Here is a 57,342-nt window from a genome sequence, read left to right as displayed (position 1 = left end):
CTGGCGCTCGGGTTGTCCGAGGCGGCGTACATGGCCGAGATCGTCCGTGCCGGTCTTCAGTCCGTCGATCAAGGACAGACCGAGGCCGCGGTCGCGCTCGGCATGTCCCGCTTCCAGGTGCTGCGGCGCATCGTGCTGCCGCAGGCCATGCGGGTGATCGTGCCGCCGACCGGCAACGAGACCATCGCCATGGTCAAGGACACGTCATTGGTGGCGTACGTCCCGGTCGCCGGCGAGCTCTGGTTCCAGCTGAACGCCGTCTCGGCGCGGACCTTCGTGGTCTTCCCGGTGCTGGTGGCCGCCGTGATCTGGTATCTGATCATCTGCACCGTCCTGATGATCGGCCAGTTCTTCCTGGAGAGGCACTACGGCAAGGGGTACGGTGCGGTCGGCCGGGCCAAGCAGCGGCTGCGCGACATCGAGGTCGAACAGGGCGGCCGGATCACCGACACCCGGGAGGGCGCATGACTTCCGAGATGGTGCGCGCCGACAACGTGCACAAATCGTTCGGCTCGCTCGAGGTGCTCAAGGGCATCGACCTGGTCGTCAAGGCGGGTGAGGTGTGCTGCGTGCTCGGGCCGTCCGGCTCGGGCAAGTCGACCTTCCTGCGCTGCGTCAACCACCTCGAGAAGATCAACGCCGGCCGCATCACGGTCGACGGCGATCTGATCGGATATCGCGAGCGCGGCGGCAAGCTGCACGAGCTCGGCGAGAAGGACGTGGCCAGGCAGCGCCGTTCGATCGGCATGGTCTTCCAGCGCTTCAACCTCTTCCCGCACATGACGGTGCTCCAGAACGTCATGGAGGCGCCGTGCCGGGTCAAGAGCGAGAACAAGGCGGAGGTACGGGAGAGAGCACGCGCCCTGCTCGACCGCGTCGGCCTGAGCGAGAAGACCGGGTCGTATCCCGGACAGCTCTCGGGTGGTCAGCAGCAGCGCGTGGCGATCGCCCGCGCCCTGGCGATGCGCCCGAAGCTGATGCTGTTCGACGAGCCGACCAGCGCGCTCGACCCGGAACTGGTCGGTGAGGTCCTCGACGTGATGAAGGATCTGGCCCGGGACGGGATGACCATGGTCGTGGTCACCCACGAGATCGGCTTCGCCCGCGAGGTCGGCGACAAGCTGATCTTCATGGACGGCGGCGTCGTCGTGGAGGAGGGCGCCCCGCGGGACGTCATCGCGAATCCGCAGCACGAGCGAACCAGGGCATTTCTGAGCAAGGTGCTTTAAGCAGGCGGGGTGGTCCCGATTTCTGTCGTACCCCACGACTAGAGTTCTCCGACGTGAGCGACGACGCCGAGACCCCCCGTTTGCTGCTGCTCGACGGCCACTCGCTGGCCTACCGGGCGTTCCACGCGCTGCCCAAGGAAAACTTCAGCACCCAGACCGGGCAGCACACGAACGCGGTCTTCGGGTTCACCTCGATGCTGATCAACATGCTGCGCGACGAGAAGCCGACGCACATCGTGGTCGCCTTCGACGTCTCGCGCATCTCGTTCCGCACCGAGAAATACCCGGAGTACAAGGCCGGCCGGTCGGCGACGCCGCCCGAGTTCCAGGGCCAGGTCAGCCTGGTCAAGGAGATCCTCGACGCGCTGCGCATCCCCTATGTCGAAAAGCCCGGCTTCGAGGCCGACGACGTCATCGCCACGCTCGCCACCCAGGCCCGCGAGGCCGGCATGGAGGTGCTGATCTCCTCCGGCGACCGGGACGCCCTCCAACTGGTCGACGAGCACACCACGGTCCTCTACCCGAGCCGCGGCGTCTCCGAGGTCTGGCGGATGACCCCCGCGCTGGTCGAGGAGAAGCAGCTCGTGCCGCCGCACCTCTACCGCGACAAGGCCGCCCTGGTCGGCGAGACCAGCGACAACCTGATCGGTGTCCCCGGCGTCGGGCCCAAGACGGCGGCCAAGTGGATCACCGAATACGGCGGCATCGAGGGCGTCGTGGCCAACGCCGACAAGATCAAGGGCAAGGCGGGCGACAACCTGCGGGCCCACCTGTCGTCGGTGATGCTCAACTACGAGCTCAACGCACTGCGGAAAGACCTGGAGCTTTCGGTACGCCCACAGGACGTCCGCTGGCACGGCTGGGACCGCGAGGCCGTGCACCAGGTATTCGACGCGCTCGAGTTCCGGGTGCTCCGCGAGCGACTCTACTCCTACCTCGAGTCGGTCGAGCCCGAGGCCGAGTCCGGCTTCGACCTCGAGGGCCGGGTGCTGCGCCCCGGCGAGGTCGCGGCCTGGCTGACCGCGCACGCGCAGGCCGCGCCCGTCGGCGTCGCCGTCACCGGCACGTTCGGCCGCGGCACCGGCTCGCTCACCGGCATCGCGGTCGCGACCGGCGACGGGCCGGCGGCCTGGTTCGACCCGGCCGCCCTCGACGAGGCCGACGAGCAGGCCGTGGCCCTCTGGCTCGCCGACCCCGACCGGCCCAAGGTCGTGCACGACGCCAAGCCGGCCTCGCTGGCCATGCGCGCGCACGGCTGGCGCCTCGGCGGCGTCCGGATCGACACGGCGCTGGCGGCCTACCTCGCCAAGCCCGACCAGCGGCAGTACGACCTCACCGACCTGGCCCTGCGCTACCTCAAGCGCGAGCTGCGCGTCGAGGAGCCCCAGACGGGCCAGCTCGACCTGCTGGCCGGCGTGGAGGAGGAGGGCGGCGCCGAGGAGAGCGTCATGCTGCGCGCCCGGGCCACGCTCGACCTGGCCGACGTGCTGACCGAGGAGCTCTCGCGCGACGGCGGCGAGTCGCAGACCCTGCTGACCGAGGTCGAGCAGCCGCTGTCCGAGGTGCTCGGCGAGATGGAACACCTGGGCATCGCGGCCGACACGGTCTACCTGTCCGAGCTCGAGGCCCACTTCGCGGCCGAGGTGAAGGCGGCCCAGCAGGCGGCGCACGAGGTGGTGGGCCGCGAGTTCAACCTCGGCTCGCCCAAGCAGCTCCAGCAGATCCTCTTCGAGGAGCGCAACCTCCCCAAGACCAAGAAGATCAAGTCGGGCTACACGACGGACGCCGACGCTCTGCAGAACCTGTTCACGCAGACCGGCGACCCGCTGCTGGAACACCTGCTGCGCCACCGCGACGTGGCCAAGCTGAAATCGACTGTCGACGGCCTGCTCAAGTCGGTCTCCGACGACGGCCGCATCCACACGACGTTCAACCAGACCGTCGCCGCCACCGGCCGCCTGTCGTCGACCGACCCCAACCTGCAGAACATCCCGATCCGCACCGAGGAGGGCCGGCGCATCCGCCGCGCGTTCGTGGTCGGCGAGGGCTTCGAGACGCTCATGACGGCCGACTACAGCCAGATCGAGATGCGCATCATGGCCCACCTGTCGGAGGACGAGGCCCTGATCGCCGCCTTCAACTCGGCCTTCGACTTCCACGCGGCCACCGCGTCCTCGGTCTTCCACGTCCCGGTCGAGGAGGTCGTCCCCGACCAGCGCCGCAAAATCAAGGCCATGAACTACGGCTTGGCGTACGGCCTGAGCGCCTTCGGCCTGTCCAACCAGCTCACCATCCCGGTGGAAGAGGCCCGGGGCCTGATGGACGAATACTTCGAACGTTTCGGCGGCATCCGCGAATACCTCGACAAGGTCGTGAGGCAGGCCGGAAAGGACGGCTACACGGCCACCATCCTGGGCCGCCGCCGCTACCTGCCCGACCTGTCGAGCGACAACCGCCAGCGCCGCGAGATGGCCGAGCGCATGGCCCTGAACGCCCCCATCCAGGGCTCAGCCGCCGACATCATCAAGGTAGCCATGCTCCGCGTCGACAGGGCCATCCGCGAGTCCGGCCTCAGTTCCCGCATGCTCCTGCAGGTCCACGACGAGCTGGTCTTCGACGTGGCCCCCGGCGAGCACGAGCCGCTGGAGGCCCTGGTACGCCAGGAGATGGGCAACGCCCACCCGCTGTCCGTCCCCTTGGAGGTCTCCGTAGGCTCCGGCCGCGACTGGAACGGCGCCGACCACTGACAGCCGCGGCCCACCCTCAGGACGGGCCGCCGCTCTGGCCGCTGTTGGTCCGGCGGGCGCTGAGCGCGCCGAAGACGGTGCCCGCGGCGAGGGCACCGGCGGCGAAGGCCAGGAACCACCACCAGAAACCGTCCCCGGCACCCGGGACCGCGCGGACCACCACGACGGCGAGCGCGCCCACCGGCAGCGCCCCGGCCAGCGGGCCGGCGGCCGCCCGGGGCTGCCGGGCCACCCCGATCGCCAGCGGCACGATCAGCGGCAGATAGCCGACCAGGAAGAGCGTGCGCACCTCCGACTGGAAGAACACCGACCACGCCCCGGCCAGAAGCGCGCCCAGCGCCACCGCCGCCACCGTCTGGACCGCCATGAAGCCCGCGCCCGCCCGGGGTGGCGCCGGCGCGCCGGCATCGTCCGGCTCGCCCATGCCGAGCCACATCCCCGTCACCTGGAGCAGTTCCCGCACCGCCACCCGAACGCTCATGCCGGCCAGATTAGGTAGCCCGCACCACATGGTGCCGGAGGGTGAGGGGATCGCGGCCGGGTGTGGTTGCGGGGCTCTGTAAGTGTGTGGCTCATGACTAGCCACACGATGGGGGCGGCCCTGAGCGGGCCGGTGGGCGGAGCGGCGACGCTGGGGCGGGGGCCCCTCGACGCCGCGCAGGCGGACGCCTATGCGCCGATGTTCAAGGCGCTCGGTGATCCGGTGCGGCTGCGGCTGCTCTCGATGATCGCCTCGGCGCGGGGTGGTGAGGTCTGCGTCTGTGACCTCACGGGGGCCTTCCACCTCACCGGGCCGACGATCTCGCACCACCTCAAGGTGCTGCGGGAGGCCGGCCTCGTGGACAGCGACCGCCGCGGCACCTGGGTCTATTACCGGATGATCCCGGCCGCCCTCGCCGTGCTCGGTGGGCTGCTCGACTTGGGAGTTCTGGCCGGCTGAAGGTTTTCATGCCTTCTACGACAAGCGGGCCGTCCGCCGCGTTGCAGCCGGGCGCCTACTTTTTCAGCGGGTCGTGGCCCCAGTTCATCAGCGAGTACCGCCACTTCGTCTCCGACACGTCGCCCGGCGGGCGCTGTGCCTGGTGGCGGTGGACGTAGCCGACCACCTTGCGCATGTGCTCCTCGTCGGCGCCCGTCAGGTCGGCCTTCTTCTTGCCGAGGATCTTGACGATCTTGCGGCCGGAGTCGTGGCCCACCGACTCGCCGCCGTTCGACGGCTTCTGGCCCACCTCGCGGGACTCGCCGGTCTTCAGCCACTTCTCGATCTCGCCGGCCGTCATGTTCACCGCCGACGTGAACTCGGCGTACGTGTCCTCAGCCATGGTGCAGCGCGCCCGGCTTGTGAACCGCCTCGCGGCCCGTCTTGTCGCTCTTGACCTTGTACTGGGGATCGTCGGGGGAGGCGTCCACCGTCCGGCCCGCGGCCGAGGTGCGCTTGGTGATCTTCTCTTCGACCTTGCCGTGCACGGTCTCGCCGTGGCTGCGCCAGGTCACCTCGTCGCCCTTTTTCGGATCTTTCGTCATGGACCGGGTGGTACCCCGGGAACGAGCCGGCTAACAAAGATCGCGGTGCCCGGGAAGAGCCGCCCCCTCAGCGGGCTCCATTGCCCCCACGTCTCCTCGTGACCGGAGGGCCACTCCGGCTCGACCAGGTCACGCAATTCGAAGCCGGCCGCCACCAGTTCCCGTACGCGGTCGCCCAAGGTCCGGTGTTGCTCGATGTAGGTGACCTGCCCCGACTCGTCGCGTTCCACGTACGGCGTCCGGTCGAAGTACGAGTTCCGGGCGATCAGCCCGCTCTCGTCCGGCTCGTCCCAGAAGATCCAGCGCATCGGGTGGGTGACCGAGAAGACCCAGTCGCCGCCCGGCTTCAGCACCCGCGCCACCTCGCGCATGGCCGCCGCCGAATCGGGCACGAAGGGGATCGCGCCGAAGGCCGTGCAGACAATGTCGAATACGCTCTCCGCGAACGGCAACGCCAGCGCGTCGGCTTGCACCAGCGGCACCGTCACGCCCGTACGCTCGGCCGCGCCGCGCGCGTGCCGCAACATTCCCGCCGAGAGATCGAGCGCGACCACCTCCGCGCCCTGCCCGGCGAGCCACCGCGCGCCCGCCGCGGCGCCGGCGCCGAGTTCCAGGACCCGCTTGCCGCGGACGTCGCCGAGCAGGTGGGCATCGGCCTCACGCAGGCCCTCGGGACACCACACGAAGTCGAGATCTCCCAGGAAGGAGCCGTGCTCGGCCTGGTACTCGTCGGCGTCCGAGTCCCACCATCCGCGGCTCGCGCGGCGGCTCTCGGCGTCGGTCGGCGCGTTTTCGATCACTGGGCCAAGGTAGCCGCGGGGCGAGCCGCCGTCACTATTCGGCATATTAGGGGCATGGTGTGGGGTTTCGGGTCAACATTGTGCCGCGCTCGTCAGGAGGGCTTGCAACCTGTGGTAATGCGCACGGTAAGCTAGTCGATGCGCTCGCGGATCGTGTACCTCGGCAGGGAGCAGGTTCCGTGGTCGTCGGTCTCGACATGATCGACTGGTCGTCAACCTGGTTGCTCGTGCCGTGCCCGCCGGCAGTTCCGTGGAGCGCGAGAGACACCACGACACCCATCCGTTCGGAGCAACAGTCCACATGACGAGCAGCATCGAGGCCACCTCGAGCGCCAACAAGGTCACCGTCGACGATCTCGGTTCTGAGGAAGCTTTCCTCGCCGCCATCGACGAGACCATCAAGTACTTCAACGACGGCGACATTGTCGAAGGCACCGTCGTCAAGGTCGATCGGGACGAGGTCCTGCTCGACATCGGCTACAAGACCGAGGGTGTCATCCCCTCGCGCGAGTTGTCGATCAAGCATGACGTGGACCCCGCGGAAGTGGTGTCGGTTGGTGACCACATCGAAGCCCTCGTCCTCACCAAGGAGGACAAGGAAGGTCGCCTGATCCTCTCGAAGAAGCGTGCGCAGTACGAGCGCGCGTGGGGCACCATCGAGAAGATCAAGGAGGACGACGGCGTCGTCCGCGGCTCCGTCATCGAGGTTGTCAAGGGTGGCCTCATCCTCGACATCGGCCTCCGTGGCTTCCTCCCGGCTTCGCTCGTCGAGATGCGCCGTGTCCGCGACCTGCAGCCGTACGTCGGCCGCGAGCTCGAGGCGAAGATCATCGAGCTGGACAAGAACCGCAACAACGTGGTCCTGTCCCGCCGCGCCTGGCTCGAGCAGACGCAGTCCGAGGTCCGCACGGAGTTCCTCAACAAGCTCCAGAAGGGCCAGGTCCGCAAGGGCGTCGTCTCCTCGATCGTCAACTTCGGCGCCTTCGTCGACCTGGGCGGCGTGGACGGCCTCGTGCACGTCTCCGAGCTCTCCTGGAAGCACATCGACCACCCGTCCGAGGTTGTCGAGGTCGGCCAGGAGGTCGAGGTCGAGGTGCTCGACGTCGACCTGGACCGCGAGCGCGTCTCGCTGTCGCTGAAGGCGACCCAGGAAGACCCGTGGCGCCAGTTCGCCCGGACCCACGCGATCAACCAGATCGTGCCGGGCAAGGTCACCAAGCTGGTTCCGTTCGGCGCCTTCGTCCGCGTGGACGACGGCATCGAGGGCCTGGTGCACATCTCCGAGCTGGCCGAGCGGCACGTCGAGCTGCCCGAGCAGGTCGTCCAGGTGGGTTCCGACGTTCTGGTCAAGGTCATCGACATCGACCTCGAGCGTCGCCGCATCTCGCTGTCGCTCAAGCAGGCCAACGAGAACTTCGTGGAGGGCGAGGAGCACTTCGACCCCACGCTGTACGGCATGGCCGCCACGTACGACAACGAGGGCAACTACATCTACCCGGAGGGCTTCGACCCGGAGACGGGCGAGTGGCTCGAGGGCTTCGACAAGCAGCGCGAGGCCTGGGAGAAGCAGTACGCCGACGCGCGCGAGCGCTGGGAGGCCCACACCAAGCAGGTGCAGGCGTCCCGCGAGGCCGACGCCGAGGCCGCGCTCAACCCGGTCCCGGCCGGCACGGGCACGACCACGTCGTCCTCGACCTCGTCGTCCTCTTCGACGAGCTCGTCGGCCCCGGCGCGTTCGTCCGAGGAGCCCGCGGGCACCCTGGCCACCGACGAGGCCCTCGCCGCTCTGCGCGAGAAGCTCGCCGGCGGCAAGAGCTGATCTCAGCTCTGACTCCAGCAGCACGCTGAAGGCCGTCCCGACTCCGGTCGGGGCGGCCTTTCGCCGTTGAGGCGCGGCGCCGATAGTCGGCCCGTGCCTTTCGCCGTCTGGGCCCGGCGGCGATACTTGGCTCGTGCTGAGGGTGGGACTGACCGGCGGGATCGGTGCGGGCAAGAGTGCTGTGGCGCGGCGGCTGGCCCGCCACGGGGCGATCATCATCGATTCCGACCTGCTCGCCCGCGAGGTGGTGGAGCCCGGCACGCCCGGCCTGGCCGAGGTGGTGGCGGCGTTCGGGGCCGGCGTGCTGACGGCCGAGGGCGCCCTCGACCGGCCGGCCCTGGCCGCCAAGGTCTTCGGCGACGACGAGGCGCGGCGCCGTCTGGAAAAGATCATTCATCCCCGTGTACGCCGGAGGGCCGCCCAGCTGCACGCGGAGGCCGGCCCGGACGCGATGGTCGTCAACGACATCCCGCTGCTGGTCGAGACCGGCCAGACCTCCTCGTTCCACCTGGTCATCGTTGTCGAGGCCACCCGCGGGACCCGGGTCCGGCGCCTGATGAAAACCCGTGGGATGACCGAGGAGCAGGCCACCGCGCGCATCGCCGCGCAGGCCGGCGACGATCAGCGCCGGGCCGCGGCCGACGTCCTGCTGATCAACGACGGTTCCCTGGGCGAGCTCGAGAAACAGGTGGACACCCTGGTCAAGGAGCGCTTGGTCCCGTACGAGCGGAACGTCCGCACGCGCACCTCGGCCCGGCCCCCGCGCGATCTGCACATCGCCGAGCCCGACCCGCGCTGGCCGGTGACGGCCGAGCGGATCATGGCAAGGATCCGGCACGCCCTGCGCGACCACCCGCAGATCACGGTGTCGCACATCGGCTCGACCGCCGTGCCGGAGCTCCCGGCCAAGGACATCATCGATCTCATGCTGGCCGTGCGGACCCTCGACGAGGCCGATGAGCTGGCCGGCCTGCTCGGTGACGCCGGTCTGCCGCGGCGGGCGGGTGAGTGGGTGGACAACGCGCGGGGCCTGCCCGGCGAGACCTGGCCCAAGCGGCTGCACGGCTCGGCCGATCCCGGGCGCCCGGTCAACCTGCACGTCCGGGTGGCCGGCTCGCCCGGCTGGCGGTTCGCCCTGCTCATGCGCGATCACCTACGCTCGGTGCCGGAGGCCCGCGAGGGCTATGCGGCGGCCAAGGCCGCGTGGGCTCAGGAGCACAAAGACCGTTTCACGTACGGCGAGGCGAAGGAACCCTGGTTCGACGAGGAGGCCCTGGCCGCCGACGAGTGGGCCGAGGCCACGGGATGGCAGCCGTCCTAGCCGAACCGCCGCGGAAAGAGTCAGGCGCTCGCGGCGGCCGGTCTGCGCTGGGCGCGACCGCCGTGGGTGCGCGCGCCGGACAACCGGGGCGCATCGACCACGGGCCGGACGAGAGGACCGTGTGGTGGCCCCGCTCGATGCCGGTGGGCCGCCGCGAGCGGCCTACCCGACCAGGCTAAGTGACGTGGGCAACAGCAACAATGCCGTCCGGTGGGGCCGAATGTGCACCCTCCGCACGCGGGTTCGCTCAGGGCCGACGCGGCCGCCCCAAACTTGTCATACCCCCGACGTACGGTAGTTCCCATGGCGCTCGACATCCCACGACTCGACGGCCGATTCGAGGTCGTCAGCGAATTCCAGCCGGCTGGTGACCAGCCCGCGGCCATCGCTGAGCTGGAGCGACGGGTCCGGCGCGGCGACCGCAACACGGTGCTGCTCGGCGCAACTGGTACCGGTAAGAGCGCTACCTCGGCCTGGCTGATCGAGAAGCTCCAGCGGCCGGCGCTGGTGATGGCTCCGAACAAGACCCTGTGCGCCCAGCTCGCCAAGGAGCTGCGCGAGCTGCTGCCGAACAACGCTGTCGAATACTTCGTCAGCTACTACGACTACTACCAGCCCGAGGCGTACATCGCACAGACCGACACCTACATCGAGAAGGACTCGTCGGTCAACGAGGAGGTCGAGCGGCTGCGCCACTCGGCCACGATGTCGCTGCTTACCCGGCGCGACACGATCGTGGTGGCGACGGTCTCAGCGATCTACGGACTGGGCACGCCGCAGGAATACCTGGAGCGCGCGGTCAAGGTCAAGGTCGGCGGCGAGATCGACCGTGACCAGCTGCTGCGCCGCCTCGTCGACATCCAGTACGCGCGCAACGACATGTCCTTCCAGCGCGGCACGTTCCGGGTCCGGGGCGACACCCTCGAGATCATTCCGGCGTACGAGGAGCTGGCCGTCCGCGTCGAGCTGTTCGGCGACGAGGTCGAGAAGCTCTACTACCTGCACCCGCTGACCGGCGACATCGTGCGCGAGGTCGACGAGCTGGTCATCTTCCCGGCCACCCACTACGTGGCCGGTCCCGAGCGGATGGAGCGGGCGATCCGCGACATCGAGGCCGAGCTGGAGGAGCGGCTGGCCGAGCTCGACCGGCAGGGCAAGCTGCTCGAGTCGCAGCGACTGCGCATGCGCACCACGTACGACATCGAGATGATGCGCCAGGTCGGCTTCTGCAACGGCATCGAGAACTATTCGATGCACATGGACGGCCGCACGCCCGGTGAGCCGTCGTACACGTTGCTCGACTACTTCCCCGACGACTTCATCACCATCCTCGACGAGTCGCACGTGACGATTCCCCAGATCGGCGGCATGTACGAGGGTGACGCCTCCCGCAAGCGCATCCTCATCGAGCACGGTTTCCGGCTGCCGAGCGCCGCCGACAACCGGCCGTTGCGCTTCGACGAGTTCCTCGATCGGGTCGGGCAGATGGTGTTCCTGTCCGCGACGCCCGGGCCGTGGGAGATGCAGGAGGCCCAGGGCGAGTACGTGGAGCAGGTGATCCGCCCGACCGGCCTGGTCGACCCGCAGGTCGTGGTCAAGCCGACCAAGGGCCAGATCGACGACCTCATGCACGAGATCAAGCTGCGGACCGACCGCGACGAGCGGGTCCTGGTGACGACCCTGACCAAGAAGATGGCCGAGGATCTCACCGACTACCTGCTGGAGAACGGCATCCGGGTGCGTTATCTGCATTCCGAGGTCGACACGCTGCGCCGGGTCGAGCTGCTCAAGGAGCTGCGCAAGGGCGACTACGACGTGCTGGTCGGCATCAACCTGCTCCGTGAGGGCCTCGACCTGCCCGAGGTGTCGCTGGTGGCGATCCTCGACGCCGACAAGGAGGGCTTCCTGCGCAGCGGCCGGTCGCTGATCCAGACCATCGGCCGTGCCGCCCGTAACGTGTCGGGCGAGGTCCACATGTACGCCGACAAGATGACGCCGTCGATGCGCGACGCGATCGAGGAGACCGACCGGCGCCGGGCGAAGCAGATCGCGCACAACGAGGCGAACGGCATCCAGCCGCAGGCCCTCCGCAAGAAGATCCACGACATCCTCGACGACATCTACCGCGAGGCCGAGGACACCGACGCCGCGGTCAACCCGATGGTCGGCGGCGGCGGCCGGCAGATCTCCCGCGGCAAGGCCCCGGTCCCCGAGACCCGTTCGAAGGGCCGCGGCGCGGCGGCGGCCCCGGCCCGCGAGGGCATGGCCCGCACCGAGCTGGCCCAGCTCATCCAGGACCTGAACGAGCAGATGCTGGCCGCGGCCCGCGAGCTCCAGTTCGAGCTGGCGGCCCGCATCCGCGACGAGATGGGCGAACTGAAGAAGGAACTGCGAGGCATGGACGCGGCCGGCGTCAAATAGTGGTCGATGTCTCCCGGCGGCTCGCCTAAGCTGCCGGGATGACCGCCATCGATCAGACCGGCTGGTCCAGCCTGACGGGCGTGCCCCCGGAGCTGGTGTCCTTGGCCGAGCGCTGCTTCGAAGCCGACGGCGGCCTCCCGTTGGCCACCGAACCGGCTTTCCTGGCCCGCCGCTGGTCGTCCCCGGGCGCCGTGGCTTTCGCCCTGCGCTCCTCGTCCGCGGTCGGAGCCTCATCGGCGGCGGCCCCTTTGGTGGCGGCGGGCGCGGTCCGGCCCATCGCGGGCGGCGCCGCCTTCACCGGCTTGGTCGATCCCGCCGCTCGCGGGCGGGGCCTCGGCGCCCGGCTGCTGGACCGAGGACTGGCCGAGGCCCGGGCCTTGGCCGCTGCGGCCGGTGCGGTCACGGTGGAGATCGAGTCGTTGACCGACGATGCGGATGCGCTGTTCATCTCTCGTGGGCTGCGGCGGGTCTTTGCCGAGGACGTCATGCGAATCGATCTCAGTGGGCCGCCGCCCAAGCCTGCCTGGGTGGACGGTGCGACCGTGGTGTCGTGGTCGTCCGAAGTCGGGCGGCGGTTTCACGCGGTCTACGAGGCCGCGTTCCGGGAGCGGCCGGGCTTTCCGGGCGACCCGGCCGACGAGTGGATCGCCGAGAACGAAGAGGACGAAGACTTCCGGCCGGGGAGTTCGCTGCTTGTCAGCGTGCCCGGGGTCGGGGACGCCGGCTTCGTGACGGCGGCGCAGGACTGGATCGTTCAAGTCGGTGTGGTGCCGGCGGCCCGCCGGCGTGGTCTGGGCGCCGCCCTCGTCAGTGAGGCGCTCGGCCGGCTGCGGGCCGGCGGCAGCGACCACGCCTGGCTCACGGTCAACCTCAACAACCCGGGGGCGGCGGCGGTCTACCGGCGCCTCGGCTTCGAGCATCGAGGCCGCCGGGCCCGTTACCGAACCGAGGCGGAGGGTACGCGGAGCGCATGATTCGCTGGGTGGACGTCTTTCTGGACCGGCCGGTCGGAACTCTCGACGCGGCGGTCTCCTTCTGGGCCGAAGTGACCGGGTCGGAGCCCCGGCCTCAGCACGACCCCGGGTTCGTGCGGCTGGGCACGGCCGCCGGGGACGACTGGATCGAGATTCAAGGTGTGCGCTCGGGTGCGGGCGGCACCCACCCCGACCTGTGGGTCGACGATCCGGCCGCGTTCACCGGGCGGGTCCTCACGGCCGGCGCCTCCCTGGTCACCGATCACGGCGACTGGGTGACGCTGCGCTCGCCGGGTGGGCTGGCTTTCTGTGTGGCCAAGTGGCGTGATCAGGGCGTACGGCCGAGGCCTTTTGCCGGACCCGGCGGCGTGACCACCCGGCCCCACCAGATCTGCGTCGACGTCGGCCCGGCGGCCTTCGACGACGAGGTGCGCTTCTGGGAGATCGCCACCGGCTGGCGCCTCGACCCCGGCGAGCTGGGGGAGTTCCGCCGTCTTCAGCCCGAGCCGCCGATCCCGGTCCGGTTCCTGATCCAGCGCCTCGACGAGGAGCGGCCCATCTCGGCCCACCTGGACGTCACCTGCTCCGACATCCCGGCCGGGCGCGCGTGGCACGAGTCGCTCGGTGCGACCTTCGTGGGCGAGTGGCCCTACTGGACCACCCTGCGTGACCCCGCCGGTGGCACCTACTGCCTCACCAAGGGCGACCCGGCCCTCGACTAGCTGGCCGGGACGTCCAGGAAGTGCTCGACCAGGGGCGGGGTGGCGAAGTACTTGCCGATGTGACCCCGCCACTGGGTGTAGCGGTCGGTGCCGCGGAAGTTCTCCAGGTGGGCCTCGACGCTCTCCCACTCGACCAGCAGGACGAAGCGGGACGGCGACTCCACGCCGCGGGTCATCCGGACCGAGAGGCAGCCCGGCGTGCTCGCCAGGATCGGCCTTCCGGCCTGGTAGGCCGCCGCGAAGGCGTCCTCTTCACCGGGGGTGATGTCGATCAGCGCGACCTCGAGAACCATGATCGCAGCCTGCCACACGAGGGAGTGAACTAGCCTCCTAGGAAGGCTTAAAGGGGTGTGCGGGTGGGCATTGGGTGACGTAACGGTGAAGCCACGAAGGGTGACAAGTGTCCTGGTTGAGAAGTTTGGCCGAGAGGCTGGACACCCTTTGCCAGGGTCCACTGCCAATGTCGCCGGGTATGCGTCACAATGGCTGCCGTAGGAGGGGAGTATTCCCCCGTGCCGGTCTCGTCAACACGGAGCGCCCTCGAGGGCGTGCCCGGGGCCGGCGGTCGCGATTCCCCGCTTCACGCGGGATGCGGCGGAAGAGACCTCCGACAGTCGCACGTCGCTGTTCTCACGCGATCTTCGAGTGGGCGCAGCGTCGAACCGTGTCTGCCGGAGGTTCCTGTTGAACGTCTCCACCTGGGTGTGGATCGTCACCCTGGTCGCTCTCGTCGCCGTCCTCGCCGTTGATCTGCTGATCATCGGGCGCCGGCCGCACGAACCTTCGATGAAGGAGTCCGGGAGCTGGGTCGCGTTCTACGTCGCGCTCGCTCTGGTCTTCGGTGTCGGTGTCTGGGTCGCCGCGGGCGGCAATTACGCCGCCGAGTTCTACACGGGCTGGTTGACCGAATACTCGCTGAGTGTCGACAACCTGTTCGTCTTCGTGATCATCATGGCCCGCTTCGCGGTGCCCCGGCAGTTCCAGCAGAAGGTGCTGCTGATCGGCATCGTGCTGGCGCTGCTCATGCGGGGCGCCTTCATCGCCGCCGGCGCCGCGCTGATCTCGGAGTTCTCCTGGGTCTTCTACCTGTTCGGCGCGTTCCTCGTCTACACCGCCATCAACCTGCTGAAGGAGGGTGAGAACGACGAGGAGGACTTCAAGGAGAACATCCTGATCCGCTGGGCCAAGAAGGCCCTTCCGGTCTCGTCGTCGTTCGAGAGCGGCAAGATGACAGTGGTCACCGAGACCGGCAAGCGGCTGTTCACGCCCCTGCTGATCGTGATGATCGCGATCGGCACGACCGATCTGCTGTTCGCGCTCGACTCCATTCCGGCGATCTTCGGCATCACCAAGGAGCCGTACCTGGTCTTCACCGCGAACGTGTTCGCGCTGATGGGCCTGCGGCAGCTGTTCTTCCTGCTCGGCGGCCTGCTGGAGAAGCTGGTCTACCTGAACATCGGGCTCGCGGCGGTGCTGGCCTTCATCGGCGTGAAGCTCTTCCTCGAGGCGCTGCACACCAACAGCCTGCCGTTCATCAACGGCGGCCACGAGGTGCACTGGGCGCCGGAGATCCCGATCTGGCTATCCCTGCTGATCATTCTGGGCACGCTGGGCGTCGCCACCGCGGCCAGCCTGGTGAAATCGTCGAGGGACAGAAAGAAAGAGCTGGTTTAGCCGTACGGATAGTCGAAAGCGCCCCGGATCTTCGCGATCCGGGGCGCTCCTCGTTCCAGGGACTACTTGGCGTGCTTGCGGCGGGCCGCCTCACGTCCACGGGTCTGCTGGTCGAGGATGACCTTGCGGATGCGGATCGCGGCCGGGGTGACCTCGACGCACTCGTCCTCGCGGCAGAACTCGAGGGCCTGCTCCAGCGACAGCTTGCGCGGCGGGATCACCTTTTCGGTGTTGTCGGCGCTCGCGGCACGCATGTTCGTGAGCTTCTTCTCCTTGGTGATGTTGACGTCCATGTCGTCCTCGCGAGAGTTCTCGCCGACGATCATGCCTTCGTACACCTCGGTGGTCGGCTCGACGAAGAGCGAGCCCCGCTCCTGGATGTTGATCATGGCGAACGGGGTGACCGCGCCGGCCCGGTCGGCGACCAGGGAGCCGTTGTTGCGCGTGCGCAGCTCGCCGAACCACGGCTCGTAGTCCTCGAAGAGGTGGTGCATGATGCCGGTGCCGCGGGTCTCGGTCAGGAACTCCGTACGGAATCCGATCAGGCCCCGGGCCGGAACCAGCCACTCCATGCGCAGCCAGCCGGTGCCGTGGTTGATCAGCTCCTCCATGCGGCCCTTGCGGGTCGAGAGCAGCTGGGTGATGGCGCCCATGTACTCGTCGGGGGCGTCGATCGTCAGGCGCTCGACCGGCTCGTGGACCTTGCCGTCGATGGTCTTGGTGACCACCTGCGGCTTGCCGACGGTCAGCTCGTACGACTCGCGGCGCATCTGCTCGACCAGGATGGCCAGGGCGAGCTCGCCTCGGCCCTGCACCTCCCAGGCGTCGGGGCGCTCGGTCGGCAGCACGCGCAGCGAGACGTTACCGATCAGCTCGCGGTCGAGGCGGTCCTTGACCATGCGGGCGGTGACCTTGGCCCCCTTGACCTTGCCGACCAGCGGCGAGGTGTTGGTGCCGAGGACCATCGAGATGGCCGGCTCGTCGACGGTGATCAGCGGCAGCGGGACCGGGTTCTCGGCGTCGGCCAGGGTCTCGCCGATCATGATGTCGGCGATGCCCGCGATGGCGATGATGTCGCCCGGGCCGGCGCTCTCGGCCGGCTTGCGGTCGAGGCCCTCGGTGATCAGCAGCTCGGAGATGCGCACGTTGCTGATCGTGCCGTCGGTCTTGCACCAGGCCACGGTCTGGCCCTTGCGGATCGTGCCCTCGTGCACGCGGCAGAGCGCGAGCCGGCCCAGGAAGTTGGACGAGTCGAGGTTGACCACGTGCGCCTGGAGCGGCGCGTCCTCGGTGTAGGTCGGGGCCGGGATGGTCTCGAGGATCGTGCTGAACAGCACCTCGAGGTCGGTCGAGTCCTCGGGGACGGTGCCGTCCTTGGGCTGGGTCAGCGAGGCGATGCCGTCGCGGGCGCAGGCGTAGACGATCGGGAACTCGATCTGGTGCTCGTCGGCGTCGAGGTCGAGGAAGAGCTCGTACGTCTCGTCGACGACCTCCTTGATGCGGGCGTCGGGACGGTCGACCTTGTTGATGATCAGGATGATCGGGAGCTTGGCCGCCAGGGCCTTGCGGAGCACGAAGCGCGTCTGCGGCAGCGGGCCCTCGGAGGCGTCGACGAGCAGGGCGACACCGTCGACCATGGTGAGGCCGCGCTCGACCTCGCCGCCGAAGTCGGCGTGGCCCGGGGTGTCGATGATGTTGATGGTGACGGGGTCACCCTCGGCGGGCTGGTAGCTGATCGCCGTGTTCTTGGCGAGAATGGTGATGCCCTTTTCCCGCTCCAGGTCCATGGAGTCCATGGCGCGGTCGGCCATCTCGCCGCGCGCGTGGGACTGGCTCCCCTGGCGCAGCATGGCGTCGACCAGGGTTGTTTTGCCATGGTCGACGTGAGCGATGATGGCGACGTTGCGTAGGTCGGTGCGGGTCTGCATGGAACCATTGTCCCCGGTGTTGGTTGCTGTCGCGGGCCGGGGTTGGATCGACGGTACCGCTTCCACATCCCGCCTGGTTTGTCCGTTATGGTGGCCAGCCTTTAAGGGACGGCTTAAGGGTCAGCGCGTCCGGGCCGAGATCTGTAGCGTCCGCATCGATTCCGCTGACGGGGAAAGGTCGGACCGACATGGCTCGGAGGACGTGGGCGCTGGGACTGGTCGCGTTGCTGGTCGCGGCCGGGTGCGGCTTGGGTGGCAAGGACGAGGACACCGCGGCTGGTGACCCGGCGCCGTCGGCGGTGGCGGCCAGTGACGCGGGCGAGCCGGAGTTCGAGCCGGTCACCGAGAGCCCGTCACCGGAACCGGTGGAAACCACCTCCACGGCGCCCTCCAAGAAGCCCGCGACGAAGCCGGCGAGCACCGAGCCGACCGAGCCGCCGTTCTGGAGCCAGTTGCCCGACTGTGCTCACTACGACAAGACCAAGCCGGTCTCCAAGACGAAGGTCAAGGCGGCGCTCAAGGCGGCCGCCGGCAAGACCTACTGGCGCACCGAGGCCCCGTCGCTGCGGATCAACTACCCGCTGATCAAGGCGGTGTCCTGGCAGGAGAGCGGCTGGCAGAGCAACATCCACAACTGCGACGGCGGCGCCGGCGTCATGCAGGTCATGCCCGACACGGTCAGCATGATCAACAACCGGTTCGGCCTGTCGTACGACTCGTCGGTGTTCAACCAGAACGTCCTCGTCGGCGGCAACTATCTGGCCTGGCTGACGAAGTGGGGCGGAGACAGGTACTTCGGCGGGAGCTACAACCTGAGCGCGTCCAAGTGCAAGTCGGCGACCTCGTGGTGCCTGCTGAACGTGGTGATCTCCGGCTACAACGCGGGCGCCGGCGGCGTCGAGCAGGCCGCCGCGACCAAGGAACTGCCCAACCCGGACTACGTGGCGTCGGTGCGCGCGCTGATGAAGCGGTGCCAGTGCGACCAGTACTAGAAGCCGAGTTACACTAGTCGAGGTACCCGAGACCCACCGCCGTTTTGACCTCTTTAAAGCGCCGGTAGTAAGGTCTCGGGGTTGTCGTGTGTTGATGAAGCTGGCGAGCTGTGAGTTGAGCTTGCAGCTCACCCTAAGGAGCCCTACGCAATGCCGCCCAAGAAAAAGACTCATGAGGTCACCCTCGCGCTTGAGGCGGGTAACGCCGCGATGGTCGACCTCGGCAAGATGCTTGGTCCGACCGGGGCCAACATGCGTGCCGTCAAGGTGGAGTACGACGAGGCCACCTCGAAGAACCGTGGCGAGATCATCCCGGTGATCGTCAGCGTCTACGAGGACCGCAGCCACACGCTGGCCTACAAGACGCCGCCGACCAGCTTCCTGATCAAGAAGGCCCTCGGCATCCAGTCCGCCGCGTCCAACCCGCTGACCCAGACCGTCGGCACGCTGAACGCGACGCAGGTCAAGGAGATCGCCGAGCGCAAGCTCCCCGACCTCAACGCCAACGACCTCGACGCCGCGATCCAGATCGTGTCCGGCACCGCCCGCTCCATGGGTGTGAAGGTCGCGCAGTAACACAGCCATAGGAAAGCCCCCGGGTCCACGACCCGGGGGCTTTTTCTATGCCTTGCCGACGATCTCCTCGATCAGGCCGTAGTCGAGGGCCTCTCGCGCGGTCAGCCCCCGGCCGGCCGACAGGTCGTCCTCGATACGGCTGCGGGTCTGCCCGGTCAGCTCGACCAGCCGCAGGATGATCTCCTCAAGCTCGCGCAGGTGCTGCCCGGCGGCCCGGGCCACCTCGTCGGCGGTGCCGCTGACCGCGGCCGCGCGGGGCTCGGTGAGCCGGAACCGGGCGTGCCGGTAGGCGGCGCGCCGCTCGGCCGCGGCGAGCACCGCGACCACGGCCCCGCCCGCCTCCGAGGTGACGACCGCGTGCACGGGCGCCGCCATCGAGTCGATCACGTCGATCACCGAGAGCGCGGCGCCGAGCTCACCGCCCGAGCTGGCCACGTGCAGCTGCACCGGATCGGCGCCGGCCGCGTCCAGGGTGAGCAGCGCGGCCGCGATGCCGGTGGCGCCCTCCGGGGTGAGCGGGCCGCGGATCATGACGATCCGCTGGTCGAACAGCCGCTCCTCGAGCCACTCGGGCACGCCGGGCCCACCCGCCGGCGGCTCGGGCTTGTGCGGTGGCTGTCCCCATCGCATCGGATCATGCCGCAGATTCACCGAAACCTCCGTCCGCCGCGTGCCGCCAGAGTAACCACGGTGGCACCACAAGTGGCCACTTCTTCCGCTGACGGCAAACAGATCAACGACGGGTTACGTTGAGGCATGGGCAACAACGCGGTCATCGGGCTCGTGGTCCACCCCAGCAACGACGTGAGCGACTCGGTCACCACGGTGGTCAGCGTGGCCGCCCGGGTCGGCGCCCGGGTGGTGGCCCGGCCGGAGGACGCGGCCCGGCTGGGCCTGTTCGCCCTGGACGAGCCCGACTTCGTGGAGAAGGCCGACTTCGTCTTCAGCCTGGGCGGCGACGGCACCATGCTCGGCGCCATGCGCCTGATGGCGGGCCGCCCCACCCCGATCCTCGGCGTCAACCACGGCAACCTGGGCTTCCTCATCGAGACCAGCCCGGCCGAGCTGCCGGAGGCGCTGGAACGCCTGATCGCCGGCGAGTTCAGCCTCGAGCCGCACAGCGCCCTGGCCGTGGGCGACGGCCTGGCCTTCAACGACGTGGTCGTCACGGCCGCCACCCCGTGGACGTCGGTGGCCTTGGACCTGCAGCTCAACGGCGTCAAGCACGGCTACTTCCGCTGCGACGCCGTGGTCGTGTGCACCCCGACCGGCTCGACCGCCTACAACTACGCGGCCGGCGGCCCGATCATCTCTCCGTCGGTCACCGCGATCGGCCTCACTCCGGTCGCACCCATGTCGGGCATCAGCCGCCCCATCGTCCTGGGCGGCGCCGAGGTCATCACGCTGCGGGGCGCGGCCCCGTCCCGGGTCTCCCTGGACGGCGCCGACACCGTCACGGTCGACGAGGGCGCCGACCTGACCGTCCAGCTGCGCCCGAACGCCGCCAACGTCGTCCGCTTCGACCGCGCCTCACACGAACGCCGCACCCGCATCAAGCTGAGCCTGCTCGACCTGCCCCTACGCCCCGACCAGCTCATCGAGTTGGTCCCCGAACACCTCCGCGAGAGGGTCCTGAAACAGCAGAGATGATCAGGTGGTGAGGCGCCAGAGCGCGTCCATGGGCAGAGCGCGGATCTTCTCGCCGAAGGGCAGCGTCTGCTGACCGGTGTAAAGGATCAGGCCCGCGACGAACTGTTCGCCGGCGGCGTCGGCCAGGTGACGCAGCCCGCGGGTGTCCTCGGCGCGGATGGTCGCGCCGGCCTTCACCTCGATGCCGACGACGCGGCCGTCGGGCGTCTCCAGGACGGCGTCAACCTCGATGCGGTCCAGCGGCGCCGCCGGGTTCGCCCAGGCGGACTGCGTCCTGCCCGATCAGGTGAGCGGCCCCCCGGTGTCGACGAAGGCGAGCTTCGCGGCGCCGACGGCCCGGCGGGTCAGATTGTTGGACCAGGCCGGGATGCTCTTGATGAGGAATACCGAGGTGAGCAGCTCGAGGTAGCGAATCAGGGTGGTCCGTGCGAGCCCCGCCTGCCCCGCGATGGTGCCGGGCACCAGCGGGTGGGCGCACGGCCTCGGGGAAGCCACCTGCCGCGGCGCTTTCGTAATAGTCACGTCGGCGCCAGTCGGAGGAATGGGTCAGCCGGGCTCCCCGGCTGAACACGGTGTCGACGAAGCGGTCCGGCTCGCCGCGCACCTCTCCCTGGGAGAACGGCCACAACTCGACGATCTCCATCCGGCCTGGGAGAGCGTCGGGAAGGATGCGCAATGCCAGTCGCCAGCCGGGTGAGCGTGCTCTTACCGGACTGCCGAGCGCCGTTGACGAGGATGACGCGAGTGTCGGCCGGAGCCTCGCTGACCAGGGATTGCGCATGGCGCGGAACCACGTCGACCACGGCCTTATTGTGCTCTGAAACCTCGCGGTGCGGTCATCCGGCCGCAGCTTGCGTGGTCATCTGGCCGTGGTCGACGTGGTCATCTGGCCGCGGGCCTGATCACCAGCCCCGGTCGCGCCACTCCTTCAGGTGAGGGCGCTCGGTGCCCAGCGTCGAGTCCTTGCCGTGGCCGGGGTAGAACCAGGTGTCGTCCGGGAGGCGGTTGAAGATCTTGGCCTCCAGGTCGTCCATCAAGGAGATGTGGTCCTCGGTGGTGGCCGTCTTGCCGTGGCCGCCGGGGAACAGGCTGTCGCCGGTCCACAGGTGGGCCGTGCCGTTCGGGTCCTGGTAGAGCAGGGCGATCGAGCCCGGCGTGTGGCCGACCAGGTGGATGACCTCGAGGGTGGCGTCGCCCACGGTGATCGTCTCGCCCTCGCGCAGGTCGCGGTTGACCAGGGGGATCTCGGCCGCGTCCTCGATGTGGGCCAGGGACTCGGCGCCGGTCGACGAGATCACCTCGGAGAGGGCCTGCCAGTGGTCGCCATGCCGGTGGGTGGTGACGATCGTGGCCAGGCCGCCGTCGCCGATCACCTTCAGCAGGGTCGGCGCCTCGTTGGCGGCGTCGATCAGGAGCTGCTCGTTGCCGCTGCGGAGCAGGTAGGCGTTGTTCTCCATGGGGCCGACGGCGACCTTTGTGATGGTCAGGCCGCCGAGGTCGCGGACGTCGGCGGGGCCGCCGACGGATACGTCACCGGTGTAGGTCATGTCACTTCCACCTTGCTGGTTTCGGGAGCTCGCCGTCCGGCGAGACGGTCAGGTCGGCGCCGTCGGCCCGGCCGGCCAGCCAGGCCGCCAACGACCTGGTCGGGCCGCCGACGACCGGCGGGTTGCCGGCCGAGCCGATGGTCAGGGCGTGCTCGATGCCGTGCGGGCGCAGCTCCATGGCCGGCCAGCCGGCCGCCGTGGCCTCGGTGACGATCTCGCGCAGCAGGCGCAGCGCGAAGGCGTCGGTCCAGTCGGCCGGCGTGTAGGACAGGCCCAGGTCGGTGTGGTGCACGGTCACCTCGCGCAGCCGTGCCCACGGCACCGCGGCCGCCGACTGGCCGGTCGGCGGCAGGAAGAACGCCCACGCCTCGGCCGGCATCGCGGCCCCGGCGTCGGCGAACCGGTCGTGGGCGGCCCGGATGTCCTCGAGCTGCTCGCGCAGCGGGCGGCCGGCGCCCTCCTGGATGCCCGCCTCGCGGGCCTCGGGCGAGGGGTAGGCCGGCGTCTCGACGCCGGTGCGGGCCCAGGTCAGCAGGTTCACGTACGCGTCGGCGTTGCGCGCGACATGGGTCAGTACGTGCCCGACGGTCCAGCCGGGCAGCAGCGACGCCTGCCCGACGACCGTCGGGTCGAGGTCGGCCACGGTGCGGATGAGCTCCTCGGTAGCTCGGTCGACATCCGTGAGGAGAACGAGCGGATCCATTGTCATGACGGACTGCACCGAACGAAGTGAGGGCCGGGACGGCATGGCGAAGGCAGCTGGGTCACGGCAAGAACCCTATCGGCACGGAATTCGCTTTCGCAGAAGTAGCCGCGACCGTACCGTCTGTGCAGACGCGCCGATCGAGCCCGCGGAGGAGGTGGGGAGCGTGCTGTTCATTTCTGCGTCCCTTCACCCGGAGGCCTTCGCCTGACCGCCCACCGGCAGGCAGGACTCCCGTCCCCGCAAAGGGTTCCCATGTCGCACGACCTGTCCCAGCTCGGCTGGGACGAGACCTTCGCATCCGCATATCGTCGATTCGACCGTTCCGACGCCTCGGCCGGGCGTGTCCTGCGCGCCGACCGCGGGGTCTGCACCGTGCTCGACGCCGCCGGCGTCACCCGGGCCAGCCTGGCCGGGGGAGTGCTGCTGAACGCGGCCAACGACCCGTCCCGGCTGCCCTGCGCCGGCGACTGGGTGGTGCTGCGCCACTGGCCCGACCGCCGGGTCACGATCGAGTGTGTGCTGCCCCGGCGCACCACGCTGATCCGCCGCACCTCCGACAAGGACTCCACCGGCCAGGTGCTGGCCGCGAACATGGACACGGTGGCCGTGGTCGAGCCGATCCATCCGGAGCCCGACGACGCCCGCATCGAGCGCCTGCTCGCCCTGGCCTGGGACTCGGGCGCGAAACCCCTGCTCATCCTGACCAAGAGCGACACCACCTCCGATCCGGCGGCCATCGCCCGGCAGATCGCCGAGCTGGCACCGGGTGTGCCGGTGGTTCCGCTGAGCGTCCGGCAGAAGACCGGGCTTGACGATGTACGCGCGTACGTGCGTCCCGGAAGCACTCTGGCCCTGCTCGGCCGTTCCGGCGCGGGCAAGTCGACGCTGGTCAACGCGCTGGCCGGGACGCCCGTCATGCCCGTACAGCAGATCCGTGACGTCGACGGCAAGGGCCGGCACACCACCGCGTACCGAAATCTGGTCCTGCTGCCGAACGGCGGCGCCGTGCTGGACACGCCCGGCATCCGCGGTGTGGGTCTGCTCGACACGGCGGAGGGCCTCGACCGGGCCTTCGCCGACATCGCCGAGGTGGCCGCGGGCTGCCGGTTCGACGACTGCCGGCACGACGCCGAGCCTGGTTGTGCGGTCGCCCTGGCCGTCGCCGACGGCTCGCTGGCGCCGCGCCGGCTGGCCTCGTGGCGCAAGTTGCGGCACGAGATCGAGGTCGAATCGGCCCGGCAGACGGCCCGTCTAGCCGGCGCGGCGGGACATCGGCGACGGAGGCACTGACCGGAGACTGTCAGGGGGCTCTGTCAGAATGCCCCGGTGCAAACGGTGGAAGAGGTAGCCCAGGAGGAGGCCGCCGAGGCCTCGGTCCGCCGCCGTCGCGGACCGGCCGATGTGTGGGCGCTGCTGAGCTACGCGGTGCTGTCGTTGCTGGTGATGAGCCAGCTCTGGCGCGATCCGAACGGGCGCGTGCTCGCCGGCAACAAGGACGACCACAACGTCTTCCTCTTCATGCTGGCCCACGGCGAACGGGTGGTCTTCCACGGGGACAACCCGTTCTACTCGGGCCGGCTCAACGTGCCCGACGGCGTGAACATGATGGCCAACACCTCGGTGCTGGTCTTCAGCCTGCCGCTGGCGCCGGTCAGCCACTTCCTCGGCGTCGGCTTCTCGGTGGCGCTGCTGCTCACGCTGGGCCTGGCCGGCACGGCCGCCGCCTGGTACTACGTGCTCTCCCGCCATCTGGTGACCAGCCGGGTGGCGGCCTGGATCGGCGGCCTGTGGTGCGGCTTCGCGCCGACCATGATCTCGCACGCCAACGGGCACGTGAACTTCGTCAGCCTCTTCGTGGTGCCGTTCATCGTCTGGCAGGTGCTGCGGCTGCGCGAGCCGGGCCGGGCCGTGCGCGGCGGCGTCATCCTCGGCCTGCTCATCGTGCTGCAGGTCTTCATCAACGAGGAGGCGCTGCTCTTCACCGCGCTGGCCCTGGGCGCCTTCGTGGTGGCGTACGGCCTGATGGCCTGGACCGACGCCAAGCGCGAGGCGCCGCACCTGCTCAAGGGTCTCGGCGTCGCGGCCCTGGTCTCGGGTGTCCTGCTGGCCTATCCGCTGTGGTATCAGTTCTTCGCGCCCGGCAACTACCACGGTCAGCCGTTCGAACCGGACATGTACGCCACCGACCTGGCCTCGCTGGGCTTCTTCGCGCGGCAGTCGCTGGCCGGATACGCGGCGCTGACCCGCGAGATGAGCGTGAGCGCGACCGAGGACAACACGTTCTTCGGCCCGTTCGGCCTCCTGATGATCATCGTTTCGATCGTGGTCCTGTGGCGCTCGGTCGCGGCCCGCGCGGCGGCGATCTCGGCCTTCGTGCTGCTGGTCGTGTCGATGGGCCCGGAGCTGGTCGTCTTCGGGCACCGCACCGGCGTCCCGCTGCCGTTCGCCCTGATCAGCCACGTGCCGATCATCGACCTGGTCAGTGTGACGCGGTTCGCCATGGTGCCGGCCACGATCGCCGGCGTGCTGCTCGCGCTGGCCACCGACCGGGCCCGTGCGTTCCCGGTCAGGAAGAAACGCCTGTTCCAGGTCGGGCTCGTGCTGGCCCTGGTGCCGCTGTTCCCCAAGCCGGTGCCGGTCATCCAGGGCGACCCGATGCCGCCGTTCCTGACCCAGGGCATCTGGAAGCAGTACGTCACCGGCGACCGCACCCTGGTCACGGTGCCGCTGCCCGAGGTCACCACCGGGCGTACGGGGATGCGCTGGGCGACGCTGTCGCACCTCGACTATCCGACACCGCGCGGCTACTTCATGGGGCCGGTCAATCCGCCCACCGACAACACCGGCTCGTGGAACGCGCCCCGCCGCTTCACGTCCGACCTGCTCTACAGCGTCCGTGAGTACGGCATCAGGCCGCGGCTGACCGCCACCGACCGGGCCCGGATCACCGCCGACCTGACCTTCTGGCGGGCGGCCGTGGTCATCCTCGTCCCGGACAGCCGCAACGGCGACGACCTGCTGGCCACGCTCACCGACGCCCTGGGGCCGCCGCAGCTGATCGGCGGGGTCGAGATGTGGGACGTACGCTATCTGTCGGTTCCTTCGAACGAGTGACCTAACCGAAGGTGAAGTGCGGGAATGTGCGCCATTTGGCGGACGCTGCACTTACTCGGGCCCGCGCCGGGGAAAAGTTGTCGTACCCCCTGGCTAGAGTGGCCCGCGGCTTTGCTGCATTCAAACACCTGTACGGAGAGGCTGGCTGGTGGCCGACCGTTTGACTATTCGAGGCGCGCGCGAGCACAACCTGCGTGACGTCAACCTTGACCTGCCCCGCGACGCGATGATCGTGTTCACCGGTCTGTCCGGGTCGGGCAAGTCCAGCCTCGCGTTCGACACGATCTTCGCCGAGGGGCAGCGACGCTATGTCGAGTCGCTCTCGTCGTACGCGAGGCAGTTCCTCGGGCAGATGGACAAGCCCGACGTCGACTTCATCGAGGGCCTGTCGCCCGCGGTGTCGATCGACCAGAAATCCACCTCGCGCAACCCGCGCTCGACGGTGGGCACCATCACCGAGGTCTACGACTACCTGCGCCTGCTCTTCGCGCGGACGGGCATCCCGCACTGCCCGATCTGCGGCGAGCGGATCAGCAAGCAGACCCCGCAGCAGATCGTCGACCGGGTCCTGGCCATGGACGAGGGCACCAAGTTCATGGTGCTCGCCCCGGTGATCCGCGGCCGCAAGGGTGAATACGTCGACCTGTTCGCCGAGCTCCAGGCCAAGGGCTACGCCCGGGCCCGGGTCGACGGCGTGGTCCATCCGCTGACCGAGCCGCCCAAGCTCAAGAAGCAGGAGAAGCACACCATCGAGGTGGTCGTCGACCGGCTCAGCGTGAAAGCGTCGAGCAAGCAGCGCCTCACCGACTCCATCGAGTCGGCGCTGGGCCTGGCCAACGGCATCGTCGTGCTCGACTTCGTCGACCTGCCCGAGGACGACCCGGCCCGCGAGCGCCGCTTCTCCGAGCATCTGGCCTGCCCCAACGACCACCCGCTGGCGATCGAGGACCTCGAGCCCCGGGTCTTCTCGTTCAACGCGCCCTACGGCGCGTGCCCCGAGTGCACCGGCCTGGGCACCAAGAAAGAGGTCGACCCCGAGCTGATCATCCCGGACGAGGAGCGCAGCATCCGCGAGGGTGCGATCCAGCCCTGGTCCGGCGGCCAGACCCAGGAATACTTCCTGCGCCTGCTCGAGGCGCTGGCCAGCAGTGAGAAGTTCAGCGTCGACACCCCGTGGCGGCAGCTGTCCTCCCGGGCGCAGAAGACGATCCTCTACGGCTCGGAGGACCAGGTCCACGTCCGCTACCGCAACAAGTACGGGCGCGAGCGCTCGTACTACACCGGTTTCGAGGGTGTGGTGCAGTGGATCGAGCGCCGGCACACCGACACCGAGAGCGACTGGTCGCGCGACAAGTACGAGGGCTACATGCGCGACGTGCCGTGCCCGGTCTGCGGCGGCACCCGGCTCAAGCCCGAGGTTCTCGCGGTGACCATCGCCGGCAAGAGCATCGCCGAGGTCTGCAACCTGTCCATCGGTGACTGCGCCGAGCTGCTGGCCGGCCTCGAGCTCGACGACCGGCAGAAGATGATCGCCGAGCGGGTGCTCAAGGAGATCAACGCCCGGCTGCGCTTCCTGGTCGACGTCGGCCTGGAATATCTGTCGCTCGACCGCGGCGCCGGCACCCTGTCCGGCGGTGAGGCCCAGCGCATCCGGCTCGCCACCCAGATCGGCTCCGGCCTGGTCGGCGTGCTCTACGTGCTCGACGAGCCGTCGATCGGCCTGCACCAGCGCGACAACCACCGGCTCATCGAGACCCTGGTGCGGCTGCGCGACCTGGGCAACACGCTGATCGTGGTCGAGCACGACGAGGACACGATCCGCACGGCCGACTGGATCGTCGACATCGGTCCCGGCGCCGGCGAGCACGGCGGCCACATCGTGCACAGCGGCTCGGTCGAGGGCCTGCTGAAGAACAAGCAGTCGCCCACCGGGGCCTACCTGTCCGGCCGCAAGTCGATCCCGACCCCGGCCGGCCGCCGCCCGCAGACGCCCGGCCGCGAGCTGGTCGTGCAGGGCGCCCGTGAGCACAACCTGCGCAACCTGACCGTCGGCTTCCCGCTCGGGCAGTTCATCGCCGTCACCGGCGTCAGCGGCTCCGGCAAGTCCACGCTGGTCAACGACATCCTCTACACGGTGCTGGCCAACCAGATCAACGGCGCCCGCATGGTGCCGGGCCGGCACACCCGCATCACCGGGCTGGAAGAGGTCGACAAGGTCGTCGGCGTCGACCAGTCGCCGATCGGGCGTACGCCGCGGTCCAACCCCGCGACGTACACCGGCGTCTTCGACAACATCCGCAAGCTGTTCGCCGAGACGACCGAGGCCAAGGTGCGCGGCTACGGGCCGGGCCGGTTCTCGTTCAACGTCAAGGGCGGCCGCTGCGAGAACTGCTCGGGCGACGGCACGATCAAGATCGAGATGAACTTCCTGCCCGACGTCTACGTCCCGTGCGAGGTGTGCAAGGGCGCCCGGTACAACCGGGAGACGCTCGAGGTGCACTACAAGGGCAAGACGATCTCCGAGGTGCTCAACATGCCGATCGAGGAGGCGGCGGAGTTCTTCCAGCCGATCCCCGCGATCCACCGGCACCTCAAGACGCTGGTCGACGTCGGCCTGGGCTACGTCCGTCTCGGCCAGCCCGCCCCGACGCTGTCCGGCGGCGAGGCGCAGCGCGTCAAGCTCGCCTCCGAGCTGCAGAAGCGCTCGACCGGCAAGACGGTCTACGTGCTCGACGAGCCCACCACGGGCCTGCACTTCGAAGACATCCGCAAGCTGCTGATGGTCCTCAACGGCCTGGTCGACAAGGGCAACACGGTGATCACGATCGAGCACAACCTCGACGTGATCAAGACGGCCGACTGGCTGATCGACATGGGCCCCGAGGGCGGCAGCAAGGGCGGTCTGGTGCTGGCCACCGGTACGCCCGAGGAACTGGCCGAGGTGCCCGAGAGCCACACGGGGCAGTACCTGCGGCACATGCTGGGTCTGGAGGGCAAGGCGGCCGGGTCGTCCGACGCGATCGCCCGCGCGGCCCAGGCCAACGGCACGGCGCCCAAGAAGAGGGCGACCCGCGCTCGGGCCAAGGCCTCCGTGTGAGGGTTCAGCAAGGTCACAGGTGATCCATAGCCACCGCGCCCGGTCGGGACCTTAGTCTCGATCGGGCGCTGTTATGTGGGTAATTTTCGCCGAACGCCTGAACCCGGGGCGGCCGCGACAGCGTATGTAGATGCGACGCCGCGTGACCCACTCATGCGGAACCAGGCACTGGAGGACAACAAACATGACTGACGTGCAGACCAGGACCGACGCCGAGCTCAGCACCGAGGAGCCGAACGTTCCCGGTACGGCGTCGACCCGCCGTGTCGTCCTTCTCGGCGCGGGCGGGCTGGGCGCGGCCTGTGTGCTCGCCGCCTGCGGCACGAACGCGTCGAGCACCAACAGCAACGGCACCGACTTCAGCGACCAGCCGGCCCCGGCCGGCAGCGCGGGCGCGCAGAACGACGGCTCGGGCAACACGGCCACCGGCGGCGCGGCGCTGGCCGTGGCGGCCGACGTGCCCGAGGGCGGCGGCATCATCAAGGGCGACCTTGTGATCACCCAGCCCGTGGCCGGCACGTACAAGGCGTTCAGCAAGGTGTGCACGCACGCCGGCTGCGACGTCAACAAGATCGACGCCGGGCAGATCTCCTGCCCCTGCCACAACAGCAAGTTCTCGATCGAGACCGGCGAGCCCACCTCCGGGCCGGCCACCAAGGCCCTGCCCGAGACCAAGGTCAAGAAGGACGGCGACAACATCGTCGCGGCCTGACACCGCTTTCGTAAGGCCGGAGGTCCGAGCCGTGGCGGCGGCAGCGGACCTCCGGTCGGGTAATCATGTCAGTCCCCCGCACTAGTGTTGAGACCGTGCCAGACCCCTCCAGCTATCGCCCGGCGCCCGGGACGATTCCCGAGTCGCCCGGCGTCTACCGTTTCCGCGACCCCGGCGGCCGCGTCATCTACGTGGGCAAGGCCAAAAACCTGCGGAACAGGCTGAACTCCTATTTCGCCGACACGTGGTCGCTGCACGCGCGCACCCAGCAGATGGTCACCACGGCGGCCAGTGTGGACTGGGTGACGGTCGGCACGGAGGTCGAGGCGCTCCAGCTCGAGTTCAGCTGGATCAAGGAGTTCGATCCGCGCTTCAACGTCAAATATCGCGACGACAAGTCGTACCCGTTCCTCGCCGTCACCCTCAACGAGGAGTTCCCCCGGCTCCAGGTGATGCGCGGGGCCAAGCGCAAAGGCGTGCGCTACTTCGGCCCGTACTCACACGCCTGGGCCATCCGCGAGACCCTCGACCTGCTCCTGCGGGTCTTCCCGGCGCGCACGTGCTCGACCGGCGTTTTCAAGCGCGCCGGCCAGATCGGCCGTCCCTGCCTGCTGGGCTACATCGGCAAGTGCTCGGCGCCCTGCGTCGGCACGGTCTCGCCCGAGGAGCACCGCGCCATCGTCGACGACTTCTGCGACTTCATGGCCGGTCGCACCGACACGTTCGTCAAACGGCTCGAGCGCGACATGATGCAGGCCTCCGAGGAGCTCGAGTTCGAAAAGGCGGCCCGGCTGCGTGACGACATCGCCGCGCTGCGCCGCGCGATGGAGAAGCAGACCGTGGTCCTGGGCGACGGCACCGACGCCGACGTGGTGGCCTTCTCCGAGGACCCGCTCGAGGCGGCGGTCCAGGTGTTCCACGTGCGCGACGGGCGGGTGCGCGGTCAGCGGGGCTGGGTCGTGGAAAAGGTCGAGGATCTGACCACCGGCGATCTGGTGCACCACTTCTGCAGCCAGCTGTACGGCGGATCCGAGGGGGAGAACGACGTTCCGCGCGAGCTGCTCGTGCCGGCCCTGCCCGACGACGCCCCGGCGCTGGAGAGCTGGCTGTCCGAGCGCCGCGGCAGCCGGGTCTCGCTGCGGGTGCCGCAGCGGGGCGACAAGAAGTCGCTGATGGAGACGGTGGCGCGCAACGCGGGGGAGTCGCTGCAACGGCACAAGCTGCGCCGCGCGGGCGACCTGACGACCCGCAGCAAGGCGCTCGACGAGATCGCCGAGGCGCTCGGGCTCGACTCGGCGCCGCTGCGTATCGAGTGTTTCGACGTGTCGCAGATCCAGGGCACCGACGTGGTGGCCTCGATGGTGGTGTTCGAGGACGGGCTGCCCCGCAAGAGCGAATACCGTCGTTTCGCCGTCCGCGGCAACGCCGACGGCAGCGGCATGGACGACCTGTCGGCCATGAGCGAGGTCATGCGGCGCCGCTTCGCCCGTTTCAAGGCCCAGCCGGGCGCGGACGGCCCCCTGGACAAACCTCCCGTCGACGTGCCGGACTCCGGCGAGATCGCCACCAACGAGCTTCCCGGCATCGATCCGCTGACCGGCAAGCCGCGCCGGTTCGCCTATCCGCCGCAGCTGGTCGTGGTCGACGGTGGCCAGCCTCAGGTGAACGCGGTGGCGGCGGTCTTCGCCGACCTCGGCATCACCGACGTGGCGCTGTGCGGCCTGGCGAAACGGCTGGAAGAGGTGTGGCAGCCGGGTGAGGACTTCCCGGTGATCCTGCCGCGCACCTCCGAGGCGCTCTACCTGCTTCAGCGGGTACGCGACGAGGCGCACCGGTTCGCCATCACGTTCCACCGGCAGCGGCGGTCCAAGCGGATGACGGCGTCGGCCCTCGACAACATCCCCGGGCTGGGGGAGACCCGCCGCAAGGCGCTGCTGCGTCATTTCGGCTCGCTCAAGCGGCTGTCCGCGGCCACTCCCGAGGAGATCACCGAGGTCCCGGGCATCGGGCGGCGCACGGCCGAGGCGGTGCTGGCCGCGCTCATCCCGCCGACGTCCGCCTCCGGCCCCACCCCTTCCGACCCCGCCGCCTCGGGTGAGCCGGAAGGGGAAGCCGGGGCGATTCCGCCCGGCGGCGCCGGACCCACCAAGGCGCGGGCCGGGCGGGTCAACGCGCCGTCGAACAGATCACACGTGACGCCGACCTGAGCGCCCGCCCGGAACGTGGAGCGGCGACCGGTTGTTGGTAGTGACGGGTCCGGTGTACCGGATCGGGTAGACGACAGCCGTCCGGACGGTTGGTTCCGGCGGCTTCGGCCTAGGATGTTGTGTCCGCCGCAGGCGCGGGCACGGACGCGGGAGGCGTGGTGACGGAGTCGATGCCGGAGTACGTGGCGGACTCTGATGGGGTGGACACCGAGGAAGTGACGACCGATCTCGTGATCGTCACCGGGGTGTCCGGCGGTGGCCGCAGTACCGTGGCCCGGGCTTTGGAGAACGTCGGCTTCTATGTCGTCGACAATCTGCCGCAGGCCCTCATGCTCGACATGGCCAAGCTCGCGCTGCAGGCGGGTGGCGCCGCCAGGCGTACGGCAATGGTCCTCGATGTGCGAAGCCGGGCCTTCTCGACCGACCTGACCGGCGCCGTGCACGCCCTGCGCGAGCGCGGCTTCAACCCGCGTGTGGTCTTCGTCGACGCCGAGGACGACGTGCTGATCCGGCGGTTCGAGTCGGTGCGCCGCTCGCACCCGTTGCAGGGCGACGGGCGCCTGGCCGACGGCATCACGGCCGAGCGCAAGCTGCTGTCCGAGGCCCGCGAGCAGGCCGACGTGATCATCGACACCAGCCACCTCAACGTCAACCAGCTCCGCCGCCGGGTCGAGGAGCTGTTCGGCGGCGAGGACGTGCGCCGGTTGCGGATCACCGTGCTGTCCTTCGGATTCAAGTACGGCCTGCCCCCGGACGCCGACTACGTGATGGACGCCCGCTTCCTGCCCAACCCGTTCTGGGTGCCGGCCCTGCGCGACCACACCGGCCTGGAGGACTCGGTCAGCAACTACGTCCTCGACCAGGAGGGCGCGAGTGACTTCGTCAAGACGTACGCCTCGCTGATCGCCGCCACCGCGACCGGCTTCGAGCGTGAGGGCAAGCGCTATCTGACCGTCGCCGTCGGCTGTACGGGCGGCAAGCACCGCAGCGTCGCCATCACCGAGGAACTCACCGCCCAGCTGCGCGACATGCGGCTCGCGGCCCACTCCTCCCACCGCGACCTGGGGCGGGAGTGACGGCCCGGCGCCCGGTCAAGGTGGTCGCGTTCGGCGGCGGCCACGGCCTCAGCGCCTCGCTGCGCGGCCTGCGCCGGGCCGGCGAGGAGATCGCGCTGGACATCACCGCCGTGGTCACCGTCGGCGACGACGGCGGCTCCAGCGGGCGCCTGCTGACCGAGCGGGACGCGCTGCTGCCCCCGGGCGACCTGCGGCAGGCGCTGGCCGCGCTGGCCGATGACCATCCGGTCACCCGGCGCACGGCCGACGTCCTGCAATACCGCTTCGCCGAGATCCCGGCCGGTGGTGAGGGGCCCGACCCGCTGGTCGGGCACGCGGTGGGCAACCTGCTGCTGCTCGGGCTGATGGAGATGCTCGGCGATCCGGTGCAGGCGCTCGACCACGCGGCGGCGATGGTGGGCGCCCGCGGCCGGGTGCTGCCGATGGCCCGGCACGCGGTCGGCATCGAGGCCGATGTGCGCGGCGCCGACCCGTCACGCCCCGACGACGTGGTCACCGTCCGCGGTCAGCACGCGGTCGCGGTGACCTGCGGTCACGTCGAGGCCGTCCGCATCGAGCCGGCCGACCCGCCGATCTGCGACCCCGTGGTCGACGCCATCCGTGACGCCGACTGGCTGATCTTCGGGCCGGGCAGCTGGTACACGAGCGTGCTGCCGCACCTGATGGTGCCCCGGCTGGCCGAGGCGATCACGGCGAGCGCGGCCCGGCGGCTGGTGACGCTCAACCTGGCCGCCGACAACGAGACGCTCGGCCTGTCGGTGGCCGACCACCTGGCCGCCCTGCACTGGTACCTGCCCGGTCTGCGGGTCGACGCGGTGGTGGCCGACGGCAAGTGGGTGGGCGAGCCCGAGCCGGTGCGCCGCGCCGCGGAAGCCCTGGGTGCGCAGCTGATCCTGGCACCCGTGGCCGTTGCGGACGGCAGCGCCAGGCATGATCCTGAGTCGTTGGGCGTTGCCCTGGTGCCGGTATTGGGCGCCGCTCGTTAAGCAGTCGTTTGTAAGGGCACGTTTTGGTGGAAATCCGGCGCATGAGGTGAGCACACAATGGCGATGACGGCAGCGGTCAAAGACGAGCTGAGCCGGGTCGACGTGCCCAAGCCCTGCTGCCGTCGGGCCGAGATGGCGGCCCTGCTGCGGTTCGCCGGGGGCCTGCACATCGTCTCCGGCCGGGTGGTGGTCGAGGCCGAGCTCGACACGGGCGCGGTGGCGCGCCGGCTGCGGCGCGAGATCGCCGACGTCTACGGATATCCCAGTGAGGTGCACGTCCTGGCCTCCGGCGGCCTGCGCAAGGGCAGCCACTACATCGTCCGCATCGTCAAGGACGGCGAGGCGCTGGCCCGCCAGACCGGCCTGCTCGACGTGCGCGGGCGCCCGGTCCGGGGCCTGCCCCCGCACGTGGTGTCGGCCAATGTCTGCTGCGCGGTGGCCGCGTGGCGGGGCGCGTTCATGGCGCACGGCTCGCTGACCGAGCCCGGCCGCTCCAGCGCCCTGGAGATCACCTGCCCGGGCCCCGAGGCGGCGCTGGCGCTGCGCGGCGCGGCCCGGCGCATCGGCATCACGGCCAAGGAGCGCGAGGTGCGCGGCGTCGACCGGGTCGTGATCAAGGACGGCGACGCGATCGCGGCCCTGCTGACCCGCATCGGCGCCCACGCGAGCGTGCTGGCGTGGGAGGAGCGCCGGGTGCGCCGTGAGGTGCGCGCGACGGCGAACCGCCTGGCCAACTTCGACGACGCCAACCTGCGCCGCTCGGCCCGTGCCGCGGTGGCGGCGGCGGCCCGGGTCACCCGGGCCCTGGAGATCCTGGCCGACGAGGCCCCCAACCACCTCACCTCGGCCGGCCAGCTGCGCCTGGAGCACCGTCAGGCCTCGCTGGAGGAGCTGGGCGCCCTGGCCGACCCGCCACTGACGAAGGACGCGATCGCCGGCCGTATAAGGCGTCTGCTCGCCCTCGCCGACAAGCGCGCCCGTGACCTGGGCATCCCCGACACCGAGGCCGCCGTGACGCCCGAGATGATGGCGTGCTGACAAGTAGTCCCTTGACAGGTGTAGTCCCCCTGAAGGTGAAAACCTTTTTGCCTGTTTGAAAGCCCTTACCGCAGCCCTCGAAAACCCGGCAGACTCTCCCGCCATGAGCGGCATTGAGGCCCTCGCACAGAGGGTGACAACAGTGGAAGATGAGATCGCGGACATCCGACAGGACGCGGCGGAGGTGAGGATCTTGGCAGCCGGTGCGAGCCAGGACGCGAGTGACTATCAAACGTCGCTGGGGCATCACGTCCAGCAGCTGAACGCGCTTCGAAGGACGCAGATCGAACAGTCCGGGCAGCTCAGGGCGATGTCCACCGATCTGCGCCACGTCTTCGACGAGGTGAAGAACCTGCGGGTGACCCAGCTCGAGCAGCAGGCTGACCTGGACAAGGTGATCGAGGCCCAGTTCCGGCAGTGGAGCGACATTCAGGAGATCAAGCGGACTCAGCTCAGGCATTACGCGGACCAGAAGGCGAAGATCTCCGACCTCAAAACCGACGTCACGGGGCTCAAGACGGACGTCTCGGGGCTCAAGACGGACGTCACGGAGCTCAAGACGGACGTCTCGGGGCTCAAGACGGACGTCTCGGGACTCAAGACCGACGTCTCGGGGCTCAAGACGGACGTCACGGAGCTCAAGACCGACGTCACGGAGCTCAAGGCGGGCATGGCGAGGGTTATTCAGCTGCTGGAGCGTCGTGGTGACGACCCGGCCAGCTGATGGGCGGTGAGCGAGGGGCCGCGTGAGCGGCCCTTCGCTGTTTTCCGGGGGAAGAAGCGCAGGTTAACGGGCGAGCTTAGTCACGGTTAGGTTGCGCCCCCTGCGTGATGGGCTCAGAGGGCTCGGATAGTGTCTTAGCCGACGGCGACGGTGCCGGCAGCTCGGCCGACCGCGCTGTGCGCCGCCCGTCAGTCGCGGCGCCTCCTCCTGCTGGCGCGGCGGCCGGACGCCCCTTTGCCGGCCCGGGAAACGGTCGGCAACGCAGACCCTCCGCCGGTCGCAAATCCGGCGGACCGAAACGAGGAGATCCACCTGTGACCATCCGGGTTGGCATCAACGGATTTGGCCGCATCGGCCGCAACTTCTTCCGGGCCGCTCAGGCCTCGGGCGCGGACATCGAGATCGTCGGCGTGAACGATCTGACTGACAACGCCACGCTGGCGCACCTGCTCAAGTACGACTCGATCCTCGGCCGCCTGGGCCACGAGGTGAAGGCCACCGCCGACGAGATCACCGTCGGTGGCAAGACCTTCAAGGCGTTCGCCGAGCGTGACCCCAACAACCTGCCGTGGGGCGACCTGGGCGCCGACGTCGTCATCGAGTCGACCGGCTTCTTCACCGACGCCTCCAAGGCCAAGGCGCACATCGACAAGGGCGCCAAGAAGGTCATCATCTCGGCCCCGGCCAAGAACGAAGACATCACCATCGTCATGGGTGTCAACGACAACCTGTACGACGGCGCGAAGCACACGATCATCTCGAACGCTTCCTGCACCACCAACTGCCTCGCCCCGATGGCGAAGGTCCTGAACGACACCATCGGCATCGAGCGTGGCCTCATGACCACGATCCACGCCTACACCCAGGACCAGAACCTGCAGGACGGCCCGCACAAGGACCTGCGCCGCGCCCGCGCCGCCGCCCTGAACATCGTGCCGACCTCGACCGGCGCCGCCAAGGCCGTCAGCCTGGTGCTGCCCGAGCTCAAGGGCAAGCTCGACGGCTTCGCGCTGCGGGTGCCGATCCCCACCGGCTCGGCCACCGACCTGACCTTCACCGCGGCCAAGGACACCTCGGTCGAAGAGGTCAACGCCGCGATCAAGGCCGCCGCCGAGGGCCCGCTCAAGGGCATCCTGGTCTACACCGAGGACGAGATCGTCTCCTCGGACATCGTGACCGACCCGGCCTCCTGCATCTTCGACGCCGGCCTCACCAAGGTCATCGGCAACCAGGTCAAGGTCGTCGGCTGGTACGACAACGAGTGGGGCTATTCGAACCGCCTCGTCGACCTGGTCAAGCTCGTCGGAGCCTGATCTTGAAGACTCTCGACGACCTGCTCGGCGAGGGTGTCTCGGGTCGGCGCGTGCTCGTGCGCGCCGACCTGAACGTCCCGTTCGACAAGAACCAGCCGGGCGTCATCACCGACGACGGCCGCGCCCGCGCGGTCCTGCCGACGGTGATCGCCCTGCGTGACGCTGGCGCCCGCGTCATCGTCGTGTCGCACCTGGGCCGTCCCAAGGGCGCCCCGGACCCCAAGTTCACGCTCGCCCCGGTCGCCACGCGGCTCGGCGAGCTGCTCGGCGCGCCGGTCGCCTTCGCCACCGACACCGTCGGCGACGACGCGGCGGCCAAGGTCGGCGCGCTCCAGGACGGCCAGGTGCTCCTGCTGGAGAACCTGCGGTTCAACGAGGGCGAGACCGCCAAGGACGAGGCGGCCCGGGCCGCTTTCGCCGCTCAGCTGGCCTCGTTCGCCGACTACTACGTCGACGACGCCTTCGGCGCCGTTCACCGCAAGCACGCTTCGGTGTACGACGTTCCGGCGATCCTGCCGCACTACGCGGGCGGCCTCGTGCTGCGCGAGGTCGAGGTGCTCAAGAAGGTCACCGAGAGCCCCGAGCAGCCGTACGTCGTGGTCCTGGGTGGCTCGAAGGTCTCCGACAAGCTCGCCGTGATCAAGGCGCTGCTGCCGAAGGTCGACAAGCTGCTCGTGGGTGGCGGCATGTGCTTCACCTTCCTCAAGGCCCAGGGCCACGAGGTCGGCAAGTCGCTGCTCGAGGAGGACATGGTCACGACCTGCCGTGACCTGCTCTCCGAGGCGCAGGGGCGGATCGTCCTGCCGGTCGACGTCGTCGCGGCCACCGAGTTCTCGGCCGACGCCGACCACGTGACCGTGGACGCGTCCGAGATCCCGGCCGACCGTCTCGGCCTCGACATCGGCCCGAAGTCGGTGGCGCTGTTCGCCGACGCCATCGGCCCGGCGAAGACCGTGTTCTGGAACGGCCCGATGGGCGTCTTCGAGCTGGCGCCGTTCGCGGCCGGCACCCGGGGCGTCGCCGAGGCCATCACCAAGATCGACGGTTTCTCGGTCGTCGGCGGCGGTGACTCGGCCGCGGCCGTGCGCACCCTCGGCCTCGACGAGAGCGCCTTCGGGCACATCTCGACGGGCGGCGGCGCCTCCCTGGAATACCTCGAGGGCAAGACCCTGCCCGGCATCGAAGCGCTGGAGAAGTGACGTGACTGCGGAAGCTCGCCGGCCGCTGATGGCCGGCAACTGGAAGATGAACCTCAACCACTTCGAGGCGAATCTGCTGGTGCAGAAGCTGGCCGCGAGCCTGTCCGAGCAGCAGCTCACCGACGTCGAGGTGGCCGTGCTGCCGCCGTTCACCGACCTGCGCACCGTGCAGACCGCGGTCGACGGCGACAAGCTGCTCATCGAGTACGGCGCGCAGGACATCTCGCGGCACAAGTCCGGCGCCTACACCGGCGAGATCGCCGGCTCGATGCTGGAGAAGCTCGGCTGCACGTACGTGCTGGCCGGGCACTCCGAGCGCCGTGAGTACCACAACGAGGGCGACGACGTGGTCAACGCGAAGGTGAAGGCGGCCTTCGCGAGCGGCCTGACGCCGATCCTCTGCGTGGGCGAGGGGCTGGACGTCCGTGAGGAGAACGGGCACGTCGTGCACTGCACCACGCAGCTGCTCGCCGGGCTGGCCGGCCTCACGGCGGAGCAGGTCAAGCAGATCGTCATCGCGTACGAGCCGGTCTGGGCGATCGGCACCGGCAAGACGGCGACGCCGGAGGACGCGCAGGAGGTCATCGGAGCGATCCGGGCCTGCCTCGCCGAGAACCACGGCGCCGAGGCCGCCGGCGCGATCCGGATCCTGTACGGCGGCTCGGTCAAGGCGGCCAACATCGCCTCGATCATGGCGCAGCCCGATGTGGACGGCGCGCTCGTCGGCGGGGCGAGCCTCGACGCCGAGGAGTTCGCGTCGATCGCCCGGTTTCGGGAGCATGTAGCCCGCTGAGAAGTTCCCCGTGTGCCCGGGCGCCTCTGGCGTCCGGGCACACGCTATTGTTGGACCGCTGCTGTGCCCTTCGAGAGGAAACGAACCGACCATGCCGATGTGGTTCGCGTACACGTTGATCGTGTTGCTGGTGCTCACCAGCCTCGTGCTGACCCTGCTGATCCTGCTGCACCGCGGCAAGGGCGGCGGCATGTCGAGCATGTTCGGCGGCGGCGTCACCTCCAGCCTGGCCGGCTCGTCGGTGGCGGAGAAAAACCTCGACCGTTACACCGTGCTCGTCGCGGTCATCTGGTTCGCCTGCATCATCGGCCTGGGGCTCTGGATGCGCCTGGCACTGCCGGGCAGTTAATTGGCCAGGCACGCTTCCTGACGGAGCGTAATAGTCGTAGAATCTGCCGCGCGTCCGGTTCTGCCGGGCGCGCGGCGTTTGTTTTGGTTTGTTTCGTCCGAGACAGGAGTGACGTCCGTGTCCAGTGGCAGCGCCATCCGTGGCAGCCGAGTCGGCTCGTCCCCGATGCGCCCCGACGAGCGTACCGAGCCCGCACCGCGCCGGGAGGTGACCTACTTCTGCTCCGCCGGGCACATCAGCGACATCCTGTTCGCGGCTGAGGCGTCCCCGCCCGAGACGTGGGACTGCCCGCGCTGCGGCCAGCCGGCCGGCCTGGACGGGAAGAACCCGCCCGGGCGGCTGCGCTCCGAGCCGTACAAGTCGCATCTGGCGTACGTCAAGGAGCGCCGCTCCGACGAGGACGGCGCCAAGATCCTGGAAGAGGCGCTGGCCAAGGTGCGCCAGCGCCGCGGCCGCGACTAGGACGTCGAACGGCCCATGTAGGTCACGTTCTCGGCGCCGGGCACGGTGAGCTCGGTGAAGCCCAGGCGGTCGTAGAAGACGCGTGCTCCGGTGTTGGCCGGGTTCATCCCCAGATGCACCCGGTCCACGCCGGCCGCGCGCAGACCGTCGAGGAAGGCCGCCATCAGGCCCCGGCCGAAGCCCTTGCCCTGCCACTCCGGCAGCAGGTCGATGTGCAGGTGGGCCGGATAGTCGGCCAGGGCGGGGATGATCATGCGCTCCGGGTTGTGGTGCAGACTCAGCCACAGCTCGTCACGGGGGTCGTCGCCGTAGCGTCCCTCGGTCGCCGGGAGCCACTCGTCGCGGTAACGCTTGACGAAGTCCGCGGTGTCCTTCGTGCCCAGGACGTAGCCGACCGCCGTGCCCTCGCCGTCGTCCAGCACGAACGCCCGCTCGGGCTCCAGCACGACGTACGGCGCGGCGAAGACGTCTCCGACCAGCCGGTCGGAGCTGTTCTGGCCGCGGGCGTCACCGCCGGCGTCGGCGGTGCGGACGCAGATGTCGTAGACGGAGTCGAGGTCGCTGGGCCGGTAGGCGCGGATCTTTGGCTGCACGATGCGCAGTCTATGGTTCACCCGGCCCGTGGCCTGGCTCACGCCCTCGAGGTGGGCGCCGATTCGGCTCGGCGCCGCACCTTCGGGCAATCTTTCAGTTCTTCGCGGCCACGTTCGCCGCGGCCGCCTTGTCGAGCAGCCAGTACGTCTTCGAGGTGCCGGTGGCGTGCGCGGCCGGGAGCAGCTTGTCGCCGTTGAGGGCCTTGCCGACCGACTCGGTCTTGTCGGGCCCGGCCGCGATCAGCCACACCTCGTCCGCGCTCTGGATCGTCGGCATGGTCAGTGTGATGCGGTTCGGCGGCGGCTTCGGGCTGTTGTGTACGGCCGCGGTCGTGCCGGTCTCGTTGAGCACCGGGTGCTCGGGGAAGAGCGAGGCCACGTGGCCGTCCTCGCCGACGCCCAGCATCAGCACATCGAACGGCGGCACGTCGGCGCCGCCCAGGCGCAGCTCACCGGCGTACCGGGCGGCGGCCGCCCCGGCGTCGTCGCCGTCCGGGCCGTCCGAGGCGGGCATGGCGTGCACCCGGGCCGGGTCGAGCGGCAGCGCGTCGAGCAGGGCGGCGCGGGCCTGGGTCTCGTTGCGGTCGGCGTCGCCCGCGGGCAGGAAGCGCTCGTCACCCCACCACAGGTCCACGTGGGACCAGTCGATCGCCGCGGCGGCCGGCAGGTCCTTCAGGGTGTGCAGCACCTTGCCGGCGATGCGGCCACCGGTCAGCACCACGCTCGCCGTCCCACGCTCCGCCTGCGCGTCCACGATCTTGGCGACGAGCCGGGACGCCACCGTCGCCGCGAGGATGTCGGCGTCGGGTACCACCACGACCAAGGTCTTGCTCACGATCACTCCTGTCAAAGGCCGTGGGCCGCCTTCCGGCAACGGAGGCGGCCCACTTCTGGTTTTTCGAGCTATGCGGCCGAGCCGCCGGGGCCGGCCATCGCGCCGGCGTCGGACTCCGCCTTGGCGGCGAGCGCCGGGTCCCTCCAGACGTGCACGCGCATCGGCGGCTTCTGGTCGAGGCCGGTGACCCCGGCCATCGCGCCCAGCGCGTCGGCGTAGATCTGGTCGGCGTCCAGGCGGCGCAGCTCCTCGGCCAGCTCGTCGCCGACCGGCCGCTTCGGCAGCGGCATGTAGCGGTCCTCCTGGCCGGTGCGGCTGAACAGCGCGGTGTTCTCCTCGCGGGTCACCGTCACCGTGTCGCCGTTCTCGCACTGCAGGCTCACCGAGTGCATCCGCGGGGAGCGGTCGGTGTGCTGGAGCGCCGGGTGGATGCCCAGCCGCGACTGGAGCCAGCCCCGCATGAGCGCGGCCGTCGGGTCGGACTCGGGCGCCGTGATGGTGGCGCCGACGACCCGGGCCTCGGTGGTGTCGAAAGCGCCCGCGACCAGGGTCCGCCACAGGGTGATGCGGGTCCAGGTCAGGTCGGTGTCACCGGGCGCGTAGTCGATGGCCCGCTGCCGCAGCGCGGCCACCGGGTCGGCCGCCTGGGCGCAGTCGGTGATCCGGCGGTCGGCCACGACACCGAGGAAGTCGTTCGCGATCGTGTCCGGCGGGTCCTGGTGCCACCAGGTGACGACCGGGACGTCCGGCGCCAGCAGCGGCATGACCACCGACTCGGCGTGCAGGGCGAGCCGGCCGTACATCCGCATCACGACTGCCTCGGCCGGGCCGAGACGCCCGCCCACGACGATCTCGGCGTCCAGACGGCTGCGACCCTCCAGATCGGAGCGGACCACGATGAGCAGCCGGCACGGGTGCGCGGCGGCGGCGATGGTGGCCGCGGCCTCGGCCTCGCGGACCTTCTTCTCCTCGACGACGGCGACCAGCGTCAGGGCCAGCCCCGACGCCACACCGCCGGCGCTGCGCCGCTCGGCGGCGAGCGCCTTCACCACCTCGTTGCCGGTGGTGTCCCACAGCCCGATCATGCTCGCCTCCACGCGCGGCCCTCGCGGGCCAGCATCTCGTCGGACGCCCGCGGGCCCCACTCGCCGGCCCGGTACGGCTCCGGCTTGGTGCCCTTCCAGGCGGCCTCCAGCGGGTCGATGACCTGCCAGCTCTGCTCGATCTCGGCGGCGTCCGGGAACAGGGTCCGGTCGCCGACCAGCACGTCCAGGACCAGGCGCTCGTACGCCTCGGGGCTGGACTCGGTGAACGCCTCGCCGTACTGGAAGTCCATCGCGATGTCGCGGACCTCCATCGTGGTGCCCGGCACCTTGGAGCCGAACTTGAGCACCACGCCCTCGTCCGGCTGCACGCGGATGACCAGCTGGTTGTTGCCGAGCATCTCGACGTCGGCCGGGTCGAACGGCAGGTGCGGAGCGCGCTTGAACAGGATCGCGATCTCGGTCACCCGGCGCGGCATGCGCTTGCCGACCCGCACGTAGAAGGGCACCTCGGCCCAGCGGCGGTTCTGCACGCCGAGGCGTACGGCCGCATAGGTCTCGGTCGTCGAATCGGCCGGGATGTTCTTCTCCTCGAGGTAGCCCATGGCGCGCTCGCCGGCCACCCAGCCGGGGAGGTACTGCCCGCGGACCGAGCCCTTGGAGATGTCTTTCGGAAGGCTGATCGCCTTGAGGAACTTCAGCTTCTCGGCGCTGACGTCGCGCGGGTCGAAGCTGGTCGGCTCCTCCATGCCCACCAGGGCCATCAGCTGGAGAAGGTGGTTCTGCAGGACGTCGCGGGCGGCGCCGGACGCGTCGTAGAACGCGGCCCGGGTGCCGATGCCGACGTCCTCGGCCATCGTGATCTGCACCGAGTCGACGTACTTGGAGTTCCACACCGGCTCGAACAGGCTGTTGGCGAAGCGGAGGGCCAGGATGTTCTGGACCGTCTCCTTGCCGAGGTAGTGGTCGATGCGGTAGACGTCGCCCGGCGTGAAGACCTCGTCGACGAGCTGGTTGAGCGCGATGGCGCTCTCCAGGTCGCTGCCGAACGGCTTCTCCACCACGACGCGGCGCCATCCGCCGGACTTGGCGTTGTCGGCCATGCCCGTGCGGGCCAGCTGGTTGAGCACCAGCGGGAACGCGGCCGGCGGGATGGAGAAGTAGAAGGCGGCGTTACCCGGGATGCCGTTGCGCTCGCGCAGGTCGTCGAGGGTCTCGGCGAGGTTGTCGAACGCGGCGTCGTCGTCGAACGAGCCCGGCACGAACTGGAACTGACTGGCCAGCCGCTGCCAGACGTCCTCGCGCCACGGCGTACGAGCGCCCTTTTTCGCCGCCTCGTAGGCCAGGGACTCGAAGTCGCCGTCACCCCAGTCGCGGCGGGCGAAGCCCAGAACCACGAAACCGGGCGGCAGCAGACCTCGGTTGGCCAGGTCGTAGACGGCCGGGATGAGCTTCTTTCTAGACAGGTCACCGGTGACTCCGAAGATCACCAGAGCGCAGGGCTCCGGGATCCGGGGAAGCCTGCGGTCCTGTGCGGTACGCAGCGGATTGCCCACGTGATCCATCCTGCCAGTTTTCGGTGTCGTGCAGGTGTCTTAGCAGGTACGAGGTGAGGGGGCCCACCGCGGACGGTGGACCCCCTCATCGATCAGGCTGCGTCGCTCGGGCTCTTCGAGCCGGTGGCCGCCGCCTTCAGCGACTTGTCGACGCCCTCGAGCAGCTCCTTCCAGCTCTGCTCGAACTTGTCGACGCCCTCGGTCTCGAGGACCTTGACCACGTCGTCGAAGTCGACGCCGACGGCCTTGAGGTCGGCGAAGACCTTGCGGGCGGCCTCGTACTGACCCGAGATCGTGTTGCCGCGGGTCTCGCCGTGGTCGGCGAACGCCTTGATCACGGACTCCGGCATGGTGTTCACCGTGCCGGGAGCGATCAGCTCCTCGACGTAGATGGTGTCCTTGTACTCGGGGTTCTTGGTCGACGTGGACGCCCACAGCGGACGCTGCGGCTGCGCGCCGGCGGCCGCGAGCGCCTTCCAGCGCTCACCGCCGAAGATCTCCTCGTACGCCTCGTACGCCAGCTGGGCGTTGGCGATGGCGGCCTTGCCCTTGAGCGCCTTGGCCTCGTCGCTGCCGATCTTGTCGAGGCGCTTGTCGACCTCGCTGTCCACGCGGGAGACGAAGAACGACGCCACCGAGCCGATCTTGCTGAGGTCGTGGCCGTTCGCCTTGGCCTGCTCGACGCCGGCCAGGAACGCCTCCATCACCGCGCGGTAGCGCTCGAGCGAGAAGATCAGGGTCACGTTGACGCTGATGCCCTCGGCGAGCGTGGCGGTGATCGCCGGCAGGCCCGCGAGGGTGGCCGGGATCTTGATGAAGAGGTTCTCGCGGTCGACCAGCCACCACAGGGTCTTGGCCTCGGCCACGGTGCTCTCGGTCTCGTGCGCCTTGCGCGGGTCGACCTCGATGGACACGCGGCCGTCGACGCCCTTGGAGGCGTCGTACGCCGGGCGCTCCACGTCGCACGCGTCACGCACGTCGCGGGCCGTCATCAGCCGTACGGCCTCCTCGACGGTGACCCGCTGCGCGGCCAGGTCCTTGAGCTGCGCGTCGTACGCGTCCGCGTCCGAGAGCGCCTTCTGGAAGATGCTCGGGTTCGTGGTCACGCCGACCACGTGCTCCTCGGTGAGCATCTTCTTCAGCGAGCCGGTGGTCAGCCGGGGACGGGAGAGGTCGTCGAGCCACACCGCCACGCCCTGGGCACTGAGCTCTGCCAGTCTGTCTGCCATTACAACTACTCCTCAGTTACCGGTCGTGTGACCGGTGATCTCGCCGACCTTGGCCAGGGCGGCGTTGGCCTTGGCCACCACGTTGTCCGCGGTGAACCCGAACTGCTCGAAGAGGACCTTGGCGGGGGCGCTCGCACCGTAGTGCTCGATGCTGACGGGCTCGCCCGCCTCGCCCAGGATCCGGTCCCAGCTCTGCCGGATGCCGGCCTCCACCGTCACCCGGGCCTTGACGCCGCGCGGCAGCACCTGCTGCTGGTACGCGGTGTCCTGCTCGTAGAACCACTCGAGGCACGGCATCGATACCACGCGGGTCGGAGTTCCCTCGGCCTCGAGGCGCTCCTGCGCGGTGAGGCAGTACTGCACCTCGGAGCCGGTGCCGATGAGGATCACCTTGGGCTCGCCGTTGGAGGCCTCGGAGAGGATGTAGCCGCCCTTGAGGGTGCCCTCGGCCGACGCGTACTTGGTGCGGTCGATCGTCGGCAGGTTCTGGCGGGAGAGGGCCAGGCCGGTCGGCCGGTCGTTGTGCTCGATGGCGCCGCGCCAGGCGTACGCCGTCTCGTTGGCGTCGGCCGGCCGGACGATGTCGAGGCCGACGATGGCGCGCAGCGCCGACAGCGTCTCGATCGGCTGGTGGGTCGGGCCGTCCTCGCCGAGACCGATCGAGTCGTGCGTCCACACGTAGATGACCGGGAGCTTCATCAGCGCCGAGAGGCGGACGGCGCCGCGCATGTAGTCGCTGAAGACCAGGAAGGTTCCGCCGTACGGGCGGGTGCGGCCGTGGGCGGTGATGCCGTTGAGGACCGAGCCCATGCCGTGCTCGCGGATGCCGAAGTGCAGCGTGCGGCCGTACTCGTTACCGGGGAAGGCCTTCGTCGCGTATTCCGACGGAATGAAGGACGGCTCGCCCTTCATCGTGGTGTTGTTGCTCTCGGCGAGGTCGGCCGAACCGCCCCAGAGCTCGGGCAGCACCGGCGCGAGGGCGTTGAGCACCTGCTGCGAGGCGGCGCGGGAGGCCAGGCCCTTGGGGTCGGCCGGGAACTCGGGGAGCGACTTCTCCCAGCCTTCGGGCAGGGTGTGCGCGGAGAGCCGGTCGAACAGGGCCTTGCCGTCGGCGTTGCCCTTGGCCCACGCCTCGAACTTGGTGTTCCACTCGGCGTGCGCGGTCTTGCCCCGCTCGACCACCTGGCGTGCGTGCGCGAGCACGTCCTCGGCGACCGCGAACGACTCGTTCTCGTCGAAGCCGAGGATCTTCTTGGTCGCGGCGACCTCCTCGGCGCCGAGCGCCGAGCCGTGGATCTTGCCGGTGTTCTGCTTGTTCGGCGCGGGCCAGCCGATGATCGTGCGCAGCACGATGAACGAGGGCTTGTCGGTGACCTTGTTGGCCTCGACGATCGCCTTGTGCAGCGCCTCGACGTCCTCGTGGTACTCGCTGCCCTTCGACGGGTCGCCCTTGCGCCAGTCGACGTGCTGGACGTGCCAGCCGTACGCCGCGTAGCGCGCGCCGACGTCCTCGTTCTTGGCGATGCGGGTGTCGTCCTCGATGGAGATCTCGTTGTCGTCGTAGATCACCGTGAGGTTGCCGAGCTTCTGTACGCCGGCGATGGCGCTCGACTCGTGGCTGACGCCCTCTTCGATGTCGCCGTCCGAGCACAGTACGTACACATTGTGGTCGAACGGAGAGTCACCGGCGGCGGTCTCGGGGTCGAACAGGCCGCGCTCGCGGCGGGCGGCCATCGCCATGCCCACCGCGTTGCCGATGCCCTGGCCGAGCGGGCCCGTGGTGACCTCGACGCCGGGGGTGTGGCCGTACTCGGGGTGACCGGGGGTCAGCGAGTCCCACTGCCGCAGCGAGGCCAGGTCGTCGAGGGCCAGGCCGAAGCCGTTGAGGTAGAGCTGAATGTAGAGGGTGAGGCTGGAGTGCCCACAGGAGAGCACGAAGCGGTCGCGCCCGGCCCAGAGCGGATCGGTCGGGTCGTGGCGCATGACCCGGTTGAACAGCAGGTATGCGGCCGGCGCGAGGCTCATCGCGGTACCTGGATGGCCATTGCCGGATTTCTCGACGGCATCCATGGCCAGCACCCGGACAGTGTCCACCGCTTTGCGGTCAAGGTCGGACCAATTGAGAGCAGGATCTGTGGCAGCCACGTCGGTTGTGCTCCTCGGGCATGATTTTGGGAATCCCTTTTGAGCTTGACCCTATCCACTTGGGTTAAACCCGCGCCCGGGGAACGCCCGAGGCCCATACGCTGAGAGCGGACACGTCCTGTGTGACGCCATGCACCCGGCAAGGGTCGTCAGAGCAGCGGAGATGGCTGAGCGTAGGCTGTCCGAGCGTGCCGCCGGCTGCTGCCGGCAACGGTCGTGAGTTGGCTAGTGCCGATGCCGGAAGGTGGCAGTCCGTGAGCATGATCACCGAGCGTCCCGTTGGAGAACGGGAGCTTGGCAGTCGGGAGAACACCGCCGAGGCGACGCGTCGTGATCCCATCGCCTTGTTCCGCGCCTATCTGGCGCTGACCAAGCCGCAGATCGTCGAGTTGCTGTTGGTGACCACGATCCCGGCCATGATCGTCGCCGCCGGAGGGTGGCCTGACCTGGGCACTCTCGCCGTGGTGCTGATCGGCGGGGCGATGGCGGGCGGTGCCGCGAGCGCGCTGAACTGCTACATCGACCGCGACATCGACCAGGTGATGCGGCGTACGAAGCGGCGCCCGCTGCCGGCCAACAGCGTCACCCCGAGATCGGTCTTGATCTTTGGTCTGACCCTGGCCGTGATTTCCGTCGCCCTGATGGCCGTCTTCACCAACTGGCTGGCCACGGCGCTGACCGCGGGCGCGATCTTCTACTACGACGTCGTCTACACGCTCTGGCTCAAGCGGCGCACCGTCGCCAGCACGTTCTGGGGCGGCATCTGCGGATCGGCCCCGGTGATCATCGGCTGGGCCGCTGTCACGGGCGATGTGGGCGCCGTCGGATGGGCGCTTTTCGCCATTGTGTTCTTTTGGCAGATGCCGCACTTCTACGCGCTGGCCATCAAGTACAAGGACGACTACGCCCGCGCCGGCGTCCCGATGTTGCCGGTGGTGCGGTCCGAGGCTCGCGTGAACTTCGAGATCGTCCTCTACACGGTGCTGACCGTGGCCGCCTCGCTGGCGGCGTGGGCGCTGGGCCTCGGCCTGATCTACGGCATCACGGCCATCGCGACCGGCGTGGCCTTCCTGGCCGAGGCGTTCCTCTTGGTGAAGCGCACCCGGGCCGGCCAGCCGGCCAAGCCCATGCGGCTGTTCCATTGGTCGATCACGTACCTGACGATCCTGTTCATCGCGGTCGCGGTCGACGCCCTTGTCTGATCTTTAAGCTTCGGTCTCGTTCTCGTCACGGGCGGCCGCCGGCAGTTCACCGCTGCCGCGCGACCGCCCGTCGCCGTTTCCCGAGCACGTCTTCCCCAGCAGAGCGTCACCCGCGTCGCACAACGCGCCCGGAATGATCCGATTCTCGGTTACGGCAAGTCACTCAATCGATGGAAACCCGTTGATGGGTTCGAATCGGACAAATTGGCTGATAGCAATGTGTCCAACAGTTAAACCCGCAGGTAATTCCCCTCACAAAACCAGGGCGGGAGTGCTTGCTCTCCCAGATTCACTGCTTACGCTGCCCGTCATGGCTCAAGGTTCCGATACGACACTGACCGCGGGGATCAAATCCTTCGCCGCCGGCCACGGTGGCGCCAAGGCGGTCATCGAGTACGTCGGCAAGCGTGGTGCCCGCATTGTCCTCGTCGGCCAGGACGGCGAGTGGTCCGACCAGTTCGCCGACGACACCAGCACCGCCCGCAAGGCGTGCGAGAACGCCGGCGTCGAGGTGGAGAACGAGTGGGAGCGCGAGCTCATGGAGCAGATGCGCCCCAGCAACGACCTTTGGCGGTCGATGTCGCGCCGGAGCATGGCCCGGTAGAAACGTCCTGTGACTTCCTCTAATCACCCAGCGGCCCGGGAGACCTCCCGGGTCGCTCTCGTTACCTGTGACCTCTTCCCCGACCTGTGGGAGGGCGACCACCCGCTGCGCGACGCCCTGCGCTCGCGCGGCACCGAGGTCGACGCCGTCCGCTGGGACGACCCGGCGGCGGACTGGGCCGGGTACGACCTGGTCGTGATCCGCTCGCCGTGGGACTACGTCCCGCGCCGCGCCGGCTTCGTGGCCTGGGCGCGCGGAGTCCCCAGCCTGCTCAACCCGGCCGACATCATCGAGTGGAACACCGACAAGCGCTACCTCGGCGAGCTCGCCGGAGCCGGTCTGCCGGTCACACCCACCGACTTCGTCGCGCCGGGCGACACCTGGACGTCACCCGAGTCCGGCGAGTGGGTCGTGAAGCCCACGATCAGCGCCGGCAGCCAGGACACGGGCCGCTACCGCCTGCCGGACCAGCGCGACCTGGCCGAGGCCCACGTGACCCGCCTCCAGGAGGCCGGCCGCGTCGCGATGATCCAGCCCTACCTGGCGGCCGTCGACACGCTCGGCGAGAGCGCGCTCATCTTCACTCCCGACGCCACCGGCGAGCTGACCTTCAGCCACTCCATCCGCAAGGGCGCGATGCTGACCGGCCCCGACGAGGGAAACATCGACCCCGGCAGCGAGCAGATCACCCCGCGGACACCGACCGAGGCCGAGCTGGACGTGGCCGCCCGCGTCCTCCGGCACATCCCCGGCGGCACGAAGCGCCTCCTCTACGCCCGCATCGACCTCATCCCGGGCCCCGACGGCGCGCCGCTGCTGGTCGAGCTGGAGCTGACCGAGCCCTCACTCTTCCTCTCGGAGTCCCCAGGCGCCGCCACCCGCCTGGCCGACGCCATCCTCGCCCGCCTCTGACGCACTCGCGCACGACGGAGTGGTCGGCGGCCGCCCCGGGAGACAGGCGGCCGCCGTAGCTCTCGACGGCGAATCTTTCCCGATCACCACCTCCTTCCGGGTCGTGGGCCGCTGGGCGTGCACGGCGAACGGGCCGGGGGAGCACCGATCGCGCGGAGCAGTCGTCCGGCGGCGCCTTCCGCGGCCGAGACCGGGACGGCCCCGGTCGGTGATCGGCCGCGCGTCGGAGGGCGCGCCGACAGTGGTGGGAGGACGGATCGGCGGTGAACTGTGGAACTGGTGGGGCTCCTGTGTGGCATGCCGGAAAGCCTGCCGGAGCGCGCCGATCAATGAAGGACCGAATTCGGCGCCTGTGGACGACACGCGGTTATCCACAGGGCACTTTTGAGGAACTCCAGGTCAGAGCGTTTCGTGGGTTTCTCACGGCCGGGCGTTGCGGTGGAGATGCTGAAGAAACAGCGCCGGCCTCCGGGTGAGGCGCGGCGCTGCGGGAGGGCGGGTGAGTGCTGGGCCGACGGCGGCCCAGCGGGATGGTGGCGCGTCAGTGCTGGGCCGGCGGAGGCCTGTCGCGGGAGAGCGAAGGGTCAGCGCTGGGCCGGTACCGGCTCGTCGGCGGCGGTGGGTGTGACATCGGCGGTGGCCGGGGCCGGTGATGGGGCGGCGGGGGAAGTCGGGGCCTGCTCCAGGGCGGGACGGGAGCGCAGCGACCACCAGACCGACAGGGTGCCCGTCCAGACCAGGCCGGCGCCGAGCATGTGGGCGCCGACCAGGATCACCGGGAGATGGGTGAAGTACTGGACGAAGCCGATGATGCCCTGGCCCAGGACGATCGCCAGCAGGGTGATCGCCGCGCGGTTGGCCTGACGCGGGGCCTTCACCGCGCGCAGGGCGAAGACCAGTGCGACGGTCAGCCCGATGAACAGGAACACCACGTCGGCGTGGGCCTGGGAGACCGTGGCCGGGTCGAGGCCGTTGCGTCTCGCCTTCTCGTCGCCGGCGTGCGGGCCGCTGCCCGTCACCACCACGCCCATGGCGATCACGGCCACGCTCGTCGCGGTCAGGACGGCCGCCAGGTGGCGCAGGGGGCGGGGGACCAGGTCGACCGGCTTGCCGTCGCCCTCGAAGGTGCGCTTCCACAGGAAGTAGGCCAGGGCGATCAGCGCGATCGACAGCAGGAAGTGCAGGCCGACCACCCACGGGTTGAGGTGGGTGCGAACCGTGATGCCGCCGATCACGCCCTGGCCGGGGATGCCGGCCAGGACCGCGACGCTCAGCACGATCGTCGAGCGGCGGCGGGGCTTCTCGAGCAGGGCGGCCAGCACGCACAGCACCGCCAGCAGGCCGAGCACGAACGTCAGCATGCGGTTGCCGAACTCGATGACGCCGTGGACGCCCATCTCGGCCGTCGTCGTGTAGGAGTCGTCGGTGCACTTGGGCCACGTGGGGCAGCCCAGACCGGAGCCGGTGAGACGGACCGCCGCACCGGTGACGATCAGCGCGATGTTGGCGATCAGTGACGCCAGGGCCAGAGGGCGCAGCGGTAGAAACCTCACCTCTGGGATCGTACGCAGGCGGTTGCGCGCGAAAACCGGTGCTCCCGCAACTCGGTGTGACAGATCACCGGGGGGTCGGTTTGCAGGCTCGTGACGAAATACGTAACGTTGGCGTAGTGAAAAACGAGGTGCTGCTCGGAAGCGGTGCGTCGGCGTCTGCCGTCGCCGCGGACGGGCGTACCCGTGATCGCGTCGCTCAGCTGCTGCTGGAGCGCGGTTCCGCCACCGCGGCCGAGCTGGGCGCCGAGCTGGGGCTGAGCCCCGCGGCCATCCGCAAGCACCTCGACGCGATGCTCGCCGACCGCCTCGTCGAGGTTCGCGAGGTCCGCAACAACCGTCCGCGCGGGCGGGGGCGGCCGGCCAAGACCTTCGCCCTCACCACCGCCGCGCGGGAGAACCTGAACCCGCACTTCTACGACGGCATCGCGACGGCCGCGCTGCGCTGGATCGCCGATCAGCACGGCGCCGAGGCGATCTCCGCCTTCGCCGCGACCCAGGTCGTCGCCCTCGAGGAGCGCTGCCGGGCGGCGCTGCTGGAGGCCGGTGACGATCCGATCGCCCGGGCGGAGGCGCTCGCCGAGGCGCTCACCGCGGAGGGCTACGCTGCCAACGCGACCACGATCGCGTCCGGCGGCCAGCTGTGCCAGCACTCCTGCCCGGTGGCCCACGTGGCTGCCGAGTTCCCTCAGCTGTGCGACGCCGAGACCGAGGTTATTTCCCGCCTCATCGGCACCCACGTGCAGCGCCTCGCCACCATCGCGCACGGCGACGGGGTGTGCACCACGCACATCCCGGCTCCCGCGCGGGCCACACGTGTAACCGACGCACCCACGGTTAGGACAGATAGATGACCGACCAGATCGCTACTCAGGAAGAGCACCTCGCCGCCCTCGGCAAGTACGAGTACGGCTGGGCCGACTCGGACATCGCCGGCGCCGCGGCGCAGCGTGGCCTGTCCGAGGCCGTGGTGCGCGACATCTCGTCGAAGAAGAACGAGCCGGAGTGGATGCTCAACCTCCGGCTCAAGGGCCTGCGCCTGTTCGACCGCAAGCCCATGCCGAACTGGGGCGCCGACCTCACCGGCATCGACTTCCAGAACATCAAGTACTTCGTGCGCTCGACCGAGAAGCAGGCCGCCAGCTGGGAAGAGCTGCCGGAGGACATCAAGGCGACGTACGACAAGCTGGGCATCCCCGAGGCCGAGAAGCAGCGCCTCGTGGCCGGTGTCGCCGCTCAGTACGAGTCCGAGGTCGTCTACCACGCGATCCGTGAGGACCTCGAGGAGCAGGGCGTCCTCTTCCTCGACACCGACACCGCGCTCAAGGAGCACCCGGAGCTCTTCCAGGAGTACTTCGGCACCGTGATCCCGGTCGGCGACAACAAGTTCGCCGCGCTGAACACGTCGGTGTGGTCGGGTGGCTCCTTCATCTACGTGCCGAAGGGCGTGCACGTCGACATCCCGCTGCAGGCCTACTTCCGGATCAACACCGAGAACATGGGCCAGTTCGAGCGGACGCTGATCATCGCCGACGAGGGCTCGTACGTGCACTACGTCGAGGGCTGCACGGCGCCGATCTACTCGTCCGACTCGCTGCACTCCGCGGTCGTCGAGATCGTCGTCAAGAAGAACGCCCGGGTGCGGTACACGACCATCCAGAACTGGTCGAACAACGTCTACAACCTGGTCACCAAGCGCGCCACCTGCGAAGAGGGCGCGACCATGGAGTGGGTCGACGGCAACATCGGCTCCAAGGTGACCATGAAGTACCCGGCTGTCTACATGACCGGCGCGCACGCCAAGGGCGAGGTCCTCTCCATCGCCATGGCCGGCGAGGGCCAGCACCAGGACTCCGGCGCCAAGATGGTGCACGCCGCTCCGCACACCTCCTCGACGATCATCTCCAAGTCGATCGCGCGCGGCGGTGGCCGGACCTCGTACCGCGGCCTGGTCCAGGTCCTCGAGGGCTCCTCGAGCTCCAAGAGCACCGTCAAGTGCGACGCACTCCTTGTCGACACCGTGTCCCGCTCGGACACCTACCCTTACGTCGACATCCGCGAGGACGACGTGACCATGGGGCACGAGGCGACCGTCTCCAAGGTCTCCGACGACCAGCTCTTCTACCTGATGAGCCGCGGCCTGACCGAGGACGAGGCGATGGCGATGATCGTGCGTGGCTTCATCGAGCCGATCGCCAAGGAGCTTCCGATGGAGTACGCCCTGGAGCTCAACCGCCTCATCGAGCTGCAGATGGAGGGAGCGGTCGGCTGACCGCCCCAGAGACGATTAAGGAAGACATGACTACCGAGGCCCTCGCCCCGCCGAGCACCAAGTCGCAGGTGCTGCGCTCCTTCGACGTCAACGACTTCCCGGCCGTCACCGGCCTGGAGGAGGACTGGCGTTTCACCCCGATCAAGCGTCTTGGTGACCTGATCAAGGCGACGTCACTGACCGGCGTGGCGCCCTCGGTCGAGCACGGCGACCTGCCCGTCGGCGTCGCCGTGCGCGAGGTGCCCGCGGCCGATGCCATCCTCACGCCGTTCGACCGGGTCAGCGCCCTGGCCTACGGCTCGGCCGCGCACGTCACGCAGATCGACGTCGCGACCGAGACCGAGCTGGCCGACCCGGTCGTCATCCGGATCGTCGGCAAGGGCGGGGAGGCGGCCGCGGCCCGTACGGTCGTCAAGGTCGGCGCCTTCTCCAAGCTGACCCTGATCCTGGAGCAGGTCGGCACGGCCACCCTGGCCGACAACGTCGAGGTCGTCATCGGCGACAGCGCGCAGCTGACCTTCGTGACGCTCGCCGAGTGGGACGCCGGCACCGTGCAGGCCCAGCACGTGAAGTTCCGGGTCGGCAAGGACGCCCGGGTGCAGCACGTGCAGGTGGCGCTCGGCGGCGACCTGGTCCGGCAGTTCACCAGCGTGGAATACGCGGGCCGCGGCGGCGACGCCGAGCTGTGGGGCCTGTACTTCTCCGACGCCGGCCAGCACTTCGAGCACCGTCAGCTCGTCGACCACGCCGTTCCCGACTGCCGCAGCTACGTGGGCTACCGGGGAGCGCTTCAGGGCGCGAAGGCGCAGACGGTCTGGGTCGGCGATGTGCTCATCCGCGCGGCGGCCACCGGCACCGATACGTACGAGATCAATCGGAACTTGATTTTGACCGACGGCGCCATCGCCCACTCGGTGCCGAACCTCGAGATCGAGACCGGTGAGATCGTCGGCGCCGGGCACGCCAGCGCGACCGGCCGCTTCGACGAGGAGCAGCTGTTCTACCTGATGGCCCGCGGCATCCCTGAGGGCGAGGCGCGCAAGCTCGTGGTCCGCGGCTTCTTCGCCGAGCTGATCAACAAGATTCCCAGCGAGGGACTCCGCGAGCGGCTCGGCGATGTGATCGAGTCGCGCCTGGCCGAGGCCGGAGTTTAGGAAAAGTGAGCTTCGAACTGGTCGGCTCGGCGGCCGATGTCGCCAAGGGCGAGGTGATCTCGGTGGAGCTCGACGGCACCGAGATCGCCGTCGTGCACGCCGACGACGACAACTACTACGCCGTACGGGATGAGTGCAGCCACGCCTCGGTCGCGCTCTCCGAGGGTGAGGTCGACGGGTGCACGCTCGAGTGCTGGCTGCACGGCTCGCGCTTCGACCTGCGCACCGGCGAGCCCAGCGGCCCGCCCGCCTTCGAGCCGGTGGCGACCTTCCCCGTCGAGATCCGCGACGGCGACATCTATGTATCGACTATTCCGAGCAATGGAGTAAACCCGTGAGCACCCTGGAGATCCGCGACCTGCAGGTGTCGGTCAAGCTGCCCGAGGGCGAGCTGAAGCCGATCCTGGCCGGTGTCGACCTCACCGTGAAGTCGGGCGAGACCCACGCCATCATGGGTCCGAACGGCTCGGGCAAGTCGACGCTGGCGTACTCCATCGCGGGCCACCCGAAGTACGAGATCACCGGCGGCACCGTCACCCTCGACGGCGAGAACGTGCTCGACATGACCGTCGACGAGCGGGCCCGCGCCGGCCTGTTCCTGGCCATGCAGTACCCGGTCGAGGTGCCCGGCGTCTCGGTGGCGAACTTCCTCCGTACGGCCAAGACCGCCATCGACGGCGAGGCCCCCAAGCTCCGCACCTGGGCCGGCGAGCTGCGCGGCGCCATGGAGAAGCTCCAGATGGACCCGGCGTTCGCCCAGCGCAACGTCAACGAGGGCTTCTCCGGCGGTGAGAAGAAGCGTCACGAGATCATGCAGCTCGAGCTGCTCAAGCCGAAGATGGCGATCCTCGACGAGACCGACTCGGGCCTCGACATCGACGCGCTGCGCATCGTCAGCGAGGGCGTCAACCGGGTCCGCGAGACCGGCGAGACCGGCCTGCTGCTGATCACCCACTACACCCGCATCCTGCGCTACATCAAGCCGGACTTCGTGCACGTCTTCGTCGCCGGCAAGATCGTCCAGGAGGGCGGCCCGGAGCTGGCCGAGCAGCTGGAAGCCGAGGGCTACGAGCGCTACGTCGGCACCCGCGTCTGACCTTCCGGCAAGGAGAAGAACGATGACGTTCGACGTGGCCCGGGTCCGAGCCGACTTCCCGATCCTGTCCCGTGAGATCAACGGACATCCGCTGGTCTACCTGGACAGCGCCAACACCTCGCAGAAACCTCGCCAGGTGCTCGAGGTCATGCGCGAGCACAACGAGCGGCACAACGGCAACGTGTCCCGCTCGGTGCACACGCTCGGCACCGAGGCCACGTCGGCGTACGAGGACGCCCGCGGCAAGATCGCGGCGTTCATCGGCGCCACGAACCCCGACGAGATCATCTTCACGAAGAACTCGACCGAGGCGATCAACCTGGTCGCGCACTCGCTCGGGCAGCACCTCAGCCTGAAGCCGGGCGACGAGGTGGTGATCTCCGAGATGGAGCACCACTCGAACATCGTTCCCTGGCAGCTGCTGTGTGAGCGTACGGGCGCCACGCTCCGCTGGTTCGGGGTGACCGACGACGGCCGGCTCGACGAGTCCACGTTGGACGCGCTGGTCAACGAGCGCACGAAGATCGTCTCCGTCGTGCACATGTCGAACACGCTCGGCACGATCAACGACCTGTCGCGGATCGTCGAGCGGGCCAAGCAGGTCGGCGCGCTGGTGATGCTGGACGCCTCGCAGTCGGTGCCGCATCTGCCGGTCGACGTGCGCACGCTGGGCGCCGACTTCATCGCGTTCACCGGGCACAAGATGCTCGGGCCGACCGGCATCGGCGTCCTCTGGGGGCGGTACGACCTGCTGGCCGAGATGCCGCCCTTCCTGGCCGGCGGCTCGATGATCGAGACGGTCACGATGGCCCGGACGACGTACGCGCCGCCGCCGGCCCGCTTCGAGGCCGGCACGCCGCCGATCGCCGAGGCCATCGGGCTCGGCGCGGCCGTCGACTATCTGAACGCGCTCGGCATGGAGGCTGTCCACCAGCACGAGCAGGACATCACGGCGTACGCCCTCAAGGTCCTGGCGGACGTTCCTTTCGTACGCCTCTTCGGCCCGGCCACTCCGGAAGGCCGCGGAGGCACTTTGTCCTTCGACGTCGACGGGGTGCACCCGCACGATGTCGGGCAGATCCTCGACGCGCTCGGCGTCGAGGTGCGGGTGGGTCACCACTGCGCAAAGCCGGTGTGCGCCCGGTTCGGGGTGCCGGCGATGACGCGTGCGTCGTTCTACCTCTACACGACCACGGACGAGATCGACGCCCTCGCCCGCGGCCTCGACCAGGTGCGGAAGGTGTTCGCCTGATGATGCTGGACGGGCTCTACCAGGAGATCATTCTCGATCACTACAAGCACCCGCACGGGCGCGGGCTGCGCGATCCCTTCGACGGGGAGGCGCACCACGTCAACCCGACGTGCGGGGATGAGATCACCGTGCGGGTCTCGTCCGACTTCTCGGAGATTTCGTACGACGGCCTCGGGTGCTCGATCAGCCAGGCCTCCGC

General features: G+C 69.3%; 55 protein-coding genes (2 of these 55 cut by a window edge). 37 read left to right on the top strand and 18 right to left on the bottom strand.

Going from position 1 to position 57,342, the window contains the following annotated elements; genetic code table 11:
* The 3 genes in view from ACFY36_RS38850 to polA are tightly spaced (at most 53 nt apart) and all read left to right on the top strand, a layout consistent with a single transcriptional unit that may run on beyond the window.
* Positions 1-468: the final stretch of an amino acid ABC transporter permease gene (locus ACFY36_RS38850; protein WP_499750889.1), read on the top strand. It extends 537 nt beyond the left edge of the window; the window shows 468 of its 1,005 coding nt (coding positions 538-1,005); its start codon lies beyond the left edge, outside the window; it ends in the stop codon at positions 466-468.
* Positions 465-1,229 (top strand): amino acid ABC transporter ATP-binding protein, encoded by a 765-nt coding sequence (locus tag ACFY36_RS38845; RefSeq protein WP_499750888.1) that lies wholly within the window; start codon positions 465-467, stop codon positions 1,227-1,229. Before ACFY36_RS38850 ends, ACFY36_RS38845 begins: the two co-directional genes overlap by 4 nt.
* Before the next feature lie 53 nt (positions 1,230-1,282).
* Positions 1,283-3,976, top strand: a complete 2,694-nt coding sequence (polA, locus tag ACFY36_RS38840) for a DNA polymerase I (protein ID WP_499750887.1) — start codon at positions 1,283-1,285, stop codon at positions 3,974-3,976.
* A 16-nt stretch (positions 3,977-3,992) separates the two neighbouring features.
* On the opposite strand, the gene ACFY36_RS38835 is transcribed toward polA, so the two are convergent.
* The gene (locus ACFY36_RS38835) at positions 3,993-4,457 is read right to left on the bottom strand and encodes a hypothetical protein (protein ID WP_499750886.1); all 465 of its coding nucleotides are present in this window, start codon (positions 4,455-4,457) and stop codon (positions 3,993-3,995) included.
* A gap of 93 nt (positions 4,458-4,550) precedes the next feature.
* Between ACFY36_RS38835 and ACFY36_RS38830 the strand changes: the two genes are divergently transcribed.
* On the top strand, positions 4,551-4,916 hold the full coding sequence (locus tag ACFY36_RS38830) for an ArsR/SmtB family transcription factor (protein WP_499750885.1): 366 nt from the start codon (positions 4,551-4,553) through the stop codon (positions 4,914-4,916).
* Between the two features lie 55 nt (positions 4,917-4,971).
* Here ACFY36_RS38830 and ACFY36_RS38825 read toward each other — a convergent pair whose 3' ends face one another.
* The 3 genes from ACFY36_RS38825 to ACFY36_RS38815 are packed head-to-tail and all read right to left on the bottom strand — an operon-like array spanning position 4,972 to position 6,300.
* Entirely contained in the window at positions 4,972-5,298 is a 327-nt protein-coding gene (locus ACFY36_RS38825; protein WP_499750884.1) for a DUF3140 domain-containing protein, read from the bottom strand.
* A complete protein-coding gene (locus tag ACFY36_RS38820; protein ID WP_499750883.1) occupies positions 5,291-5,500 on the bottom strand; it encodes a hypervirulence associated TUDOR domain-containing protein in 210 nt (69 codons plus the stop codon). The genes ACFY36_RS38825 and ACFY36_RS38820 overlap by 8 nt, the downstream gene beginning before the upstream one ends.
* On the bottom strand, positions 5,497-6,300 hold the full coding sequence (locus tag ACFY36_RS38815; protein WP_499750882.1) for a class I SAM-dependent methyltransferase: 804 nt from the start codon (positions 6,298-6,300) through the stop codon (positions 5,497-5,499). The genes ACFY36_RS38820 and ACFY36_RS38815 overlap by 4 nt, the downstream gene beginning before the upstream one ends.
* A gap of 301 nt (positions 6,301-6,601) precedes the next feature.
* Between ACFY36_RS38815 and rpsA the strand changes: the two genes are divergently transcribed.
* From rpsA to ACFY36_RS38790, 5 genes are all read left to right on the top strand, one after another.
* Positions 6,602-8,119 (top strand): 30S ribosomal protein S1, encoded by a 1,518-nt coding sequence (rpsA, locus tag ACFY36_RS38810; RefSeq protein ID WP_499750881.1) that lies wholly within the window; start codon positions 6,602-6,604, stop codon positions 8,117-8,119.
* 133 nt (positions 8,120-8,252) lie between these two features.
* Positions 8,253-9,440: a dephospho-CoA kinase gene (gene coaE, locus ACFY36_RS38805; RefSeq protein WP_499750880.1), complete on the top strand. Its 1,188-nt coding sequence runs from the start codon at positions 8,253-8,255 to the stop codon at positions 9,438-9,440.
* Positions 9,441-9,743: 303 nt separating this feature from the next.
* Complete coding sequence (uvrB, locus tag ACFY36_RS38800; RefSeq protein ID WP_499750879.1) at positions 9,744-11,861, top strand: excinuclease ABC subunit UvrB; 2,118 nt, start codon at positions 9,744-9,746, stop codon at positions 11,859-11,861.
* A 38-nt stretch (positions 11,862-11,899) separates the two neighbouring features.
* On the top strand, positions 11,900-12,835 hold the full coding sequence (locus ACFY36_RS38795; protein WP_499750878.1) for a GNAT family N-acetyltransferase: 936 nt from the start codon (positions 11,900-11,902) through the stop codon (positions 12,833-12,835).
* Between the two features lie 8 nt (positions 12,836-12,843).
* Positions 12,844-13,557, top strand: a complete 714-nt coding sequence (locus tag ACFY36_RS38790) for a VOC family protein (protein ID WP_499750877.1) — start codon at positions 12,844-12,846, stop codon at positions 13,555-13,557.
* Here ACFY36_RS38790 and ACFY36_RS38785 read toward each other — a convergent pair.
* Positions 13,554-13,850, bottom strand: coding sequence for an antibiotic biosynthesis monooxygenase family protein (locus ACFY36_RS38785; RefSeq protein ID WP_499750876.1), 297 nt, complete (start codon positions 13,848-13,850; stop codon positions 13,554-13,556). The genes ACFY36_RS38790 and ACFY36_RS38785 overlap by 4 nt on opposite strands.
* A gap of 391 nt (positions 13,851-14,241) precedes the next feature.
* Between ACFY36_RS38785 and ACFY36_RS38780 the strand changes: the two genes are divergently transcribed.
* The gene (locus ACFY36_RS38780) at positions 14,242-15,231 is read left to right on the top strand and encodes a TerC family protein (protein WP_499750875.1); all 990 of its coding nucleotides are present in this window, start codon (positions 14,242-14,244) and stop codon (positions 15,229-15,231) included.
* Between the two features lie 62 nt (positions 15,232-15,293).
* Here the strand turns inward: ACFY36_RS38780 and typA are convergent, their stop codons facing one another.
* Positions 15,294-17,159 carry a translational GTPase TypA gene (gene typA / locus ACFY36_RS38775; protein ID WP_499750874.1) on the bottom strand — a complete coding sequence of 622 codons (1,866 nt, stop codon included), beginning with the start codon at positions 17,157-17,159 and terminating at the stop codon, positions 15,294-15,296.
* Between the two features lie 188 nt (positions 17,160-17,347).
* On the opposite strand from typA, the gene ACFY36_RS38770 reads away from it, so the two are divergent.
* Positions 17,348-18,151, top strand: coding sequence for a transglycosylase SLT domain-containing protein (locus tag ACFY36_RS38770; RefSeq protein WP_499750873.1), 804 nt, complete (start codon positions 17,348-17,350; stop codon positions 18,149-18,151).
* Positions 18,152-18,301: 150 nt separating this feature from the next.
* Positions 18,302-18,727, top strand: coding sequence for an uL11 family ribosomal protein (locus ACFY36_RS38765; protein ID WP_499750872.1), 426 nt, complete (start codon positions 18,302-18,304; stop codon positions 18,725-18,727).
* Between the two features lie 45 nt (positions 18,728-18,772).
* Here the strand turns inward: ACFY36_RS38765 and ACFY36_RS38760 are convergent, their stop codons facing one another.
* Positions 18,773-19,378, bottom strand: coding sequence for an ATP-dependent Clp protease proteolytic subunit (locus ACFY36_RS38760; RefSeq protein ID WP_499750871.1), 606 nt, complete (start codon positions 19,376-19,378; stop codon positions 18,773-18,775).
* A gap of 105 nt (positions 19,379-19,483) precedes the next feature.
* On the opposite strand from ACFY36_RS38760, the gene ACFY36_RS38755 reads away from it, so the two are divergent.
* Positions 19,484-20,377: an NAD(+)/NADH kinase gene (locus ACFY36_RS38755; protein WP_499750870.1), complete on the top strand. Its 894-nt coding sequence runs from the start codon at positions 19,484-19,486 to the stop codon at positions 20,375-20,377.
* On the opposite strand, the gene ACFY36_RS38750 is transcribed toward ACFY36_RS38755, so the two are convergent.
* The 4 genes from ACFY36_RS38750 to ACFY36_RS38735 all read right to left on the bottom strand — a co-directional run bounded on the left by ACFY36_RS38750 (position 20,378) and on the right by ACFY36_RS38735 (position 22,633).
* Positions 20,378-20,608, bottom strand: coding sequence for a DUF4143 domain-containing protein (locus ACFY36_RS38750; RefSeq protein ID WP_499750976.1), 231 nt, complete (start codon positions 20,606-20,608; stop codon positions 20,378-20,380).
* 51 nt (positions 20,609-20,659) lie between these two features.
* A complete protein-coding gene (locus ACFY36_RS38745; protein ID WP_499750869.1) occupies positions 20,660-20,872 on the bottom strand; it encodes a DUF4143 domain-containing protein in 213 nt (70 codons plus the stop codon).
* 407 nt (positions 20,873-21,279) lie between these two features.
* A complete protein-coding gene (locus ACFY36_RS38740; protein WP_499750868.1) occupies positions 21,280-21,924 on the bottom strand; it encodes an MBL fold metallo-hydrolase in 645 nt (214 codons plus the stop codon).
* Position 21,925: 1 nt separating this feature from the next.
* The gene (locus tag ACFY36_RS38735) at positions 21,926-22,633 is read right to left on the bottom strand and encodes a maleylpyruvate isomerase family mycothiol-dependent enzyme (protein ID WP_499750867.1); all 708 of its coding nucleotides are present in this window, start codon (positions 22,631-22,633) and stop codon (positions 21,926-21,928) included.
* 249 nt (positions 22,634-22,882) lie between these two features.
* Between ACFY36_RS38735 and rsgA the strand changes: the two genes are divergently transcribed.
* From rsgA to ACFY36_RS38665, 14 genes are all read left to right on the top strand, one after another.
* On the top strand, positions 22,883-23,920 hold the full coding sequence (rsgA, locus tag ACFY36_RS38730) for a ribosome small subunit-dependent GTPase A (RefSeq protein ID WP_499750866.1): 1,038 nt from the start codon (positions 22,883-22,885) through the stop codon (positions 23,918-23,920).
* A gap of 36 nt (positions 23,921-23,956) precedes the next feature.
* Positions 23,957-25,744, top strand: a complete 1,788-nt coding sequence (locus ACFY36_RS38725; RefSeq protein ID WP_499750865.1) for a hypothetical protein — start codon at positions 23,957-23,959, stop codon at positions 25,742-25,744.
* 148 nt (positions 25,745-25,892) lie between these two features.
* On the top strand, positions 25,893-28,841 hold the full coding sequence (uvrA, locus tag ACFY36_RS38720; RefSeq protein WP_499750864.1) for an excinuclease ABC subunit UvrA: 2,949 nt from the start codon (positions 25,893-25,895) through the stop codon (positions 28,839-28,841).
* A 184-nt stretch (positions 28,842-29,025) separates the two neighbouring features.
* Positions 29,026-29,553 (top strand): Rieske (2Fe-2S) protein, encoded by a 528-nt coding sequence (locus tag ACFY36_RS38715; protein WP_499750863.1) that lies wholly within the window; start codon positions 29,026-29,028, stop codon positions 29,551-29,553.
* A gap of 95 nt (positions 29,554-29,648) precedes the next feature.
* On the top strand, positions 29,649-31,760 hold the full coding sequence (uvrC, locus tag ACFY36_RS38710; RefSeq protein WP_499750862.1) for an excinuclease ABC subunit UvrC: 2,112 nt from the start codon (positions 29,649-29,651) through the stop codon (positions 31,758-31,760).
* 170 nt (positions 31,761-31,930) lie between these two features.
* A complete protein-coding gene (gene rapZ / locus ACFY36_RS38705) occupies positions 31,931-32,836 on the top strand; it encodes an RNase adapter RapZ (protein ID WP_499750975.1) in 906 nt (301 codons plus the stop codon).
* Positions 32,833-33,822 carry a gluconeogenesis factor YvcK family protein gene (locus tag ACFY36_RS38700; RefSeq protein WP_499750861.1) on the top strand — a complete coding sequence of 330 codons (990 nt, stop codon included), beginning with the start codon at positions 32,833-32,835 and terminating at the stop codon, positions 33,820-33,822. The genes rapZ and ACFY36_RS38700 overlap by 4 nt, the downstream gene beginning before the upstream one ends.
* Positions 33,823-33,879: 57 nt before the next feature.
* On the top strand, positions 33,880-34,860 hold the full coding sequence (whiA, locus tag ACFY36_RS38695; RefSeq protein WP_097322458.1) for a DNA-binding protein WhiA: 981 nt from the start codon (positions 33,880-33,882) through the stop codon (positions 34,858-34,860).
* A gap of 103 nt (positions 34,861-34,963) precedes the next feature.
* Positions 34,964-35,584, top strand: a complete 621-nt coding sequence (locus tag ACFY36_RS38690; protein WP_499750860.1) for a hypothetical protein — start codon at positions 34,964-34,966, stop codon at positions 35,582-35,584.
* A 314-nt stretch (positions 35,585-35,898) separates the two neighbouring features.
* Positions 35,899-36,897 carry a type I glyceraldehyde-3-phosphate dehydrogenase gene (gap, locus tag ACFY36_RS38685; protein WP_499750859.1) on the top strand — a complete coding sequence of 333 codons (999 nt, stop codon included), beginning with the start codon at positions 35,899-35,901 and terminating at the stop codon, positions 36,895-36,897.
* Positions 36,894-38,096: a phosphoglycerate kinase gene (locus ACFY36_RS38680; RefSeq protein WP_499750974.1), complete on the top strand. Its 1,203-nt coding sequence runs from the start codon at positions 36,894-36,896 to the stop codon at positions 38,094-38,096. The genes gap and ACFY36_RS38680 overlap by 4 nt, the downstream gene beginning before the upstream one ends.
* A gap of 28 nt (positions 38,097-38,124) precedes the next feature.
* Entirely contained in the window at positions 38,125-38,889 is a 765-nt protein-coding gene (gene tpiA / locus ACFY36_RS38675; RefSeq protein ID WP_499750973.1) for a triose-phosphate isomerase, read from the top strand.
* Between the two features lie 91 nt (positions 38,890-38,980).
* Entirely contained in the window at positions 38,981-39,238 is a 258-nt protein-coding gene (secG, locus tag ACFY36_RS38670) for a preprotein translocase subunit SecG (RefSeq protein ID WP_499750858.1), read from the top strand.
* Positions 39,239-39,355: 117 nt separating this feature from the next.
* Positions 39,356-39,700 (top strand): RNA polymerase-binding protein RbpA, encoded by a 345-nt coding sequence (locus ACFY36_RS38665; RefSeq protein ID WP_097322606.1) that lies wholly within the window; start codon positions 39,356-39,358, stop codon positions 39,698-39,700.
* Here the strand turns inward: ACFY36_RS38665 and ACFY36_RS38660 are convergent.
* From ACFY36_RS38660 to tkt, 6 genes are all read right to left on the bottom strand, one after another.
* A complete protein-coding gene (locus ACFY36_RS38660) occupies positions 39,697-40,293 on the bottom strand; it encodes a GNAT family N-acetyltransferase (protein WP_499750857.1) in 597 nt (198 codons plus the stop codon). The genes ACFY36_RS38665 and ACFY36_RS38660 overlap by 4 nt on opposite strands.
* Positions 40,294-40,387: 94 nt before the next feature.
* A complete protein-coding gene (pgl, locus tag ACFY36_RS38655) occupies positions 40,388-41,128 on the bottom strand; it encodes a 6-phosphogluconolactonase (protein ID WP_499750856.1) in 741 nt (246 codons plus the stop codon).
* Positions 41,129-41,196: 68 nt separating this feature from the next.
* Positions 41,197-42,213, bottom strand: a complete 1,017-nt coding sequence (locus ACFY36_RS38650; RefSeq protein WP_499750855.1) for a glucose-6-phosphate dehydrogenase assembly protein OpcA — start codon at positions 42,211-42,213, stop codon at positions 41,197-41,199.
* The gene (gene zwf / locus ACFY36_RS38645; RefSeq protein ID WP_499750972.1) at positions 42,210-43,727 is read right to left on the bottom strand and encodes a glucose-6-phosphate dehydrogenase; all 1,518 of its coding nucleotides are present in this window, start codon (positions 43,725-43,727) and stop codon (positions 42,210-42,212) included. Before zwf ends, ACFY36_RS38650 begins: the two co-directional genes overlap by 4 nt.
* Positions 43,728-43,819: 92 nt before the next feature.
* Positions 43,820-44,956, bottom strand: coding sequence for a transaldolase (gene tal, locus ACFY36_RS38640; protein ID WP_499750854.1), 1,137 nt, complete (start codon positions 44,954-44,956; stop codon positions 43,820-43,822).
* 12 nt (positions 44,957-44,968) lie between these two features.
* Positions 44,969-47,101 carry a transketolase gene (tkt, locus tag ACFY36_RS38635; RefSeq protein WP_499750853.1) on the bottom strand — a complete coding sequence of 711 codons (2,133 nt, stop codon included), beginning with the start codon at positions 47,099-47,101 and terminating at the stop codon, positions 44,969-44,971.
* Positions 47,102-47,361: 260 nt separating this feature from the next.
* Between tkt and ACFY36_RS38630 the strand changes: the two genes are divergently transcribed.
* The 3 genes from ACFY36_RS38630 to ACFY36_RS38620 all read left to right on the top strand — a co-directional run bounded on the left by ACFY36_RS38630 (position 47,362) and on the right by ACFY36_RS38620 (position 49,819).
* On the top strand, positions 47,362-48,303 hold the full coding sequence (locus ACFY36_RS38630) for a heme o synthase (protein ID WP_499750971.1): 942 nt from the start codon (positions 47,362-47,364) through the stop codon (positions 48,301-48,303).
* Positions 48,304-48,613: 310 nt separating this feature from the next.
* Positions 48,614-48,907: a hypothetical protein gene (locus ACFY36_RS38625; protein ID WP_499750852.1), complete on the top strand. Its 294-nt coding sequence runs from the start codon at positions 48,614-48,616 to the stop codon at positions 48,905-48,907.
* Between the two features lie 9 nt (positions 48,908-48,916).
* Positions 48,917-49,819, top strand: coding sequence for an ATP-grasp domain-containing protein (locus tag ACFY36_RS38620; RefSeq protein ID WP_499750851.1), 903 nt, complete (start codon positions 48,917-48,919; stop codon positions 49,817-49,819).
* Positions 49,820-50,403: 584 nt separating this feature from the next.
* On the opposite strand, the gene ACFY36_RS38615 is transcribed toward ACFY36_RS38620, so the two are convergent.
* The gene (locus tag ACFY36_RS38615) at positions 50,404-51,372 is read right to left on the bottom strand and encodes a COX15/CtaA family protein (protein WP_499750850.1); all 969 of its coding nucleotides are present in this window, start codon (positions 51,370-51,372) and stop codon (positions 50,404-50,406) included.
* Between the two features lie 116 nt (positions 51,373-51,488).
* On the opposite strand from ACFY36_RS38615, the gene ACFY36_RS38610 reads away from it, so the two are divergent.
* The 7 genes in view from ACFY36_RS38610 to sufU are tightly spaced (at most 26 nt apart) and all read left to right on the top strand, a layout consistent with a single transcriptional unit that may run on beyond the window.
* Entirely contained in the window at positions 51,489-52,223 is a 735-nt protein-coding gene (locus ACFY36_RS38610) for a helix-turn-helix transcriptional regulator (RefSeq protein ID WP_499750849.1), read from the top strand.
* Complete coding sequence (gene sufB, locus ACFY36_RS38605) at positions 52,220-53,641, top strand: Fe-S cluster assembly protein SufB (RefSeq protein ID WP_499750848.1); 1,422 nt, start codon at positions 52,220-52,222, stop codon at positions 53,639-53,641. Before ACFY36_RS38610 ends, sufB begins: the two co-directional genes overlap by 4 nt.
* A 26-nt stretch (positions 53,642-53,667) precedes the next feature.
* Positions 53,668-54,795: a Fe-S cluster assembly protein SufD gene (gene sufD, locus ACFY36_RS38600; protein WP_499750847.1), complete on the top strand. Its 1,128-nt coding sequence runs from the start codon at positions 53,668-53,670 to the stop codon at positions 54,793-54,795.
* A 5-nt stretch (positions 54,796-54,800) separates the two neighbouring features.
* On the top strand, positions 54,801-55,133 hold the full coding sequence (locus tag ACFY36_RS38595) for a non-heme iron oxygenase ferredoxin subunit (RefSeq protein WP_499750846.1): 333 nt from the start codon (positions 54,801-54,803) through the stop codon (positions 55,131-55,133).
* A complete protein-coding gene (sufC, locus tag ACFY36_RS38590; protein ID WP_097322442.1) occupies positions 55,130-55,891 on the top strand; it encodes a Fe-S cluster assembly ATPase SufC in 762 nt (253 codons plus the stop codon). The genes ACFY36_RS38595 and sufC overlap by 4 nt, the downstream gene beginning before the upstream one ends.
* A 22-nt stretch (positions 55,892-55,913) precedes the next feature.
* On the top strand, positions 55,914-57,143 hold the full coding sequence (locus ACFY36_RS38585; RefSeq protein WP_499750845.1) for a cysteine desulfurase: 1,230 nt from the start codon (positions 55,914-55,916) through the stop codon (positions 57,141-57,143).
* Positions 57,143-57,342: the start of a Fe-S cluster assembly sulfur transfer protein SufU gene (sufU, locus tag ACFY36_RS38580; RefSeq protein ID WP_499750844.1), read on the top strand. 256 nt of this gene lie beyond the right edge of the window; the window shows 200 of its 456 coding nt (coding positions 1-200); the start codon lies at positions 57,143-57,145; its stop codon lies beyond the right edge, outside the window. Before ACFY36_RS38585 ends, sufU begins: the two co-directional genes overlap by 1 nt.

Source organism: Actinoplanes sp. NPDC000266 (genome assembly GCF_042899005.1).
Classification (GTDB): domain Bacteria; phylum Actinomycetota; class Actinomycetes; order Mycobacteriales; family Micromonosporaceae; genus Actinoplanes.
Note: the sequence above shows the minus strand (reverse complement) of the source record. Positions and strands in the feature narration are given on the sequence as shown.

Coding starts and splice junctions, on each gene's coding strand:
- ACFY36_RS38765 (WP_499750872.1), top strand. CDS start 18,302: ATGCCGCCCAAGAAAAAGACTCATGAGGTCACCCTCGCGCTTGAGGCG.
- ACFY36_RS38835 (WP_499750886.1), bottom strand. CDS start 4,457: ATGAGCGTTCGGGTGGCGGTGCGGGAACTGCTCCAGGTGACGGGGATG.
- ACFY36_RS38585 (WP_499750845.1), top strand. CDS start 55,914: ATGACGTTCGACGTGGCCCGGGTCCGAGCCGACTTCCCGATCCTGTCC.
- ACFY36_RS38650 (WP_499750855.1), bottom strand. CDS start 42,213: ATGATCGGGCTGTGGGACACCACCGGCAACGAGGTGGTGAAGGCGCTC.
- typA (WP_499750874.1), bottom strand. CDS start 17,159: ATGCAGACCCGCACCGACCTACGCAACGTCGCCATCATCGCTCACGTC.
- ACFY36_RS38690 (WP_499750860.1), top strand. CDS start 34,964: ATGAGCGGCATTGAGGCCCTCGCACAGAGGGTGACAACAGTGGAAGAT.
- rsgA (WP_499750866.1), top strand. CDS start 22,883: ATGTCGCACGACCTGTCCCAGCTCGGCTGGGACGAGACCTTCGCATCC.
- ACFY36_RS38755 (WP_499750870.1), top strand. CDS start 19,484: ATGGGCAACAACGCGGTCATCGGGCTCGTGGTCCACCCCAGCAACGAC.
- rapZ (WP_499750975.1), top strand. CDS start 31,931: ATGCCGGAGTACGTGGCGGACTCTGATGGGGTGGACACCGAGGAAGTG.
- sufD (WP_499750847.1), top strand. CDS start 53,668: ATGACTACCGAGGCCCTCGCCCCGCCGAGCACCAAGTCGCAGGTGCTG.
- ACFY36_RS38740 (WP_499750868.1), bottom strand. CDS start 21,924: ATGACCTACACCGGTGACGTATCCGTCGGCGGCCCCGCCGACGTCCGC.
- sufB (WP_499750848.1), top strand. CDS start 52,220: ATGACCGACCAGATCGCTACTCAGGAAGAGCACCTCGCCGCCCTCGGC.
- ACFY36_RS38825 (WP_499750884.1), bottom strand. CDS start 5,298: ATGGCTGAGGACACGTACGCCGAGTTCACGTCGGCGGTGAACATGACG.
- ACFY36_RS38785 (WP_499750876.1), bottom strand. CDS start 13,850: ATGGTTCTCGAGGTCGCGCTGATCGACATCACCCCCGGTGAAGAGGAC.
- ACFY36_RS38795 (WP_499750878.1), top strand. CDS start 11,900: ATGACCGCCATCGATCAGACCGGCTGGTCCAGCCTGACGGGCGTGCCC.
- ACFY36_RS38845 (WP_499750888.1), top strand. CDS start 465: ATGACTTCCGAGATGGTGCGCGCCGACAACGTGCACAAATCGTTCGGC.
- ACFY36_RS38625 (WP_499750852.1), top strand. CDS start 48,614: ATGGCTCAAGGTTCCGATACGACACTGACCGCGGGGATCAAATCCTTC.
- tpiA (WP_499750973.1), top strand. CDS start 38,125: ATGGCCGGCAACTGGAAGATGAACCTCAACCACTTCGAGGCGAATCTG.
- tal (WP_499750854.1), bottom strand. CDS start 44,956: ATGGCAGACAGACTGGCAGAGCTCAGTGCCCAGGGCGTGGCGGTGTGG.
- rpsA (WP_499750881.1), top strand. CDS start 6,602: ATGACGAGCAGCATCGAGGCCACCTCGAGCGCCAACAAGGTCACCGTC.
- ACFY36_RS38770 (WP_499750873.1), top strand. CDS start 17,348: ATGGCTCGGAGGACGTGGGCGCTGGGACTGGTCGCGTTGCTGGTCGCG.
- ACFY36_RS38830 (WP_499750885.1), top strand. CDS start 4,551: ATGACTAGCCACACGATGGGGGCGGCCCTGAGCGGGCCGGTGGGCGGA.
- ACFY36_RS38735 (WP_499750867.1), bottom strand. CDS start 22,633: ATGACAATGGATCCGCTCGTTCTCCTCACGGATGTCGACCGAGCTACC.
- ACFY36_RS38715 (WP_499750863.1), top strand. CDS start 29,026: ATGACTGACGTGCAGACCAGGACCGACGCCGAGCTCAGCACCGAGGAG.
- ACFY36_RS38630 (WP_499750971.1), top strand. CDS start 47,362: ATGATCACCGAGCGTCCCGTTGGAGAACGGGAGCTTGGCAGTCGGGAG.
- secG (WP_499750858.1), top strand. CDS start 38,981: ATGCCGATGTGGTTCGCGTACACGTTGATCGTGTTGCTGGTGCTCACC.
- whiA (WP_097322458.1), top strand. CDS start 33,880: ATGGCGATGACGGCAGCGGTCAAAGACGAGCTGAGCCGGGTCGACGTG.
- ACFY36_RS38820 (WP_499750883.1), bottom strand. CDS start 5,500: ATGACGAAAGATCCGAAAAAGGGCGACGAGGTGACCTGGCGCAGCCAC.
- uvrB (WP_499750879.1), top strand. CDS start 9,744: ATGGCGCTCGACATCCCACGACTCGACGGCCGATTCGAGGTCGTCAGC.